We start from the raw sequence: 57671 nt of genomic DNA on the forward strand, positions 1-57671 counted from the left end.
CCTTCGGCATTCCATAGACAACGCTGGTCTCTTCATTCTGAGCAATTACGTAAATATTTCTTGTCCTTTCAAGCTGCTTGATTCCGGCGGTTCCATCTCCGCCCATTCCCGTAAGAACAACGCAGACAATCTGCCCGAATTCGGAATCCACAAGAGATTCATACATGATATCCGCACAGGGCTGCAAACCGTGCCTTGCCCGCTCCTTTGTTACAGAAAGACGGCAGGTATGATCCTCCAGCGTCTTCAGGCGCAGCTGGTATCCTCCCTTAGCAATATACACGGTACCCTTGGTGAGGATTTCCCCGTCTTCGGCCTCCTTTACGGTCAATGGGCTCAGCTCATTGAGCCTGTCCGCCAGAGATTTGGTAAACCCTCCGGGCATGTGCTGAACCACCAGCACCGCCGCATCCAGATTAGCCGGCAGATTGGGGATCACCGTATGCAGAGCCTTCGGTCCGCCGGTGGAACACGCAAGAGCAACCAGCTTGCCGGTACTTCGGACAGCTTCCGGCGGCACCTTTGCCGGGAACATCACCGTTTCTCTGGCTGCCGCTTCCCTGCCGGCTGCTTCCCGGACCGCTCTCAGGCTCGCTTCCAACGCATCCGCCTTTGGAACGGCATCTCTGGCCGGAAGAGGAGGAATCGCCTTGGGCCGCGGTACCGGGGCTTTTACTGCCTCCGGCTTATCCCCGGCTCCCATTCCTGCGACAGCGGCAAGGCACTCCAGAAGACGGCTATAGAAAGCACTGCTCTGTATCTTCACATAGCTTTCCGGCTTTGTAACAAAATCGAAGGCTCCCAGTTCCAGTGCCCGGATTGTCTCTTGGGCATCCTCCCGCACAATAGTGCTGACGATAATGATTTTAGCCGTAATTCCCCGTTCCTTCAACTGCTCCAGCAATTCGATCCCGCTCATCCTGGGCATATTAATGTCCAGCAGAATCGCATCAAATTCCTCCGCCCTGCTCAGCAGCAGATATAATCCCTCCAGACCATCGGCCGCAGTCCCGGTTACCTGGAATCTTCCGTCTGAGTTAATTATATCAGAAAGCACCCTTCTCATAAGTGCAGAGTCATCTATTATCAAAACTTTTTTCTTCATATGGAATCTTCCTCCCATAATGGTAATCACGGCAAACCGCTTTCAATCAATCCTTACACAGGGATTATCCCTTCTCATTCTTCATACGCCAGCGTTCCTGCTCAAATATGTATCGAATTAAAGCCTCCCGTTCCCTGTGGGAAATGTCATCAAATTGTACCCTGTGTTCATATACCCCGGTCCGATTGAGATTTCGCTCGGAAGCCACAATCCTGCTTCCCAGTGTCATGATTCCAGGCCCCGGCTGATCGATAAACGGCAGCTTCATCTGAAGCCTGTCACCGGCCTGGAGCTGTTCTTCGGAACTGAACTTTGCTCCGCCGCCGCTGATATCCGTCATATAGCCTTTTCTCCAGCCAACGTCCAGTTTCTTCAGCCTGGAGCCGACTTTTTCCCGGCGTTCTATATCCCTGTCGCCCAATTCTTCCTGCTTTTTCTTCAGCAGCTGCTCTTCCAGAGTCATATTCCGGTATTCAAACTCATTCACACATTCCAGCCTGTAATACTGTCTTCTCTGAAACTTCTCCAGATTAGACGTTATTCTGACCTCTGTGGATATGGTGTTCTGATCCCTGCGATTAATGATCGCCTGGCAATTACACCGGTAAAGTCCCCTCTCCGTATAAAAGCAAAGCTCGTAGCTTTCTCCTACCTGGAGAGGAAAGGTTTTACCCAAAGCCATGGGGGCAGCTATGTGAAGCACGTTCTGATCCACAATATCGATCAGCTGGCTTACATAGGTTCTGCCTATCGGCACCGGCTTTCCGCTCTTTCCCAACACCCTGATATCTATTTTGTCTCCTATCGCTATAACTTCCTGAAGCATCTCACACCCCCGGTTTTTATTGTATCTTATCCTTTGTTCTAATACGGGAACGCAGCAGATTCGCAAACAGCTGAGCAATCCCCTTCTGGTTCTGTACATTATTATTCTCATTCTCACACAATATTCCGGCAAAGCTGCCGATAATCCTGGCAAACTGCGAATTCGGGAATAATTCAATGACAGGCTTCTGTTTCATTATGGCCTTGGAAACAATGCTTTCCTGGGGCAAGGCCCCCAGATATTCCAGTTTCAGGTCCAGAAACCGCTTCACTACAATACTCAGCTTATGATATAATTCCTTGCCTTCCTCGTAGCTGTCCGTACGGTTGGCCACCACCTTAATTACCGTATCCTGCAGCGAGATATCCGCCTTTCGGTTCAGACTCTTCATTAAGGCATAAGCGTCCGTAATGGATGTGGGTTCCGGGGTCGCAACCAGCAGCACCTCGGAGCTGGCACCGGCAAATTCAAGAACAGAATCTGTAATTCCCGCACCGGTATCCACAATAATAATATCGGCATGATCATCCAGATCCACCAATTTCTGAATTAAGACAAGAATCTGATCCCGGGTGAGATTCGTCAGCTCCCGGATGCCGGATCCGCCGGAGATAAATCCAATCCCTTCCGGCCCCTCCGTTATAATATCCGATATGCTCATCCCTCCGTACATCAAATCCACCAGATTGTACCGGGGACGGATTCCCAGCATGACCTCCACATTCGCCAATCCGAAATCAGCATCCAGCACAATAACGCGCTTGCCCAGCCTGCTCAGAGCAATTGCCAGATTCACTGATATACTGGACTTTCCAACGCCGCCCTTCCCGCTTGTTATCGTGATTACTCTGGCTATATTCCTTGGGGAGGCCTGTTCCTGCACCATTCTTCTTAACTTATCTGCCTGATCCATGTTACTGCCCCCTTAAAAGCTGCTTCGCAATATTTTGAGCATCTACTCTTGAAATATCATCAGGTACATTCTGACCGAAAGCTGCATAGGACAGCGGCGCCTCCGTTAGCATCCGTATATTGAACAAATTACCGATGCTGCTGGTTTCATCCAGTTTCGTAAAAATCAGACGATAATTGAAAATCTCCGCATAGGCTTCTGTGATTTTAACAAGATCCCTGTATTTTGTAGTCCCGCTGAGAACCAGATAAACCTCCCGCTCCTCCTCCGGAACAGAATGGATGAGAGCCTCTATCTCGTCCCTCTGTTCCTTGCTCCGGTGGGAACGGCCCGCCGTATCAACAAACACGAGATCATAAGCGGAGAACTCCTCCTTTGCCTGCTTCATCTCCTCCGCCGAATAAATCACTTTGATGGGAACTCCCAGAATATTGGCATAGGTGCGAAGCTGTTCCACCGCCGCAATACGGTAAGTGTCCGCTGTAAGAAACGCAATCCTGGCCTTCTCGTCCACCTTGAATTTAGAGGCGATTTTAGCTATGGTTGTAGTCTTCCCCACTCCTGTGGGACCGATAAAGAATATGAACTTCGGTATCTTCCCCGTCACTTCGATTATCCTGGGCTGCCCCAGCTTTAAAATAATCTTCTGATAGATGCTGGCCAGAATATTATCCACAGAAGCATCCTTATTCAAAGTTCCTTCGATCTCACTGAGAATCTGATTGGCATACTTTTCATCCACCTCATTACCCACCAGCTGGTTGTAAACCAACTGGATGCAGGCAAGATTCTTATTGGTCTCTGCCGGCTTTCCCTCTTCCCTCTCCCCCGGCTGCTTTTCCTTCTCGCTGATCTGTCTCTCCAGCAGGCTTTGAAGATTATTCAGCTTCACCTCAATTGCCGAAGGAGCACTCCCCTGAGCGCCTTCTCCATAGATCGATTTTTCTCCTTCATCCTCGTAGATAATATCTGCAAAAACCGGTTTTCTGGGAAGCGCGGCAGCCGGTGCAGGGCGTTCCTTCTCAGTCTTGCCCGCTCCATTCTCATCCACGGCAGCCGTGACCTCTACCAGAGGCTTGCGAAGGAGACGATAGATTCCTCTGGGGGATACTGTTTTGATATTCATTACAATGGCATCCTTGCCCAGCTCTTCCTTGGCAAGGAGGATTGCTTCCGTTTCTGTACTCGCCTGAAATTTCTTGATAATCACTATACTGTCACCATCCCTACCGACTGTAATTCAACATTTGAATCGATCTCATTATATGATACCACAATTAAATCCTTAAAATAATCCTGTGTCAGCCGTTTAAAATACATTCTGACGATGGGAGAGGTGATGATAATAGGGTTCTTACCCAGATCCTCCAGCTTATGTACCTCTGTTTGAACCGATTCCATGATCTCCCTTGTCACTCCGGGATCCAGCGCCAGATAAGCGCCCTGTTCGGACTGCTTTACGGACCCCATGATTTCCTGCTCCACCTTAGGGTCCAGAGTGACCACACTGGTCATCTCCCCAGAGGTAAAATATTTGCTGGAAATCGCCCGCTTCAGGCTCTGACGCGCATACTCCGTCAATACATCCGTGTCATGGGTGGTAGCGGCATAGTCTGCCAGGGTCTCGAAGATAGTAACCAGATCCCGGATGGAAATCCCTTCGTGCAGGAGATTTTGAAGTACCTTCTGGATCTCTCCGATATTAAGCAGCTTGGGAACCAGCTCCTGAACCAGAGTCGGATTGGCCTCCTGGAGATTGTTGACCAGATTCTGAACATCCTGTCTTGTAAGCAGCTCATGGATATGGCTTCGCACCACCTCGGTCAAATGGGTCGCAATAATGGACGGCGGATCAACCACCGTATAGCCCAGAGTCTCCGCACGCTCCCGCTGGCTCTCCGTAATCCAAAGCGCCGGCAGATGAAAGGAGGGTTCAAAGGTAGGAATTCCGGTAATCTCCTCCTCTACATATCCGGGATTCATGGCCATATAATGGTCAAAGAGAATCTCTCCCTCACTGACCTGAATCCCCTTAATCTTAATAATATACTGATTGGGATTTAACTGGATATTATCTCTTAAGCGGATCATGGGTACCACACAGCCCAGCTCCAACGCCACCTGCCTCCGGATCAGAACCACACGGTCAAGCAGATCTCCGCCCTGATTGGTATCTGCCAGAGGGATGATACCATAACCGAATTCCAGCTCAATAGGATCCACCTGCAGCAGGGACACCACATTCTCCGGCCTGCGAATCTCACTTGCCGCCGCTTCTTCCGAGGATACCTCCTCCTCGATCTGTGCCACCTCCACCTTGGAGGCGATCACTCTGCCTGAGATAATAAAGATTAAGCCGTAAGCCGTAAATAATAAAGTACTCAGCGGTGTAAAGAAACCAAAGGCTATCATGCTTCCGCCTACCAGATAAAGCACCTTGGGAATGGAAAACAGCTGTCCCATGAGCAAATCGCCAAAATCCGCTTCCTTGGATACCTTGGTAACCAGAATACCTGTGGCCAGGGAAATCATCAGCGAAGGGATCTGGCTCACAAGACCGTCGCCGATGGTCAGGATTGCAAAATGCTCCAGTGCATCCATCGCCGACATTCCCATATAGAGAACGCCCATCACAGTGCCGCCCGCCATATTAATAATGGTAATAATAAGGCCTGCCATGGCGTCTCCCTTAACATACTTGGTAGCACCGTCCATGGAGCCAAAGAAAGCCGATTCCGCCTGAATTTTATCCCGCCTCTCCTTCGCCTGGGCATCATTAATCGCACCCGTATTCAGATCCGCATCAATTGCCATCTGCTTACCGGGCATAGCGTCCAGGGTAAATCTCGCGGTAACCTCGGCCACACGCTCCGAACCCTTATTGATTACCATGAATTGCACGATGATTAAGATAATGAAAACAATAACGCCGATTACCATATTACCCCCTCCGACAAAGCCTCCGAAGGTGGTTATTACATTTCCCGGCTTTCCGGTCATGAGAATCAGCTTCGTGCTGGACAGGTTCAGGGAAACGCGAAACATGGTGGTAAATAACAAAATCGTCGGAAAGGACGACATATTCAGAACTTCCTTTGTAAACAAAGCATTGAATAAAACCACCATGGCAATGGAAATATTCAATGCCAATAAAATGTCCAACACAGAGGACGGCATTGGAATGATCAGAAATATAAAAGCGGATAATAAAAACATTCCCACAATCAGATCATTTTTCTTCATCAGTACCTCCTAATCACACTACTGCCTTTTTATTTTTAAGCCCATAAACATAGGCCAGAACTTCCGCTGTCATCTGATAGAGCTCCGGCGGTATCTCCGCCCCAAGCTCCACATTGTAATAAAGCATACGGGCAAGAGGCTTATTCTCAACGATGGTGATATTATGGTCCCTGGCTGCCTCTTTGATTTTCTCGGCCAGATAATCCGCCCCTTTGGCGATGAGGACCGGCGCTTCGCTGGTTGTCTTATCGTATTTGATTGCCGCTGCCAGATGCGTCGGATTGGTAATAACCACGTCGGCGGTGGGCAGTGCCTGCATCATTCTCCGCTGGGAAACCTCCCGCATCTTGGCGCGGATCTTTCCCTTCACCTGGGGATCTCCTTCTGAGTTCTTATATTCATCCTTGACTTCCTGCTTGGACATTCTCATGTCCTTCTTAAACTTAATCTTCTGATAGAGCAGATCTGCAAAGCCGATCACCAGGAACACCATACTGATCTGGATTCCCAGATCAAGCACCAGATTACCGATGAGAAAAACCGCCTGTACCAGCTTCATATCATAGAGGATGAGCAGCGTCTTCCATTCGTCCTTCAGCGTATCATATGCCAGATAAAATATGACTCCTATCTTAAGGAGTGAAATAAGGAGTTCAAGAAGCTTTTCTTTGGAAATGATCCTCTTCATGCCGCTGACCGGGTTTATTCTGGAGAATTTGGGCTGTATCAATTTGCCGGATACCTTCCACTTCACCTGATAGATCTCTACCACAAAGGAGACCGCTACCATAACTGCAAATACCGGAATACAAGTCAGAAGCACCGTCAGTATGGCATCCTTCAGCAGGCTGGCGGCGGTATTAATCCCCACCTCTCCTCTGGACAATCTGTCAATGGCGCCAAACATCTTATTAAAGCTCTTCAGAAAATTTTCTCCATAATAGCCGGCAAAGGTCTTGATAAGGATAAAAAATGCGGCAAGTCCCGTGGATGTGACCAGCTCCTTGCTCTTGGCAACCCGGCCTTCCTTTCTGGCGTCATTCAGCTTCTTGGTTGTAGGCTCTTCCGTCTTATCTCCATCATCTGCAAAAAACTGCAGACGATAAGGCATCCGGTATAAGGAATAACGCATCTCCTCTTCTGAAATCATCCTGATACCCATGCTTCCTCCTCTAAAGGACTTTCCGGACTTAAGAAACTGTCATCTCTGCCCGGGCCCCTTTCACTTCAGTATCTCTATGGAAGCAAGGAGCATCTCCTTCATCTTGTTAAAAATAAAATCTGCCACCGGCGGAACCAGCTCCATAATCATCGCCAGCACCAGCAGTCCCACCAGAAGCTTAAGCTGCATTCCGACGACAAACATATTCATCTGCGGAGCAATCTTCGCCAGTATGGCCAGTATCGCGTTAACCACGAGAATTGCCGCAAAAATCGGAAGTACAATCCGAAAGCCGATCTCAAAATATTCAGCGATAAACTGAACCATTATCTTATACATATCCGCGCGGAAGACCGCCCTCCCTATCCCGATCACCTGGAAGGAATCGATAGCTGCCCTCAGAAAATAATGGTGGAGATTCGTGATCATCATTACCAGTATTACCAGATAGCCGTAGAGATTGGCCGTAATCGTGGTCTGGACATTGGTGGTGGGATCCATGACATTCAGCATGGAAAACCCGATTTCCATATCAATCAGCTGTCCTGCAAAAGCCAGGATATGATAGGCGATATTAGCAAAAAGTCCCATGATAGCTCCGGCCAGAGCCTCCTTCGCAACAAGCATTGCAAATTCGATCACCCCTGTATATTCTGGCGTACTATATGGAACGCTGTAAAAAAGAATTGCAGTCATAAAAACCGATAATCCTGCCTTAACATTCCGCGGCACATTTTTTAACGAAAAAAAAGGAGCCGTAAAGAGAAAACCGGTAATCCTCACAAGTATTAGAATAAAAAATTCAAAATGTTCAATTGTAAAGGTCATAGGGTGCTGATGTAATAACTAAAATTGGAGAACAGCTCCACTGTAAATTCCTTCAGGGAATTTAAAATCCAACTGCCCGCCAGGATGATAACAAGAAATACTGCAACCAGCTTCGGAACAAATGTGAGGGTTTGTTCCTGAATAGAAGTAACCGTCTGCAGAATACTGACAACCAGCCCCACAACCAAAGAAGTGAGAAGCATCGGAGCCGCTGACTTCAATACAAGATACACCGCCTGTCTGGCAATATCAACTATAACAGCTTCATTCATACCCGCTTCCCTCCTTATCGGTAAAAGGTCTGCACAAGCTGGCCGATTACCAGGTTCCAGCCATCCGCAATTACAAACAGCAGTATCTTAAAGGGCATGGAAATCATCGACGGCGGCAGCATCATCATACCCATGGACATCAGGGTGGAGGCAACCACCATATCTATTACAATAAAGGGAATATAAATGATAAAGCCGATAATAAAAGCCCGGCGCAGCTCACCGATGATGAAAGCCGGAATAATCACCGTAATGGGAAGATCATCCCAGGTCTTCACTGACTCAATCTTGGCGATATCCATAAACAACCGCAGATCCTTGGGGTTTTCCAACACTTGATCTATCATAAAGCTCCTGATTGGAGCCAGACCCGCATCAAGAGCCTCTTCCCGCGTAATGGTTCCAGCCGTCAGAGGCTTAACAGCCTCTTCATTAATCTGGGTAAACACAGGATTCATGATAAACATCGTTAAGAACAGCGCAAGACTCACCAGCACCTGGTTGGGCGGCGTGGTCTGGGTTCCCAGGGCTGCTCTGGTGAAGTGCAATACAACGATAATCCGGGTAAAGGAGGTTACCATAATCAGTATGGAGGGCGCCAGGGAGATCACTGTTAAGACCAGCAATATCTGCAGGGTCGAGGAAAGTCCCTGGGCATCCTCATCCGTATTCAGAGTAAACTCCAGCGGCCCCAGCGAACCGGTGAGGTTATTATCGCTGCTCTCCGCCGTCGCCGTAACCGTATCCTGTGCCGTCATGGCATATGCTTTCTCCCCCTGGAAGAAAAACAGCACCCCTGCTATCAATAGTGTAAAAACAATTCCAAAGCGTAAGCCCTTGCTTCTATTATGTATCTTCATGGTTATCAGCCTTTGCATCTTTATTATTCTTCAGCTTGTCCAATATCTGTTTGAAGCTTTGCTTCTCCCCCGGACGAAACTCCTTCCGGAGCACTTGTGCTTCCTCCAGCTCCGTAATATAGCTGATCTCCTCTTTTCCTACGGCAATCACAATATATTTATTCCCGATCTTGACAATCTGCAGCATCTTATTCGGTGTAATCCGATAAGAATCGATCACCTGAAAATTACTCTTCTGAAGCTGCCCCAGCTTAACGCCTCCCACCAGCCTGGAAGTATAATAGGCAGCCACCAGAATAATGATCAGCGCCAGAAGCAAGCCCGCAAGCTGCCAGAAGCTGTGCCCCGAGCCCGCTCCGGATAAAACCTGTGACAAATCCCCCTCAACCGGTGTCGGAGTCGGAGTCCCCAGCAATTGATCCAGATCCAACTGTCCCTGCTCAAGTTGTGCCAGCTTTATCCAGCTATCCATCAGCCCACTGCCTTCTTCACGGCCTCCAGTACCCGATCTGCCTGGAAAGGCTTTACGATAAAGTCCTTTGCTCCTGACTGGATGGATTCAATAACCATTGCCTGCTGACCCATAGCGGAACACATAATAACATTGGCACTGGGATCAGATGCCTTAATTTTCTTTAACGCCTGTATTCCATCCATCTCCGGCATAGTGATGTCCATCATAACCAGATCCGGTCTGGTTTCCTGGTATTTATCCACAGCTTTTATCCCGTTCTCAGCCTCCCCGGCGATGCTATAACCATTCTTGGTAAGGATATCCTTGATCATCATTCTCATAAATGCCGCGTCATCACAAATTAAAATACTCTTTGCCATGTTAATTCTCCTATCTTATTGTGTTTAATTTTTCTTCCTATTTCTGCTTTATGATTTCTGTTACCCGGATACCAAAGGCCTCTTCCATTACCACCACTTCACCCTTTGCAACAAATTTCCCATTGACAAGCACATCAATAGGCTCACCGGCTAACCGATTCAATTCTATAATAGTTCCGGGGGTAAAGTCCAGTATTTCTTTAATTGATTTATTCGTTCTTCCCAACTCCACGGTTACCTCCAGAGGCACATCCATCAGCAGATCAATATTTTCCGGCTGTACGATACCGGAAGCCATGGGAGTAAAGGGAGCAAATTGTACCGGTGAAGCATTTACGTCCTGTACCGGAGGCATCATATAAGGCATCGGCTGCGGCATTCCCTGAGCAGGAAATTCAAAATTCCCTTGAAACCCAGGGGTTCCTTGAAATCCCGGATAAGATACTCCCGCATAAGGGCTATAGCCCTGAGGCATCGGCTGCGGCTGCTGCGGCTGCTGCTGAACCGGCTGCGGTTGAGGCTGCGGCTTCTTCGGCGTATTATCTGCGGCGGGCCTGGTAGGAACGTCCGGTTCCATGGAGGTTGCCTCTATAAACTGCCGGTAGAGATCTCTTGCAAAGTCAAAGGGATATAATTGCATCAACACACTGTCCACCAGATCGCCGATCTCCATATGGAAGGAAACCCGGACAAAACTGCCCTTCAGGAAGTCCGCAATATTCTCCCCGCTCATATTTTCCTCCAGATCCACCAAAGCGGCTGCCGGAGGACTGATGTTAACTCTCTTCTCCAGCATGGAAGAAATACTGGTTGCGGCAGAACCCATCATCTGGTTCATTGCCTCACTGATTGCACTTAAATGAAGATCGGTAAGCTCACCGTCAATATTGGTGCCGTCCCCTCCCATCATTAAATCTGTTATGACCTTAACATCTTTTTCTTTTAAAATCAATATATTATTGCCGTCAAGTCCATCCTCATAATAAATTTGAATGAACACACAGGGCCGGTCATAGCTGTTTACAATATTCTTCCAGGTCGCATACTCCACTACCGGAGTTGTAATATTCACCCGCTGGTTTACCAGGGAAAACAGCGTTGTTGCAGCCGTTCCCATACTGATATTGGAGATTTCTCCAATTGCATCCTTCTCCGCGTCTGTCAGCATCTCTGTTATTGTACTGTCCGAGCTTTCCGTACCTATGCCGTTCAGCAAAGCATTAATCTCTTCTTGAGACAGCATACCATCCATAGTCCGTTACTCCTCTCCTCTGTTGATTGATGAAATTTTTACCGCATAGGAGCCTGAGGAGGCGCCCGGAAGTGCCGTAAATTTATTTAAATTACCCACATAGACGGTTAATTCATCTTCCACCTTTGAATTCAATTTGATAATATCCCCTCGCTGCATATTCATAAAGTCATTTACCGAAATCGTGCTCTTGCCAAGCACCGCACGGATCGGTACTCTTGCTTTTGAAATGGCAACCTCGATAATATCCTCGTAGGACTTATCGTCAGCCATCTGCATCGTCGAATACCAGTACTTTGTATTCAATTTATCAATAACCTTCTCCAGACAAACATAGGGAAGGCAAATATTCATCATCCCTTCAAGATTGCCGATCTTCAGATTCAAGGTCACAAGAGAGATCATCTCACTGGGGGAGATAATCTGTGCAAACTGGGAATTCGTCTCAATCCGCAGCAGCCGGGGCTGGATCTGAATCACATTTGCCCATGGCTCACGAAGCAGATTGGTACACACGGTAAAAATACGTTCAATAATTGTCAGTTCGATTTCTGAAAAATCCCGGACCTTCTCCAGCGGATACCCGCCTCCGCCTAACATCCGATCCACAATAGCATACCCCAGATTGTCCGCAAGTTCCAGAATAATATTTCCCTCCAGAGGAGCAAAGTCAACAATCCCCAGCAACACCGGATTGGACAATGCATTGGTAAATTCCGAATACTGGACTGCCTCTGAATTGATTACCTCCACCTGCACATTCTTTCTCAGATATGCCGGTAAATTGGTAGAGAGCAATCTCGCATAATGCTCAAAAATGATATTCATTGTGCGAAGATGCTCCTTCGAAAACTTGGAAGGTCTGGCAAAATCATAATTCTTTACCTGCTTTTCCGAGGATTCCTTATAATCATCCGCATCCAGTTCACCACTGCTTAGCGCCGCCAGCAGGTTGTCGATCTCATTTTGGGATAGGACGTCGCCCATTGTCATTTCCTCCCTAATGTACTAGTAACATCATAACATAAAATACCAAGAAAATCATCATATTTCGAGAGAAATCCACCCTTAATTAAGAACCAGACTTCCAAATGACACATTGATAACAAAATCCGACTGCATCAGCTCCTTAATACGATCAATCACCCGATCCTTGATCTCGCCTTTATTGGCATAGACCTCATCCCTGGTGTAGACAGCAAATTCCTCCTGGACGATTTCCTTGATCGCATTCTCGTTCTCCTGAAGCTTGGGGAAGAGATCGTCATAATCAGCGCTCTTGCTGTTCACCGACAGGGACACGTTCATTACCGCATAAGGAGGCTTGTCCTTGGGATCCGTGCTTGCACTCTTCAGATTTACAGTCAGCTTGTCCTCAATATTATAGGTTACAATATCCGATACCGAAAGCTTCATGTTCTCATCCGGCGATTCCAATTCCAGTTCTATGATGGAAGCAACCTTGTCCATCAGACGGGTAGTTTTGCTGGCTGCAGGAACAACCGTAAAAATCATTACTGCCAGCAGAACCGTATTGATCAGCGTGATTGCCATAATAATAACCGTCAAAATATTCTTCTTCATCGTAGTCTCATTCACCTTTCGCCACTGTATTCGTTATAAATCCTTATCTCAATTCTCCGGTTCTTAGCCCGTCCTTCCGCTGTGGCATTGCTCGCGACCGGATCATACTCGCCCCGGCCGGAATACTTAAGCTTCACCGGATCAATTCCGCAGTTCTTAATGAGGTATTCCGCCGCATTCAAGGCCCTGGCCGAGGAGAGCCAGTTATTATCCTGAAATGCTCCGCTGGTCATGGGCACATTATCCGTATGCCCCATAATCTCTATGGTATACATCTGAAAGCCCTGTAATACATCCCCTATCCTGCTCATGAGAGGAAGAGCGGCTTTCTTGATCTCCGCCTTACCGGAATCAAAGAGCACGGAGCCCTTCAAAGTCAGTTGTACAAAACGGAATTCCGGATCAATACTAAGATCAATATCGCTGGTGAGGTTATACTCCTGCCTCAGATCAGAAAGTCTGTCATAAATAGCGGATGAGGCAGACTCCATCTCCTTCTCAATCCGTTCCAGCGCCTCTGAGAGCTTGGCATCCCCTAACCCTGTCGAGGACTGGGAATCTCCTTTGCTTCCTTCCGGATTGGCACTATCCTCCGCATCAGGATCCTCCCCGGTATCTGTACCTGCTCTGCCCATGGACTGGTAATACCGGTCCAGCTCATTCATCTGTGTCATCCCGGAGGAAATCAGATTTCCTCCTTCAAAAGCGGTCAGTCCGCCATCCAGTATCCCGATGGAATTAGCCAGTGATCTGGATATCTCATCAAACTTTTCAGCATCCACATCGGACATGGCAAAGAGCATAACAAAGAAACAGAGCAGCAGATTCATCAGATCCGCAAAAGTATTCAGCCAGGGAGCATTCCCTCCGCTGCTTTCTTCCGGTTTCTTTCTAGCCAAGAACCTCACCACCTTCTTCCCTCATTGCGGCTCTTCGTACCGGTGACAGGAAGGATTTTAATTTTTCTTCAATTACTCTGGGATTCTCACCTGCCTGGATGGATAGAAGTCCTTCTACCATCACTTCCTTAATCATAATCTCCTGAGCACTTTTTGCTTTCAGTTTGGTTGATACCGGAATACAGATCCAGTTGGCAACCATGGAGCCGTAAAAGGTTGTAACCAGCGCCACTGCCATATTGGGACCGATTGCCTTGGCGTCATCCATCTTCTGCAGCATATTGATGAGACCAATCAGAGTACCGATCATACCCCAGGCAGGGCCCATGGCCGCCAGGGAATCCCAGAAACCGATTTTGCTGGCATGTCTCGCTTCCACACAGTTTAATTCCGTCTCCAAAATGCTGCGTACTAATTCCGGATCCGTGCCGTCAACAATGAGCAGCACTCCTTTTTTTAAGAATTCATCTTCAATTCCGTTCGCCGCCTCTTCCAGCGCCAGCAGCCCTTCCTTCCGGGCTATATTGGATAATTCAATGATCCGGGTTATGGTCTGCTCTTCGTTGGAAGGCAGCGTCGTCATTGCATGGCGGATGCTTGCCAGATTCTCCAGAAAGCCCTTCACCCCCGGTGACATGGCAAGAACACAGCATAGTCCTCCTCCGATTGTAATGAGAACAGATGGTATATCCACAAAATTCATGATAACCATAAAACTGGGCTGACCGTACACAATACCAAAAACAACTACAATAAAACACAGCACTACGCCCAATATTGATGCAAAATCCAATTTCCTCACCTTCCATCCATATTATTTTATCGAAGCCCAAATTCTTTTTTCTACAAATCCCGACTAAAAACTTCCTTTTTGTATAATATTACAAGATTTCTAATCTCTTGTCTACTTTCTTTCACAATTATCTTAGTTCCTGAACTAAGAGTAATCACCGTATCCGGCGATTCTTCCACCCTCTCGATCATATCGGCATTCACCGTCAGCCTGGTTTCATTCAGCCTGGTAACCTCAATCATTCTCTTTCCTCCTTCCCTCCATGGACAGGTATCGGAATATCTGTAAAATAAGGGCGTTCAAAATGGTGCAGAGGAAGGTCCGGGAAGTCCGGACGCCCGGATCTTCCTCTGCACCATTTTGCACCCCTATCCTCACTAATGCACGGCTTTGCGTTACCGTTCAGCCATCTGTTATCTCTTTAAATTAATTAATTCTTCCAATAAGGTATCCGATGTTGTTATTATTCTTGAATTCGCCTGGAATCCTCTCTGTGTTGTGATCATATCCGTAAACTGCTGGGACAGATCCACATTGGACATCTCCAATACACCGGTGGAAAGACTTCCGCCTCCCTGGGTGGGATCCTGTCCTATTCCGTCAAACTGACCCGAGTTCTGGGTCTCTGCAAACATATTATTTCCAACCGCCTCCAGACCTGCCGGATTTGCAAAGGTTGTCACCGCAATCTGTCCCAGCAGGCGGCTGTCACCATTATCGTATTTTCCGTAGATCTTACCGGAGCCATCGATACCGACACCGACCATATTACCTACCTTCTTGCCGGCTCCCCGTCCTCCGTCCACACTTCCCCTGGTGGCCTCCAGAGAAGAAGAACCGCTGGTGGCATACATGGTGATTTTTGAGAAGTCAATGTCAATGGACTCAAAGGGATTCTCATCCCCGTTAATGGTAAAGGTAAGGCTCTTGGGAGGTTCCTCGGTATCGGACACCGTATCGCCCTCACCGACGCTTACAAAAGTACCGTTGGAGCTGTTGAAGGTCAGAAGCGGGGCATCGGCCATATCAATCGTCACCACACCGTCGTCGTCTACTTCAATGCCGGTCACTTCCTGGCCGCCAAAGGTAAAGCCGCTGGCGGCATAAGCCGTCTCTTCGTAGGTAACCTCTCCCGTCTCCGGATCTACTAGCTTATTAACGAAGATGGACTGACCGCTCTCATCCTTGATGTCCTTAATGGCAACGGTGTAGACAGAAGGTGAATCCGTTGTCTGCCTCACAATCAACTCTGCGGTATAGCTGTGACCCATCTTGTCGTAAAAGGACATATTCACCCTCTTACCCGTTTCGCTGGTCAGCTGGGTATCCTTGCTGTCAATATTACCCGATATGTAAATATTGGTTGTTGCAGCCGGTGCGGCATAGAGATTCTCCGGGGACATAATCTTCAGCGCGGATACCGCATCCGCCACCGTCTTCGTCTCGTCATTGGGATCCACCTGCCAGCCCATGACCGTGGCTCCGGAAGGAGTACACAAAGTACCCTGAGCATCGATATCAAAGGATCCTGCCTTAGTAAAATAGTTAGTGCCGCCGTTGTTCACGATAAAGAAACCATCGCCCTCGATCATAACATCAAAGGGATTGTCCGTTCTCTGGGATGCACCGGACAGATTAATTGCCGCTTTTATAGATGCCACATTGGATCCGAGACCGATCTGCATCGCGTTCCTTCCGGCCTGGCCTGTTTCTGCGTTGGGCCCGGAAGCACTCTGGGTTGTCTGATAAAACACATCGGCAAAGGTTACGGAACTGGATTTAAAGCCGATGGTGTTTACGTTGGAGATGTTATTACCAATAACATCCATCTTGGTCTGGTGTACTCTTAAACCGGATACGCCAGAAAATAATGCTCTCATCATAATGAATGACCTCCTGTTTCTGCTTTTCCTCATGGGAATCCAATCAATCGGTCATGGATTCCTAAGCCTCCCTAAGGTCCGGCTTATTACATGATTATTGCACCGTCAATATTGGTAAACACCCTGTCTTCCCCTTCATTCACCGCTGTGATAACCGTATTGTTCTTCACACTGATGATAAAGGCCAGATTGTCCACCATAATCAGGGATTCGTTGATTCCTTTCTCACTCGCCTTCCTGGCACCGCTTTCCAAACGCTCCATCTGCTCATCGGTAAGATCGATATTCCTGCTGGCCAGACGCTCGTTGGCATGCTTTGAGAATTTTAACTCGCCGGCTTCCTGCCTGCTTCTTAATATTTCGGAAAATGGGGTGCCGCCGCTCTGCTTCTGAACACTGCTTCCTGTATTCTTCACCGCATTCAGCTGCTGCGTCATCTGTTCAATGGAAGGAAACTGATTCATCGGTATATTCATAGGTCTCACCTTCCTTATTAAGTAATATCATCCGGTCCGGTCCCGGCATCCTTCTTCTCTTCTGCCGTCACCTCGGAATTCTCCACCTTCACTGTGACCTTACCCTCTACGGTAGTTCGCAGGGGATCGTTAAAGCCAACCGTCAGCTTATAGCTTCCGTTCATCAGACTCGCAAAAACTTCCTTCTTAACGGTCACCTTATTGCCGGACAGGCTCACCAGACTGGAATCAAGCACCATATCCCCAATTGCCACAGCCACGTCATCCGCTACGGTTTCACCCGATCCCAGCTTCACCGTGAAGCTCAGGTCCTTGGGATTGTCGGCATCAAAGCTTAAGTCAATCCGTTCTTCTATTCCCGGAAGTCCTTCCTTCAGCAGATAATCATCTCCCAGCACGGTATCCAGCTGGTCAAAATCATACAATCTGCCGTTCACGGATAATTTCGCCTTCGTACCGGAGAGGGCAACATAATCTACCGGTCCCTGGATGAGGGTGGAATTGCCGGTGGCACTCTCTGCTTTCAGAATTACCGTCTTGCCCACCAGACTAAAGGCCTGGGTATTATTGGCCGCCGTGCCCAGATTCTGCAGCTGCTCTAATTGTGAGAAAGTGGCCAGCTGGGCTATGTACTCCGTATCTGTGTTAGGATTCAAAGGATCCTGGTATTTCATCTGAGTTACCAGCAGCTGTAAAAACGCATCCTTACCCAGTTCATTGGTAGGCCCCTTTTTCTTGCTCTCGGAGGTGGCCGCTTTTTCCATTACGCCTTCCTTCACATTTTGAACTAACATATCACTCATGTATCTTCCTCCTTTCTTCGTAATGTTTCCGCGGTGCCGGATGATTAAGCCGTATAATCGATCTGGCTTCCCCTGACTCCGGTTGCATCCCGCTCAAAAACTGTCTCGTCCTCTTCTTCGGTCATGTTAACCGCATCGTCCATAGATATCCGGTTACCTCTGCGGTCTGATTTTGTCTCCTTCTGTCCGTTGAAATCTCCTTCCCGGCTCTGTTCAAAGGAATTAGCCGCAATGGATACCTCAATGGCCTCCACCTTAAGTCCCTGCTGGTTCAAAGCATCCCGCAGGAGGTGCAGCTGGCTTTCAACAGCCTCTCTGCTGATCTCATTCTGCACAATAAACTGAGCTGTCATAATACCATTTCTTGATTGAACCGACAGATTCACTCTTCCCAGATGCTCCGGATTAAGCTGTAATTCCATGGAACTCTGATCCGGCCTGACGGTTACTCTGATTCTTTGAATAATCTGGTCAGCGATCTCTCTGATTTGCACCTGATGAATCTCGCCTCCCTGAACTTCAGTCTGGGTCGTAGAGGATGCTTTCGACAGGTTGTTGAGAAAGGCTTCAAATTGGTCTGCCGCCTCTTCTTTCTGCTCCCCGCTGCTTCTTTGATTCGACTCTCTGAAGGAGCTCTCCTCTGTCTTGGAAGTTTCTGCAGATGTTACTCCATAGCTGCCATTGTCCTTTTGACTGACAAGTTCAGAGGCTTCCTCCTTCTTGTCCGGATTCACCGTTTTTTCTGCTTCCTCTTTGCGAGCCTGTGCAGGAACCTTCCTCCCGCTCTCTGCCGCATCCTCCCCATGAACAGCTTTTTTCTCCTCCATCTGGGGCAATGCACCTTCCAACAGACTCCTGATCTGCTCCTGTGTCAGTTCCAGACCGGAAGCTTCCTTTACGGTTTCCACTGCTTGAACCAGCTGATTCATGGCATCCGCCAGCGTCTCATCCGTCAGCACTGCCAGGAGATCGTTTTTCCCATTCTTCGCAAGAACCAGCTGCTGTAAATTCTGAGGCTGCAGCAGATCGGTCAGTTCCATTCCCTGTACTTCCATAAGCTGATCCAGCTCAGCATCACTGAGACCCAACAGCTCCTTCACCGTATCCCTCACCATATTCAGCATGGCGGAGATCTTCTCCAATGTGGCTGTATCTCCCGTTATTTTCTCAGGCATGTCTTCCTTCACCTGTCCGGCAGCTGCCTCATTCCGGCTTGACTCTGACTTTCGGCCTGCTTCTGTCTGCTTCTCCGTCCGTACCTCTGTCTGGGCACCCGCCTTCGAGCTGCTCTGCGCTGCATCCTCCGCCTGTCTGGCATCCGGCTTTTCCGCAGCAGAAGCTTTCCTGCCGGCATCCGCCGTCTGGTCTGCCGCTTTGGATCCATTCATGGTATTGTCAATGACCAGGTCAAAAGCGCCTGCCGTCTGCTTTCCCTTAAAAGTACCGCTTCCTGCCGCAGTGCCGTATAACTGGGTGGCTTGATTCATAACGCGCTGCATCGTCATATTCGTTTCCTCCTTTCCTGTGAGGCTGAAGCGGGTACGTAAAATCCGCTTCGCAATTCCTGTTCTCTGATAGTTTGGCTCCGGGAAATAATCTTTCTTCCCAAAGCCTGTATTACAACAGAAGACCAGCTTCTGAATGTAACCCATGTAATTATGCCGTATTATGGCACCAGCTTCTCAGCATCCAGATCCAGCATCTTTTTTGTGATTTTTGCCGCTACCACCCGATCCATCTCCGCCAAAATTGCCGCACTTTCCTTGGATTTCATGCTGAGCAGGATCTTAGCTACGGACTCCACATCCGCCGTCATGGTTTCCATAATTCTGGCAGCCGCCTCAGGCTCCATATTCTTGTAGATATCCGCCTTCTCCTTGATCGCCTCGGAAAATCTCAGCTGCTCCAGCACCTGACGGTAGATCTCCTCCGCCCTTGTGGGGTTGATTTCCTCATAATAAGCCTTATATTCTTCAATATCCGGAGCCGCATCATTAAAGACCACATTCTTTTCCCAGTCTCCCCTGAGCTTTTCAAAAGCAAGCTGGTTCTTCTCAAACACTCTCAACCGGTCTATCTCGGCTTGAAGCTCCGCAGCATCGGCACTGCTGTCCTGATTGTTCTTTTTCATATCGGCAATGGTCTGTTCCAGTTCCTGTATTTTATTCAAAGCCTCCGGCAGGGTCTGGTACTCTCCCTGATTCTCTGCCGACCGATCCACCTCGGGTCCCTCGGAAGGAAGAATTAGATTGACGATGGGAACTCCCTTTAAAATCGGACGCAATACTCCTGATCCAAAACCGCCTACATCCAGCTTAATCAACAATGCAAATACGGCAAGCCAGATAATAACCAGCAACAGAGCGATGAGCACAGTCAGAACCTTGCTGCTTTCCTTATTCTCGTTATCAAAGGCCGCTGCCTTTTGCTTCTTTGCCATTATCTGTCCTCCTCATAGGCTGCAGGCCTGCTGTAATTGAAGCTGTTCAGCTCATCCACTTCCTTTTGTTCCTCGCTTTCCAGCTCCAGCAGATATGCCATGAAAGCATTTTCCTTCAGCCGTTCCTGTGTCTTTCTCTCAACCATTGCGTCATTCAGTCTGATCCGGGCAATCTCCAGCCGGTGAGCCGCGTTTCTTACCACCGCCGTCTGCTGCTTTATGTTCTGATCCATAATCTCAATTGCCTGGCTGCACTGTCTGATCTTCAGCAGATCCAGTCTGGCGTTTCGCAGATTGCGAAGCTCCTCGACGAAGGAATCTCTGCGCTGCTTCATCTGCTCCAGCTTCTCTTCCTCTTTCGTCAGCCGGAGTCTTGCTGCCCCGTAAGCTATTTTCGCCTGATCCTCCAGCTTTTTTTTCACCTGGAGCAAATTCTCCATACTGTATCGAAATTTTTTCATTATTGATTAAATATCTCCATTAATCTCATCACTTCGTCCTGAAAGTCCAGCTTCTCATTAACATCCTGCTGAAGAAAAGCATTCACTTCCTTTATCTTTGCTATCGCATAATCAATATCCGGGTTAGAGCCGCTCTTATAGGCTCCGATATTAATCAGATCCTCGGCATCCTGATAGGTTGCCAGTACATTCTTCAGCTTTCCTGCCGCTTCCTTGTGCTCACGGGTCACGATGGAGCTCATGCAGCGGGAGATGCTCTGAAGGATATCAATTGCCGGATAGTGGTTTTTATGTCCTAATTTACGGGAAAGCATGATGTGTCCGTCCAGAATACTTCTGGCAGTGTCCGTAATGGGTTCGTTAAAATCATCTCCGTCTACCAGCACGGTATACAGGCCGGTAATGGAGCCGTGCTCCGAATTACCTGCCCGCTCCAGCAGCTTAGGCATCTCCGAATATACGCTGGGCGGATATCCTCTGGATACCGGAGGCTCGCCGGAGGCTAATCCGATCTCCCGCTGGGCCATGGAGAAACGGGTCAGGGAGTCCATCATCAGCAGAACATCCTTCCCCTGATCGCGGAAATATTCCGCAATGGCAGTTGCCGTTTTCGCCGCTTTCTTACGGATCAGCGCCGGCTTGTCGGAGGTAGCCACCACCAGCACGGAACGCCGGATACCTTCCTCTCCTAAATCCCGTTCGATGAATTCACGAACCTCTCTGCCGCGCTCTCCGATTAAGGCAATGACATTGATATCCGCTCTGGTATTCCTTGCGAACATACCCAGCAGCGTGCTCTTACCCACTCCGCTGCCTGCAAAGATACCGATTCTCTGGCCTTTTCCCACCGTGAGCATGGCATCGACCGCTTTCACCCCAAGGGGCAGCACCTCGTCAATAATCTTTCTCTTCAGGGGATCCGGCGGCGGGGCCTCAACGGGATAATACTTCCCTCCCGTAATCCGGGTAAAGTCCATGGGCTCTCCCAGTCCGTCCAGGGTCTTGCCCAAAAGCTCATCGCCCACGGGCACCTTAATGGCGGAACCGGTATTCTCCACCAGGCTTCCGACTCCCACACCGGTCATATCACCGTAGGGCATCAGCAGGATCCTGTTTTCCCGAAATCCAACCACCTCGGCAGGAATCCGGCTTTCCGATCCTTCGACGGTAATATGGCAGACATCGTTGAGATTTGCACTGGGGCCGGAGGCTTCAATGGTCAGACCTACCAGCTTCACCACCCTGCCAATCTCCTGCTCATAGGACCGTTCCAGAAGCTGCCTGTATTTATCCAAATTAATTGCTTCCATCTTCATCACCATCTGCCCTAACTATCAGCCATCAATCTCAGATCTGTAATCAGATTATTCAGCTGTACATCCAGGCTGCAGTTAATCACCTTTCCCTGGGTTTCCACCAGACATTGGTTCTTGCCCAGCATCGGATCAACCTGGATACGAAGCGCCGCCTCCCGGCCAATGGCCTCCAGCAGCAGATCCATCTGCAGTGACACAGCCTCATAATTCTCTTTGGATACCCGCAGAGTATACTCCTCCGCCTTCTCCATATGCCGCAGCGCCTGGGATACTAGATATAGAACCACCTCGTTATGATCTTCCATCATAATGCCGGTAATCTTCTCCACCAGAGAGGCGATAATCCCCGCGATCTCAGGCTCAAGGGAGGTGACCATTTCCTCATACTGCTTCTCCAAGGCTTCGGCCTTTTTCTCATATTCCGCTTTTAGCTGCTGTACTTCCGCCCGGCCCTTCTGCATTCCTTCTTCATATCCTCTGGCCTGTCCCTGGGCATGGGCTTCTTTTTTCATTCTCTCCGCCTCCGCCCGGGCATTCTCCAGAATTGCGGCGGCCTCCTGGTTGGCATACTCCAGAGTCTTCGCTGTCTTCTCCCCGGTTTCCTGCTCTCCGGCAGGAACCTCTACCGCCATAGCCTTCAGTCCCTCTACAAAGCCCTCCTGGGCCTGCAGCTGCCTCTGGATCATTGCTTCCTGCAGAATTCTTTTTCTTCGTTCCTCCAGCTCCCGCTCCATGTGAAGATAGTTCTCAAGGGTCAGCTTCGTATTCTCTTCATAGCGGATGGAGTAGGCTTTAATTACATTAGACAACGATCTCGTCACCTCCGCCTCTGGAAATAATAATCTCCGAGGAATCTTCCAGCTTTCTTATAATATTGACAATCTTCTGCTGAGCCTCTTCCACATCCTTCATACGAATAGGGCCCATGTACTCCATATCCTCCCGTATCATAGTTGCAAGACGTTTGGACAGGTTGTTAAAGATTACTGTCTGAACCGCTTCCACAGAGCCCTTCAGAGCAACTGCCAGTTCATTATTATCCACCTCACGCAGAACTCTCTGGATGGACTTATCATCAAGACTGAGGATATCCTCAAATACAAACATCTTACGCCGGATCTCATCTGCCAGCTCAGGCTCTTCAATTTCCAGGGTCTCCATAATATGCTTCTCGGTACCCCGGTCAACGGTGCCCAGAATTTCAACGATATTGTCTACGCCGCCGACGATTGTGTAATCCTGATTTACCAGGGACGCCAGCTTTCTCTCCAGCACACGCTCCACTTCCTTGATCACATCCGGAGAGGTGCGGTCCATCTGGGCGATACGCTTTGCCACATCCGCCTGCTTATCCGGCACCAGGGAGGAGATAATGGTAGCCGCCTGCTGGGGGGACAGATAGGACAGAATCAAAGCGATGGTCTGGGGATGCTCATCCTGAATAAAGTTCAGCAGCTGAGACGCATCGGTTTTTCGTACAAATTCGAAAGGCCTTACCTGCAGGGAAGCTGTCAGCTTGCCAATGACATCCCTTGCCTTCTCCGGTCCCAACGCCTTTTCCAGCAGTTCCTTGGCGTAGCCGATACCGCCCTCGGCAATATACTGCTGAGCCAGGCATATCTGGTAGAATTCATCCATGACCTGGTCCTTGGTCGCCGGGGAGATGCTCCGGGTATTGGCAATCTCCAGGGTCATAGTCTCTATCTCATCTTCTTTTAAATGCTTGAATATGCTTGCGGACCGTTCCGGCCCCAGGGAGATTAACAAAACAGCCGCTTTCTGTATTCCGTTGATCTCATTGCCGCCTCGCGCCATATCACAACCTCCATCCTAATCCCAATCTTCATTCAGCCAGTTGCGCAGCAGCTGCGCCACAGCCTCGGGCTGTTCGTCTACAAACTTTTCAATCATTCTGCGAACCTCGGAACCCTCGCCAAATTCAATATCCTCAATGGTCTGGTTCTCCCTGGTGGTTGCCAGCAGCTGTTCAACCGACAATTCCGGCTCCAGCTCCGTCACATCAACAGGACGGATGCCGCGGAATACCACAAAGATCAGAAATGCTACGATCAGCACCGCCAACGCGATCTGCAGATAATCGGTCCAGCTTCTCTCCACGCTGATTCTGGGGATGAATACCGGCTGCTCATAAGAAAGGATCGTGATCCTGCCTTCCGGAATTCCTGTTGCCGTGGAAGCCAGAGTATAAAGAGAAGGATCTACCTCCACCCCTCGGCGGCTGTTATTCTGCATTGCATATTCCTCAAAGGAGATCTCATCCAGCAGTCCCTGCATTTCCAATTCTTCTTCCTTATATGTAACCGCCTTGCGCAGTACAATGCTCACGGAGGACTCCTCCGGAATGACCGCTCCGATCTCACGCTTTGTATTGGTTACCCGGGTGCTGTGAACATAATCATTCTCCTCAATATCCACGCTGCCGTTATTGGAGGAAGCATCCGGTATCATATAGTCGGTTCCGTCATTGGAAGATGTGCCGGGAATCCCGCCGGAGGAATTGGCATTTTGTGATTTATATCTGTAGTCATGACCAAGAAAGCCCTGTTCCTGATCCGGTGCCGGCAGCAGCTCAGAATAAAGCTCCTCCACCTCATCCATGTTGAGAGCCAAATTCGGTGCGATTACCACATCCTCGTAATCTCCGGCTTTCAAAAGGAGCATATAAAGATTGTTAATAAAGGTGTTGCGCAGCTTGTCCTTATAATCCATGGCGGAATTCACCATACCCGAATAAAGGTCCTTCCCTCCTCCATAGAGCAGGTTCCCCTTCTGATCGGTTACCCGGATCTTGTCCGCCGATTTGTTCCCAATAATAGAGGCCAGCATCTCGGCGATAGTCTCCGCCGTCCTTACCTGAAAATCATCGTTTGTTGTCAGCAGGACACCGGCGCTGGTATCCTGGGCCTCGGTTAAGATGGAAGTCGTGCTCTCCGAAGGAATATAAAATACCTGGGCATCCTCCACACCTTCCATGGTCTTTATGTAATTGCGCACATTGTTCTGCAGATATAAATTCAACTTCAGTGAACGGTCATAATTCGTCGTACTCAAACTATTGTTAATCAGCTCATCCAGACTGAGCCCAACCGACGGCATATCATTGCTGGCAATCAGCAGTACCGCATCCGAATACCGTTTGGTATCTACCATAACGGTTACCCTGTCATCCTCCAGCCGCCATTTAATACCCTCCTCTTTGAGGAGCTCAATCACGGCGCTGGCATCCGCCGAGCTCTCCGTAATGGTCAGTACTTCATAGTCCACCTTCTGCCACAGGTAGATCAAAAAGGTAAATGCGAACACAACAACACAGAAGACGCTGACAATAATCGTCTTCTGCTTGCTGGTATATTTATTCCAAAAATCAAGCAATTGCTTTGGTAGCTGTTTTAATCGATCTGCCATTACCCTTTATGCTCCTTAGTAAGTATGTATTTGCAGAATTTTCATCAGAACTGCATGTTCATAATCTCTTTGTAAGCGTCTAATACCGCATTGCGAACCGCAACGGTATACTGTAATGACAGATTTGCCTTATACTGGGCGACCTGCAAATCAACAGGATTATCTAACAGTCCCATGGCATTGGCCATCTCTGCCTCCTCCGCTGCATTGGTATAGGCATTGGTCTCCTGCACCATATTGACCGCAGCCTGAAACAGGCTCTCAAAGGTCGCGTTATTGTTTGGTGTTACTCCTTTTACGGACTGCAGACCATTCTTGGTAAAATCCGCTATACTACCGATGGATGTGATGTTCATGGATTACGCCTCCTGTTATTTTCCTATTTCAAGAGCTTTCAGCGCCATATTCTTAGTGGCATTAAAAGCGGTGACATTGGCTTCAAAGGAGCGGGAGGCGCTGATCATATCGGTCATCTCCTGTACCGGGTTAACATTAGGATAAGTTACATATCCATCCTCGTCTGAATCCGGATGGGAGGGATCATATACCCTTCTCATGGCGGATTTGGTATCCTCTGCAATCTGTGTAACCTTAACACCGTTCCCCACCGTTCCCGAGCTCTTCATCAGTATGTCGCCGAAGGGGGTCACATCCTTTTCTGAAAACACCACTGTTTTACGGCGATACACATTGCCGTCCGCATCACGGGTCGTACTTACATTTGCAATATTCTGTGAGATAATATCAAGCCTCAGCCGCTGTGCCGACATGCCGCTGGCACTGACATTCATACCATTCATAAATGACATCTGTTCTTCTCCATTCTACCGCTTCCTGCGGTACAATCATCTTCCGTGATCTATAATGACATCCTTATCTTCTTTGTTTCCTGTGCCGGACTTGCCTATTTGGTAAGAACCGTTTTGATGCGGTTAAATTCCTGACTTATGGAATCCATCAGGCCGGTGGTTCGGAGGTAATTCCTTGCCAGGTTAGCCTCCTCCTGGTCAATATCCACATTGTTGCCGTCCAGACGGTAGCTCATATTGGAATAGTCTGTGTACACTCTTCCATCCAGCCTGTTCAGCTTGGCATTGGCTACTCTCTTATCCAGGGAGCCATCCCCCAACAGGGACGACATCAGGTAGGATTCAAACTGAACATCCTTCCTCTTATATCCGGGGGTATCATCATTGGCAATGTTATTAACAATAATTTCATTGCGCTTCCAACCTGCATTTGCCGCCTTATGCAGCACATCAATGTAATTAAACGCATTCGAGCCAATCATATTAGCACTCCTTTCTCAATAATTCAATTATAATGAATAATGGCGAAAACACAAGATATATTTGAAAAATTAGTATAATTATACTACCTTTTGTATAATCTGGGTAAAAAAACGAAGAAAATATCCCAGATATTGAGAACGCCAAAAGTGTTTCCGATCCCTTCCATATACAATATATTGATCACAATTCGTTTTCCTGCCAATATATTGTATCCAGAAATATACATGACATATTTTGACATTTTATCATCTGCACAAAAAAGGATTTATGAGACTTTCTTCCCACAAATCCTTTTGCGCACACAATCATTCATCATGAATGACTTAAATTTTTCAATTCATCGAATACAACATCGTTCAAAACGCGAATGTACGTCCCTTTCATGCCGGAGGAACGGGATTCAATCACTCCCGCGCTTTCAAACTTGCGAAGAGCATTGACAATCACGGATCGGGTAATTCCCACCCGGTCAGCGATCTTACTGGCCACCAGTATCCCTTCATTGCCCTTCAGCTCTTCAAAGATATGAGTAATCGCCTCCAGCTCCGAGAAACTCAGGGTGCTGATGGCAGACTTCACAATCTGCACCTTCCGGTTCTCCTCCGCATTCTCTTCGTTGACGGAACGCATCATCTCAAGCCCCACCACCGTAGTACCGTACTCGCTTAAAATAATATCATCCAGAGTATATTGGGAACCGTTCTTATATAAAAACAGAGTACCCAGCCTCTCTCCTGCTATATCAATCGGTGTTATAATTGCCTGGTAGATGTCGACATTCTCGAATTCAAAGCCTAAGGTTCTCAAATTCACATTCTCTTTGGTGGACAATATATTGAGAAGCCTTTCATTCAGCAAGCCGTCAATATGCCGCCCCACCGTATCCTTGATCAATTCCCTTATCTCAACAATGTCGCTGCGATTCTTGATCCCCAGCACCTTTCCCTTCCGGCTGATGACCAATACATTGGAGGCCAGTATATCGCTGAGAACCACGCAGATATCATTAAATACAACCTTGTGTGAATTGTTGTTATGCAGCAGGTTATTAATCTTTCTTGTTTTATCCAGTAATTGTACACTCATCCCATGGTTCCTCCCAGTTTCTCCAGACCCCTCCAGGCTCCCATCTAACATGATGACTAAGGTCAAAAGACAAATTGTTACACCTTTTCAATCTTATCACATGTTATCACGAAAAACAATAGGCTTTTTGGCGTTTTGACACACATTTATATATAATTTTCATTTTTTGCATCCAATTATAAGTATTTTCAAAATTGATACTTTATTTTAATACAAAACCGCATTTTGAATTCTCACACACCAGCTTATTGCCCTTCTCCAGCATAATTCCGCCGCATTTCTCGCAGCGGGTGGCGGAAGGCTTCTGCCAGGTCATGAATTCACAGTCGGGATTGTTGACACAACCGTAATATTTCCTGCCCTTCTTCGTCTTCTTAAGGACAATATCTCCGCCGCAGTAGGGACAATCCACCCCGATCTTCTCCAGATAGGGCTTGGTATTCTTGCAGTCCGGAAATCCGGGGCAGGCCAGGAATTTGCCATGAGGTCCGTATTTCACCACCATGTTCCGGCCGCAGACCTCACAGAGCTCATCGGATACCTCATCCGCAATCTGTATCTTATCCAATTCGATATGAGCATTCTCCACCGCCTCTTCCAGATCCGGATAGAAATTGCTGATTACGGTCTTCCACTGCACGGTTCCATCCTCCACACAATCCAGCAGGGATTCCATGTTGGCGGTAAAATTTACATCCACAATGCTGGAGAAGGCGGCCTTCATAATATTATTCACCGCTTCGCCCAGCTCCGTCACATAGAGATTCTTATTCTCCCGGATCACATAACGTCTGGCTATAATGGTGCCGATGGTAGGCGCGTAGGTGCTCGGCCTTCCAATGCCCAGCTCCTCCAGCGTCTTTACCAGGGAGGCCTCCGTATAATGAGCCGGGGGCTGGGTAAAATGCTGGTTCTGATCCAGCTTCTGCAGCTTCAGCTGATCCCCTTCCTTCAGGCTGTCGAGAGAGACACCGGCCTCTTCTTCCTCCTCTTCGGGAATATATACCCCCATAAAGCCGTCAAAAACCAGCTTGGAGGCAGATGCGGTAAATTTCAGCCCATTGGCATCGATCTTGACAGAGGTGGTCTCATACCGGGCCGGCTGCATCCGGCTTGCTACAAAACGCTTCCATATTAACTGGTAGAGACGGAATTGGTCCCTGCTGAGGCTCTGCTTTAATTCATCGGGTGTAAACTCCACATAAGTGGGCCGGATGGCCTCGTGGGCATCCTGTATCTTTTTGCCCGTGCGGCCCTGGTTCTCCGCCAGGGCAACAAACTCTTCCCCGTATCGTGCCTTAATAAATTCCTTGGCCGCCTGATCCGCCTCATCGCTGACCCGCACGGAGTCCGTACGCAGGTAGCTGATCAGACCGACGGTTCCGTGTCCCTTGATATCCACGCCCTCATACAGCTGCTGTGCCACCTGCATGGTCTTCTGGGGGGAGAGGTTCAAAGCCTTGGCCGCCTCCTGCTGGAGCGTGCTGGTGGTAAAAGGAAGGGGAGCCTTACGGATCCGCTCCGATTTCTTGATCTCCGCTACCGTAAAGACTGCATTCTTAAGCTGTTTGACTACCTCCTGCATCTCCGCTTCGCTGCGGATAACCTTCTTAGAACCGTTCAGCTTTGCGATCAGAGGCTTTTTCTTGCCTTTTTGCTCAAATTCCGCCTCCAGAGTCCAGTATTCCTCGGGAACAAAAGCATTGATCTCATCCTCCCGGTCACAGATAATTCTCAGCGCTACCGACTGAACCCGGCCCGCGCTTAAGCCCCGTTTCACCTTGGACCACAGCAGGGGGCTGATCCGGTAACCCACCATACGGTCCAGCATTCTTCTTGCCTGCTGGGCGTTCACCAGATCCATATCGATTTCCCTTGCTTCCTTGATGGAATTCTTCACAGCATTCTTGGTAATCTCATTAAAGGTAATTCTGCTGGAATCCTTCTCTTCTAATTTTAATGTCTTGGACAAATGCCAGGAGATTGCCTCTCCCTCACGGTCGGGGTCAGTCGCCAGGTATACCTTGTCAGCCTTCTTCACTTCCTTGCGAAGCTTGGCCAGCAGGTCCCCCTTCCCCCGGATGGTAATATACTTCGGTTCAAAATCGTTATCTCTATCAAATCCCAGCTGGCTCTTCGGCAAATCCCTGACATGGCCGTTGGATGCAAGAACCTCATAATTCGCTCCGAGAAATTTCTTAATCGTCTTGGCCTTTGCCGGTGATTCCACGATCACTAGATATTTTGGCATGTATCTATTTCCCTCATTTCTGTTTGCAGCTCATCCACCCTATGGTCAGGAAATACTTCCTGCGCTACATAATAATTTTTCCCAATCTGTCTGGCATAACCCTGAAGTTCCAGAAAAAACAGCTTCTCCATGAGGACATCCACGGGAAGTCCGGTCATCCGGGCCAGCTCTTCCATACTCCTCGGTTCCAAACAAAGAGAAGCATATACTATTTTTTCTACTTTTTCAAGCTGTTTATTATTTTTTTTCAATTCGTCCATATTTTGTTCATAATTTGGAAAATAATCTTCCAGAATATCTTTTGGAGATGTAATTAATTTTGCCCCCATTTTTATTAAATTATTACATCCTTCACTGAGCCGGTCCATCGCTCTTCCCGGCAGAGCATAAATCTCCTTTCCCTGCTCCAATCCCTGGTCCACCGTGATCAGTGAACCGCTCTTCTGTCTTGCTTCCACCACAAGAATGCCCTGGCAGAGTCCGCTGATGATACGGTTACGCACAGGAAAATTGCCGGCTGCCGGTTGAGTTCCCGGGGCATATTCACTGATGATCCCACCCTCTTTTTTTATTTCCATATAAAGATTGATATGTTCCCTCGGGTAGCAGATATCAATCCCGCACCCCATCACTCCATAGGTTCTTCCCCCTGCTGCCAAGGCTCCCTCATGGGCATAGCGGTCAACTCCCCTGGCCAGTCCGCTGACGATACCGATGCCTGCCTTCGCCGCCGCACCCGCCAGCCAGGCAGCCATCTCTCTGCCATAGGGGGAGCAGTCCCTGGCCCCGACCACCGCCAGCAGCTTCTCTTCCTGTCCGGGAAGCCTTCCTCTGACATACAGACCGTAGGGCGCTCCGCAGATATGACGCAGCTGCCCGGGATATTCCGTATCTTCCCTTGTGACAAAATATATGCCGCGGGAAAGAAGTTTAGTATAGTCATCATGGATTCTGCCCGCATCCCGGTTCCTGAGGACTGTTTCTATATCCGCTTCACTAAACCGGTCCGGCAGGGCTTTGTCCTTTTTTAACGCATAAAGCTCCTTTTCTGCAGCCTTATAGACTGCCTCCGCCGTTCCGAAGAGCTTCAGCAGGACGTCAATCTTCCTGAGACCAATGTTCTTCAAATTCGCCAGCCAATACTGATACTCTATCTTCTCCATTCTGTTCTGTTTCCTTTCCTGATTTCTTATCTGTTTTCTTTTTAGTTTTCTTTTCTTCAAATTGCCGGGTGATTTTACAGCCCCGGTAATCTGTTTTTATTCAGAGTGTCATTCCCCCCAATATTTCCGATCTATGCTCCGATAACAGATGGCTTCGCTGATATGTCTTGCCGTAATCCTCTCACTTCCCTCCAGATCCGCAGCGGTGCGCGCCACCTTAAGAATCCGGTGGTAGGCCCGGGCACTGAGGTTCATTTTAACAAAGGCTTCTTCCAGCAATGACTGCTCCCTGGCTTCCAGCTTACAGTATTTTTTAATCAATCCGGGAGTCAGCTGGGAATTGAAATAGATCTTCTCTCCATGATAGCGTTCCAATTGGATACGGCGCGCCCCGGCGACTCTCCGGCGGATCTGCGCGGAGGCCTCCTGTCCTGTTAAATGCCGGAGCTCCTGATAATTCACCTGCTGCGCCTCGGTACAGATATCAAAACGGTCCAGCAGCGGCTGGGATATCCTCCCCAGATATCTCTTGATCTGATTCAATGAGCAATTACAGCGGTTCCGGTCCGGATAATAACCGCAGGAGCAGGGATTCATTGCGGCTACGGTCATGCAGTCGGCAGGATAGCAATAGGAGGCATTGAGCCTGGCTATGGTAACGGATTTCTCCTCCATGGGTTGGCGCAGCACTTCTATGGTATTCTTTTGGAATTCGGGAAATTCGTCCAGAAACAGGACGCCAAGATGAGCCAGACTGATTTCTCCCGGCTGGGGCCCCTTTCCTCCTCCTGTCAGAGCCGGAGCGGTGATGGTGTGGTGAGGGCTGCGAAAGGGCCGTCTGGTGATCAGGGGCTGCTGTTTCATCAATCCTGCGATACTGTAGATTTTGGAGATTTCCATGCTTTCCTCGAGGGAAAGCTCCGGCATAACAGTGGGAATCCGTTTTGCCAGCATGGTCTTGCCGGAGCCGGGAGGGCCGATCATCAGGAGGTTATGCATACCGGATACCGCAATTTCAATGGCCCGTTTTGCAGCCAGCTGCCCTGTTACATCTGAAAAGTCAAGAACATCCTCCCTGCCGTCTTCGGCAAAGAGGCCTGCCACATCCACCTGCTCCGGTTCCTTCCTGAGCTCTCCCTGAAGCAGCAGGACAGCCTCTGTGAGAGTGGATATCCCATAGACGGCGATTCCCTGCACCACGGCTCCTTCCCCCGCATTCTCCTGAGGAACGACGCACCTGGTAAAGCCCTGCTCCTTTGCGGAATACACCACCGGCAGGACACCTCTTACCTTATTCACATTCCCGTTTAAGCTGAGTTCCCCCACGATCAGAGTGTTCTTCAGACACTCCTGGGGAAGATGGCCAAAGGCCGTTAGAATTGCAATTGCTACAGACAGATCAAAGGCAGTCCCTTCCTTGCGCACATCGGCAGGGGACAGGTTGACGGTGATACGCTTGGCCGGAAGCCGGTATCCCGAATTCTTAATGGCGACCCGCACTCTTTCCCTGGCTTCCTTCACCTCGGAACCCAGATAGCCCACCATATCAAAGACCGGCAAGCCGTCGCTGACATCCGCCTCGACAGATACAATACGCGCGTCAATCCCGAAGATTGCCGCGCTGTATGCTTTACTGAACATAATTGCTCCTTCCTTGTCTCTCCACAACGAAGGAATCATTTGCTTAGGCGTAGTATAACAAATTTATCCTAACTTAACAAGACATTTTTCAAGATCCACATCTACCAATATAATATCTACACCGATCTGACAGATGTGGCTGCGGCTGATTACATATTCATGATCCCTGCCGAAAAGACCCCAGATTTTACAGGGACCCGGAACGATAATATGTGTGATCATTCCGGTACAAACATCAAATTCGATATCGCAGACAAAGCCCAGCCGGACACAATCCCTGCAGTTAATGACTTCCTTTTCCCGAAGCTCGCAAAAGCGCATAAAATCACCCATAATGTTACTCAATCCATTATATGTTGCAAAGGATGAATTATTGTCTTGACCGTTGGGGAAAACTTCAATATAATCAGAATGAGGATCACCCAACCAATCAGGAGGATATTACTATGAAATGCCCGTTTTGCGGTACAGACAATACCCGCGTAATCGATTCAAGACCGTCGGATGAGAATAACTCCATTCGCAGACGCCGCCAGTGCGACGGATGCCAGCGCCGGTTTACCACTTATGAGAAAATAGAAACCATCCCCCTTGTAGTTATTAAAAAGGACAATAACCGCGAACCCTATGAACGTTCCAAGATTGAAGCCGGGATATTCCGCTCCTGTCATAAACGGCCCATCTCGGTAGATCAGATTACCTCTCTCGTAGATGAGGTCGAGACTGCCATCTTTAATCGGGAGGACAAGGAGATACCCAGCTATGTAATCGGGGAAATTCTGATGGACAAGCTAAAGGACCTGGATCCGGTAGCCTATGTACGCTTTGCATCGGTTTACCGCGAGTTCAAGGATGTCAACACTTTTATGGACGAATTAAAGAAAATACTAGAAAACTAATGAGGCGGAGGTAGACAGAATGTTATTTGGAGCCTTAGAAGCAGGCGGCACTAAGATGGTGATGGCACTGGGAAATGAAAACGGAGAGATTCTGGAACAGCGTTCCATTCCGACAGAAACGCCGGACATCACGATGGCAAGAATTATCGATTATTTTCAGGATAAAGATATCCGGGCTCTGGGTATCGGTTCCTTTGGTCCTGTGGATCTTGACCGGCACTCTCCCACCTATGGCTATATTACTTCAACACCAAAGCTGGCATGGACCAATTTTAATCTGGCAGGATACATAAAGGATGCTTTACAGATCCCCATCGGTTTTGATACCGATGTCAATGCCTCGGCTCTTGGGGAGGCGACCTGGGGATGTATGAAGGGGCTTTCTTCCGGCATCTATATTACCATCGGCACCGGAATCGGTGTAGGGGTCTACATGAACGGACAGCTGCTCCACGGAGCGCTGCATCCCGAAGCCGGACATATCTTATTAAGCAGGCATCCGGAGGATTCTCTGGAGAGCGCCTGCCCGTATCATCCCAACTGTATGGAAGGGCTGGCTTCCGGGCCTGCCATTGAGAAGCGCTGGATGAAAAAAGCATATGATCTCAAGGACGATACAAGGGTATGGGAACTGGAAGCCTTCTACCTGGCACAGGGAATAGCGAATTTTATCCTGACACTGTCACCGCATAAAATCGTTCTGGGCGGCGGCGTTATGCATCAGGAGCAGCTCTTTCCCCTGATCCGCAGGGAGGTTGCATGTTTATTAAACGGATATATCCGTACCCCGCAGATGGAGGATCTGGATCAGTACATCGTTCCTGCCTCATTGAAGGATGATCAGGGAATTATGGGATGCATACAGCTGGCTAAGCTGGAACTGGAGCGATGCCCCGGCTGCTGATACACATACGAATTTAAAGGGAACATAGCAGGAAGGAGGGGCATCATCATACCCTCCTTTCTGCCATATTCCCCATCTTCATTTATATCAAATGATTTCGCATATTCTTCAATGCTGATTTCTCCAGACGGCTGACCTGAGCCTGGGAGATGTTGATCTCCTTTGCCACCTCCATCTGGGTCTTCCCTTCAAAAAAGCGGAGCTTGATAATATTGTGCTCCCTGGCGGATAATTTGTCCATGGCTTCCTTCAAGGAGATTTCCTCGATCCAGTTCTCCTCCTTGTTCTTCTTGTCACTGACCTGATCCATGATGTACAGGGAATCTCCGCCCTCCACGTAGACCGGATCATAGAGGGACACCGGACTCTGGATGGCATCCAGGGCATATACGATATCCTCCTTGCTGATACCGATTTCCTGAGCAATCTCGCTGATGGTAGGCTCCTTTTCATTGCGCTTTACCAGGGCCTCCTTGGCGTAAATGGCCTTATATGCCGTATCCCGGAGGGAACGGCTCACACGGATTGCATTATTGTCTCTTAAGTATCTCCGGATCTCTCCGATGATCATAGGAACCGCATAGGTAGAGAACTTTACATTCTGTGTTATGTCAAAATTATCGATTGCCTTCATAAGACCGATACAGCCGATCTGGAATAAATCATCCACATTCTCATTGCTTCCTGAAAATCTCTGTATAATGGACAGCACCAGCCTGAGATTTCCTTTAATATAAAGCTCTCTGGCCTCCTTGTCGCCGTTTAATATTCTCTGAAACAATTCATCCTTTTCACTGTTTTTTAACAATGGCAACTTAGATGTGTTCACACCGCAAATCTCAACCTTATAAAGAGCCATATCGAAACCTCCGAATCATTCATTTTGTTCTATAAGAATGATTCACTCATTGGCTCCATTTTATACGATAATAAGGTAAGAAATAATTTCCATGTCTTAATTATTCAAAACGTACCATCTCTTTTTTCAGCCGTTTGATAATCTTCTTTTCCAGACGTGATATATAAGATTGGGATATTCCCAGCAAATCCGCCACTTCCTTCTGGGTCCGTTCAATTCCGTCATCCGTATTCAGCCCGAAGCGCAGATCCACAATCACCCGCTCCCGTTCCGACAGCTTGGAGAGGGCCTTGCGAAGCAGCTTGCGGTCAACCTCCTCCTCAATATTACGGTAGATCACATCCTCCTCCGTTCCCAGAATATCCGAGAGAAGAAGCTCGTTGCCGTCCCAGTCCACGTTCAGGGGCTCGTCAATGGACACCTCCAGCTTTGTCTTGTTGTTCCGTCTCAGATACATGAGAATCTCATTTTCAATGCATCGGGAGGCATAGGTGGCCAGCTTTATATTCTTTTCCGGATTAAAGGTATTGATGGCTTTGATCAGACCGATGGTTCCGATGGAGATCAGATCCTCCACTCCGACGCCGGTATTGTCAAATTTCTTGGCTATGTAGACCACCAGTCTGAGATTATGCTCCACAAGAATGGATTTCATCTCACTGTCCCTCTCCGTTCCCAGGGCACTGATTACCTCGGCTTCCCTGATCTGATCCAGGGGCGGCGGAAGAACCTCGGCACCGCCGATGTAATGTATCTCTCCTTTATGTCCGAATATGATTGTTCTAATGTCCGGGATCATCCGAAATTGAAATTTATTCTGTATCGATAACTTTAAAAGCATACTCAACCTCCCAAGATTACTTATATTAAAAGTTCCCTATGTAAAATAACATGGTATTCCTCTTTCGGCGATAACGGATGATCCGAAATTGCCGCAGTCACCTTGTTGCAGCACACACATTCCTTCCCCGTATGAATCAGAATGTGATCCAGCATCAGCCCAAACATGATTCCCCGGGCATTCCCAACGGAAGTATAGGGGATCGTTCTCAAACGGGGAAACAGCCTTCCGGCGGCACCGGACCGGTCCAGAGCCAAAGCACTCTCACTTCCGTCATATTCTCCCCTGAGATAATGTTTTGTATTCTCAAATTCATCCATGGCATCCCTGGGCAAAAGCTCCTTCAAAAGCTCCCGTTCAATGACGATTACCGGTCTGTGATACAGAGGATCCACAAGACAATTCCCCGTGTCCATCAGACCCGAGGTCTGAAGCCTCCTGCCCTCATAGGAAAGCTCCACCCTGTACACCTCCTTATCCCTGTGCCTGAAATAGCGCCGGAGGAGCAAAAGCCCTGCGGCCAGAAAAAGCACTCCCGTCATTACCACAGCCACAAAGCCCATGGAAATATTGCTGAGGATGACCACATCTCCCCAATGAAGCAGATACAGTCCCAATTTCGTATCGTAATACAAGGAATTCATCAGCCCTCCCGCAAAACAGGTGATCAAAAACAGGCTTATGATCTGTTTTAAGAAATCACTCCATTTCACTCTTCCAAAGGCGATCAGCAGCATCGGAGGCATGCCCAGCAGTTTTACCGCTGTCTGAAGTCCCCGAAGCAGTCCCGCCCTGTCATGGAAGGCGCTGATGCTGTTCAGCCAGGGCAGCAGACTGATGAGTACGGCACACATTCCCCCTGCAGCCGCACCTGCCAGCATACGCCATACCTTACTCTGCTTCCGGTTCACCGCTTTCACGAGAACCAGCAGGAGGAAATCCATAAGGAAATTCAGGACAAATACCATATCCGGATAAATTTCAATATACAATTTTCACCTCCTCCTTTATTCAGCAGAAGTTCACAGGTACATAACCGATTATAACTTGTTTCTCTTCCAAATTATGTCAGTTCCTGGCTTTCATTCCATGTTTTTCATTTTCATAATTCTACCTTTTTTTAATGAAATCGATTTTCCAAGACAAAAAAGGCCGTCAAATTATTTACTAACAAATAATCTGACAGCCTTAATCTCTTATGTATTAAGATTTTTCTATTTATTGTGGCGGTTCTTCTGCAAGAACTCAGGAATCTTAATTCCGCTGGGATCCGTATTGGTATTGGCCGGCGCCTTGGCGGGCTGGCTTACCGGACGCTGCCCCTGCTCTGCCAGATAGCCCGGCTGAGGGGAATACAACTGTGAACCGTGTTGATTCGTGTTCCCATAGCTGCTTCCGGAGGAATACGGTCTGTTTAAATTAAACTCCGGCTTGGGAGAGGTCTTCAAGCCGCCTGAATTATTCTGGGGCCTTCTCAGGAAATCCGGGGTCTTCACCATCTCCCTGGATTTGGCATCCAGACCGGTGGCAATTACGGTAATGGTTGCTGTATCCGGATTCACATCATCAAACATGGCACCAAAGATAATATTGGCTGAATCTCCTGCCAGCTCCTGCACCAGTGTAGCTGCATCATTGGCCTCTACCAGGCTGATATCTCCTGAAATATTGATGATGACATGGGATGCTCCCTGGATGGTTGTCTCCAGCAGCGGACTGGTAATAGCCTGTTTAACGGCATCAATGCACTTGTCATCGCCGACTCCCATACCGATACCGATGTGAGCCACACCCTTGTCCTTCATAACCGTCTGGACATCGGCAAAGTCCAGGTTGATCAGGCCCGGAACATTAATGAGATCCGTGATACCCTGAACGCCCTGCTGAAGCACCTCATCCGCCTTGCGCAGAGCATCCGGCATGGTGGTTCTCCGATCAACGATTTCCAATAATTTATCATTGGGGATTACAATCAAGGTGTCCACATGCTCCTTCAGCCGGTCAATTCCCGCAACTGCATTGGTCATCCTTGTCTTCGCTTCAAATTTAAAAGGCTTGGTTACAATTCCTACGGTCAAAATTCCCATATCCTTTGCAATCTGGGCAACTACGGGAGCCGCACCGGTGCCGGTTCCTCCGCCCATACCGCAGGTTACAAAAACCATATCGGAGCCTTTGATGATCTCCGCCAATTGTTCCTTGCTCTCTTCCGCAGCCTTCTGTCCAATCTCAGGCTGGGCTCCTGCTCCCAGTCCCTTCGTCAGCTTTTCACCGATCTGTATGCATAAATTGGCTTTGCAATTCTTCAGATGCTGCTTGTCCGTATTCACACAAACAAACTCAACCCCGAGGATATTCTCTTCTATCATTCGATTAACGGCGTTATTCCCTGCTCCCCCTACCCCAATTACCAGTATTTTTGCAGTGGTGTCCGCCTCATTTGTTCTTATCTCAAGCAAGGTCAATTCCTCCTTCATTGTATTCTCTATTTTGACCAGACAATATTATGATTGCTTTCTGCTTCCAATTTTCACTTCCTTCAATTTCTTTCCAAAACCACATGATGATGGGATATTTTCTCTATTCACTACTAATTATGGTATCCTATAATCCTACCTTATATGATATCTTTAAATTCCCAAATAATCAAGCATAATTTTAAAAAAAATTGTATTTTATTTCACTTACTTTATTGGATCTCATGGTTTCTTGGGCTTCCCGATAATGGTATCGGTACCTTTCTTCATATCAATGACCAGTTCCCTGCCTTCCACCTCTGCCAAAATACCCTTCAGCCTGGAAAGCTCTTCATCATAAGTGTTTTTTTTGCCCAGCAGTACCTTGATTTCATCGCAATTCAGGGTGACTTCATAGCTGCTGTTAAAGGAAATGGCATCTACCTCAAGTCCGAACTTCCCGATCAGCTGTGTCAGATTAATAATGACATCAAATAATTCGTCCTTCCGATCCTTCATCTTTTCACCAAGAATCATCTTCTCACCGAGAATGATCCTGCTGAATTTCAGTCCTTTCACCACGGGAACGCCCTCCAGCTGCCTGGAGGAGCTCTCCACAATGATTCCATCCTTGTCAAAATACATGTACTCTCCCATGAACTCCACGCATCCGGCTACCGCTTTCTCATATACATATACAGTAATCGTATGCGTATCCTTCATGACAAGATCAATTTTCTCCACAAAGGGCAGCCGGACATCGGTAAAATACCGGTGCTTTAAATATAAGTAGAGGGAATTGGTGTCCGGCTTCGTTTGTATCAGAACATCGGCAATCTGTTCCTGTGTGTATTTTTGCGTGCCTACCACCTCCAGCTTCTCTATATGGAAGACGGAGAGAAACACGGCGGCCGGTATACCAAGAACCAGAAGCAGCAGGAACAGTCTTTTCCATATTCTCACCAGTACCTTGTTTGAATTTCTTGAACGTATTCGATTCATCCTGTTGCTCCCATAGTATTTGACTATACACTGCAGTATCTTATTTCCGCGCCCAGCAGCTCCAGATCCCGGCAGATATTCTCATACCCCCGCTCTATGCTTGTGGCGTCCCGGATTATTGTAGTGCCCTGGGCACAGAGTCCGGCAATTACCAGCGCGGCGCCCCCCCGCAGGTCACGGGCCTCTACCGTGGCCCCCTTAAGCTCCTTCACTCCTGTAATCACTGCTTTTTTATTTTCATCCTCTATACGGATCAGGGCTCCCATCTTCTGAAGCTCTTCCACAGTCTGAAAACGCGATTCAAAAATCTCCTCCATAATGATGCTTTCCCCATCCGCCAGGCATAGCACAGACATCATCTGCGACTGCATATCCGTAGGAAATCCCGGATAGGGCTGGGTCTTAAGCATATCCAGCGCCTTTGCTCTCTTTTTCATACATACCTTTATCGTATCCTGCGTGGTATCAATGGCGCATCCGATCTCTCTCAAGGTATGAATGGTTGATTCCAGGTGTCCGGCAGGAGCATTGATCAACAGGGCTTCCCCTCCCGCCCCGGCTATGGCCGCCATATAGGTTCCTGCCACAATCCGGTCTGAGGACAGGACAAACTCCACATCATGGAGGGCTTCCACTCCCCGGATCTCGATAAAGGCACCGCCCTCACCCCGGATCTTCGCTCCGGCACTGTTCAGATACCGGCATACCTCTATGACCTCCGGCTCCCTGGCCGCATTGAAGATTCGGGTGGTACCCTCGGAAAGCACCGCGGTCAGAATTACATTCTGGGTTGCCCCAACGCTTGGAAATTCCAGGAAGATATCATTTCCGAGAATCCGGGGCGAGGTACAGTGAATCATATTCTCATTCTCACCGGTGAATTTCTGGGTCACATTCATTTTCCCGATGGCTTTTAAATGATAATCAATGGGACGCTTTCCAATGGAGCAGCCTCCCGGATAAGCAATGGTAACCTCATGGTGCCTGCCCAGCAGTGCGCCCAGGAAGAGAATGGAGCTTCGCATCTTCGTAACAAATTCCTCGGGAACCGAGGTGACTAAGGAATCCCTGCTGTCCACATAAAGGGTATTACCCTCCCAATAAGCCGCACATCCCAGCTCACGCAGTATGTTCACCATGTGGCATACATCCCGTATTTTGGGACAATTCTTCAGTACTGTAGTTCCCTTGTTCAAAATAGTAGCAGCAATTACAGGTAATGCTGCATTTTTTGAACCTTGTATGTTAAGCTCACCTTTTAACTGCTTACCGCCTATGACCTCGATACTTGACATAGCACACCTCAGACGCTGTAGGAAATATACTACACTATATGTTTCCGGACTTGTCCGCGTGAATTCCTCTTCAGCGCTCTCCTTTGATCTGATTGGATACGCTCAGTACAATCCCCATCTCAAAGAGGATTACCATAACCGAGCTGCCTCCGTAGCTGATAAACGGCAGTGGAATTCCCGTGGTGGGAATGGTGCTCGTTACCACCGCTATATTAATCAATACCTGGAATGCAATATGTGCCAGCACACCGGTAGCAATTAACCCTCCATACAAATCCACCGCATTAATGGCTATGATAAAGATGCGCCAGATCAGCAGCAGAAAAAGAAGAATTAGGGCGAAGGCCCCAAAAAGACCCAGCTCCTCGCAAATCACCGAGAATATCATATCGTTATGGGATTCAGGAATAAATCCCAGCTTCTGCATACTCTCTCCCAGTCCCTTTCCAAAGACACCGCCGGAGGCAATGGCATACAGCCCCTGAAGAATTTGATAGCCCTTGGGATGGGTCTCCACATTAAGCCAGATATCAATTCGTTCAAAGCGGTAAGGCTCCAGAATGATAAAGACGGCTCCCACCCCCGCCAGCAATGCTCCCGAAATAATAAAATAAAATTTCTTCCTGCTGGCAACGAAGCAGATGGCAACCATGATAATCCCTGCAATCAAGGCTGTGGAGAAATTCTCTACTACAATTAAAAGCATCAGCGGTGCAATAAACAACACAACACGCAAAAATCCGCTGAACTTATCCAGCTTCTTGGGAGCCAGATTCACTATGTAGGCAGTAAACAAAATGACCGCGATCTTCGTCAGCTCCGAGGGCTGAAAACGCCCCAGGGGGCCCAGATCGATCCAGCGCCTGGAACCCTTGATCAGCGGGCCGAAGATAAGAACATACATTTGCAGCGCGGCGCACAGAAAATACAGAATAACCACCGGTCTCAGCCGAATCACCGGCAGCTTCGTAATATAAACCCGGTAATCAATCTTAGACACAAAGATCATAATCAGGATTCCCGCACCTGCAAACAGCGCCTGCCTTTGCAGATAGTGGGTGGCATCTCCCTGAGTCCTCTGGGCATTATAGGAGCTGGTGCTGTAAATCATGACCAGTCCGAAACATACCAAAAACAGTATGAGAAAGAGCAGACTGTAATCATAATAGCTATGCATTTTTCTTTTATTCACTTCTCCCGCTGTTCTGGCCATATCCGCACTCCCAACTTAATCTGTCACATTTCCTTCGCTCCGGGCATTAACGCCCTTACGTATTCTTTAAATAAATTGCCCCGCTGCTCATAATTCTCAAACATGCCCCAGCTGGCACAGGCGGGCGACAGGAGAACCGAATCCCCCGGCTGTGCGGCCCCGGTGCTGATTTGCACCGCTTCCTGCAAGCTCTCCGCCATAATGATATTATGAAAACCATGCCGTCTTGCCGTCTCGGCAATCTGATCCCTGGTCTGCCCCAGGAGAACAAGGCATTTTACCTTCCCGTCAAAGGCCTCAATCCAGCCGTCAAAGGGGATCTCCTTATCATAGCCTCCTCCGATGACTATGGTCGGCGTTCTCATTGCCTGAATCGCCTTGATGGAAGCGTCGGGGTTGGTTCCCTTCGAGTCATTATAATAGGTTACGCCATCAATGGTTTCCACATATTCGATCCGATGTTCCACCGCGCGGAAATTCATCAGGGCACTGCGGATGAAATCCATGGGCACACCCACAGACAATGCCATTGCCACAGCAGCCATCATATTCTCATACATATGCCTGCCCAGCACTTTCAGCTGGCCCGTATTGACCACAAGCTCCCTGCGGCCCCCTGTGCTGTAGAAGATATCCTCACCCTCCAGATACAGCCCCTCCTCCAGCCTTCTGAGACTGCTGTAAAATATAATCCGGGTGTTCAGCCTTCCCGCCATCTCCCGCAGCATTTCATCTTCGTAGTTCAATACACAGACCTGGGACATGGTCTGATTCTTTGCTATATTTTCCTTCATAGCAATATAATTCTCCATAGTATGGTGACGGTTCAGATGATCCGGGGTGATGTTCAAGATCGCGCTGACATCCGGCCGGAATTCATGGATGGTCTCCAGCTGAAAGCTGGAGAGCTCGATAACGGAAACAGATTCCGGCGTCGTCTCCATAGCGATGTCAGTGAAAGGGCTTCCAATATTGCCGACCACATGGACATCGTCAAAAAAGGTGTTCATGATCTCTCCTACCAGGGTCGTGGTGGTGGTCTTGCCGTTAGTCCCCGTAATTCCTATGATCCTTCCCCTGGCATAACGGTAGGCAAGTTCAATCTCTCCCCATACCGGAACTTTCGCTTCCTGGATTCTGACTACCTGGGGATGCTCCAGCGCCACACCCGGACTGATTACCATAAGCTCCAAAGAGGCAATCACCTCCCCGGGAAGCTCTCCCGTAACCAGGGTAAAATGCTGCTCCGTATTGAATTGATCCTTAAAATTCTTACAGGTAAGCTCTGTATTGGAATCATATAATATGACATCCGCCTCCTGCTTCTGCAGCAGTCTTGTTGCGGAAACACCGCTTTTTCCTGCTCCGAACACCAGAACCTTCTTATTCTTTAATTCCATAAAATAGCCTTGCCTTTCTTCTGTGTCTAGCTGATGCCCATGAGTGCAATGAGACAGAGAATCGCTGTAATAATTGAAAACACCGCCACTACCCTGGTCTCCGACCAGCCCATCAATTCAAAATGATGGTGGATCGGCGCCATTTTAAAGATACGCCTGCCTCCGGTTAATTTAAAATAACCCACCTGGAGGATTACCGATATGATCTCCATCAGGTAAATAAAAGCAACTAAAATAATAAACAAAGGCATCTGCAGCATGAAGGCCGTCGCAGCCACAAAACCGCCCAGAGCCAGAGAGCCGGTGTCCCCCATGAAGACCTTGGCGGGATACACATTATATAATAAGAAGGCCATCAGGCTTCCGGCTACTGCGCCGGTGATGGGAGACAGATTGCTCTGCAATCCGATGGCAACCACCGTAAAGAAGGTGGCAATCAGTACGGTGACACTGGATTCCAGTCCGTCCAGCCCATCTGTAAAATTGGAACCGTTCACCGTTCCGAGAACAACGATCAGAAAGAAGGGGACGAACAAATAGGAGATATCCAGATACTTTCCTCCGGAAAAGGGAATTAGCATCTGTGTTCCGATCTCTGTATAGCGGTCAAGATAAAACCCAAACACCGCAGTTACCAGGATCTGCCCTACCAGCTTTTGCCATGCCCGAAGTCCCATATTTCTCTTCATGACCACCTTAAGATAATCATCCATAAAACCAATAATACCAAAACCGATGGTCACAAATAAAACCGGAACGATCTCCTTATAATCCTTGATATATAGTAAACAGGTGATTGCTATACTGAGTACGATAACAATTCCGCCCATGGTTGGAGTACCGGATTTTTTCTGATGTGATTTGGGTCCTTCCTCCCGGATATACTGTCCGAATTTCAGCTTTTTCAAAAAGGGAATCAGCAGCGGACAGAGTATTGCACATACACCGAAGGAGATGATTACGGGTAATATTACTTTAAATTCAGAAAAATTCATAGTGTCCTCCATTCTTAGATGGGCTGTGTCTTCCTTTGATCCCATCCGCCAGTAATTGGCATCATTCATTGGTATTTATTCAAAATATAAGATTAGATCGCTGTCCTTATTTACCGTTTCCCCTGACAGCGGGAACTGCTCTGTTACCGTCTCCCCTTCGCCCAGGGAATACAGTTCTCCGAAATCATAGATCTTCAGCATATCTTTTACTTCCTTCTTTGACTTTCCTAAGAAATCCGGCATCTCGAAGGTGCCGATATTGTATTTGGCAATCTCCGCTTCCGAATATCTTTCCTCAATGCCCAGATAAGGAAGTATATTGTCAAACAGGGATGCGATGACCGGTGCCGCGATGGTGCCGCCGTAATAAATTCCTACCGGATCTTCAATCAATACCATGGCAATTACCTGGGGATTGTCAGCAGGGGCAAAGCCTATGAAGGAGGAGATGTATTGATTGCTGCTTCTGGGCAGCTTCTCCGAGGTTGCCGTCTTTCCTCCGATCCGAAAGCCCGGAAGATAGGCCCGCTTTCCTGTTCCGTCTGAAACCACCGCTTCCAGCAGCTCCTTCATGGTCTCAGAGGTCTCCTTTGATACGGCCTGTGTGCTGGTCTTGTAATCCAGGGCCCATATCCTGCCCCCATCCGATGACCGGACTTCCACTCCCAGATGGGGAGTGACAAGGGTGCCTCCGTTTACCACGGCGCTGGTTGCCACCATTAATTGCAGCGGGGTAATCTGAAAAGACTGGCCGAAGGATATGGTTGCCAGCTCTACCACGCCTACCTTGTCGGGTTTATGCATAATCGAGTTAGCCTCTCCCGGCAGATCCACCCCGGTCTTCTGGAATAATCCCAGCTTCTTAAAATACTCATACATCTTTTCCACACCCACCCTGGCTCCGATTTCCATGAACACAGGGTTGCAGGAATTCTTTATTCCCTCCACAAAATCCTGGCTTCCGTGCCCCCCTGCCTTGTGGCAGCGGATGATCCGATCCTCCACTTTCTTGTAGCCGGGACAGTAGAACCGGTCCGTCAGCTTAACCACATGCTCCTCCAGCGCGGCGGTGGCTGTTATGATCTTAAAGGAGGAACCCGGTTCATAGGTATCGCTGATACAGGCATTCCGCCACATCCCGTTCAGCAGTTCATTTTTCTTCTGGTCGGTCAGCACCTGCCCCTGGTACTCCTCGGCGATCTCCTGAATAAGGGTGTAAGGATCATTCAGATTGAATTCCGGCACATTTACCATAGCCATCAGCTCACCGTTCTGGGGATTCATCACGATCAGCTTTACATTGGAGGCCTGCTTTGCCTCCATTACCTTTAGAGCGGCCTGCTGAGCATATTGCTGGATGTTCATATCCAGACTGATATACAGATCATTGCCGGGCTGAGGCTCGATCCGGTCCTCTGCGGCATTCTCTATCTCCACGCCATAGGCTGTTGTGAGAGTGAGTATGGTTCCGTCAATCCCTTTGAGGATTTCATCGTATTTTACCTCCAGGCCGATGATGCCCTGATTGTCACTTCCGGTAAAGCCGATTACCTTGGAGGCAAGGGAATCATAGGGATAATATCTCTTGTAATCCTCATCCACCATGACCCCGTCCAGATCGTATTCTCTGATTTTATCTGCAATTGACTTATCTACATTGGATTTAATCCTTTCGATGGAGGAGCGTTTCTCCACTCTTTTTCTTACTTTTTCTTCACTTAACCCCAATTCCGCGGACAGAAGGGCAATTACCCGCTCCGGATCGGTTATCTGGGCATGAATTACTGATATGGTACAAACCGGCTTATTCGTAGCAATTGCTTTCCCGTTGGCATCATAGATAATTCCTCTCGCTGCCTTGATAGCCCGCTCCCGTTCATGGAGCTCCTTTGCCCTGGCGGCATAATCCTCCGATTTCATTATCATCAGATATCCCAGCCGGCCAACCAGTATGAGGGCGGCGAGAAATACAACGGTAACCACCACCAATACGTTTCTTCTGTGATAGGTTCTGTTTTTAGCCATATACCCATACCCTTGAAAGGTATCACCTTTATATCTTATCGTTTCATTTTATTACAAACAAGTTGTGTTTATTCAACAATTCCGATAAAGGAGGCCATAACCTGTATTAATCGCTCAAAGCATCCGCATTGAACTCATCCTCATAAGAGATTCCTTCCTCACCCGGAGTTCCTCCCTCTGCAGGAATTCCTTCTCCTTCTTCCTCCGGAAGGCCGGTCTCACCCTCTGAAGGCAGTCCTTCTCCCGAATTATCCGACGGCTCTGTTTCGGAAGCTCCATCGTCCGGGGAAGAATTCCCGGGGGAAGCATTCCCCTGAGGAGTACCCTCGCCCGAATTATCTCCCTGGGAGTTGTTTTCCCCTGATGTATTCCCCTGGGCATTGCTGCCCTGAGAGCCGCCTTCTCCTGGTGTATTTCCCTGGGTATCGCCTCCTTGAGAGCTGCCTCCCTGGGTATTGCCTTCTCCCGATGTATTTCCCTGGGTATTCTCTCCTTGAGAACTGCCCGCATTTTCACCTGTATTTTCTTCCGAGGGGAGCAGGTAATCAATCTCACCATCCGGATAAATGCCCAGTGCCGGCAGCAATTCCTTCATAATTCTGCTGGCAAAGGTTGTGGCAATAGAGCTGTCCGCCTGTTTCTCCACATTCTGAGGCTCATCAATCATCACATAGATAACTATTTCCGGATTAATGGCAGGAACCGCGCCTACAAAAGATACCACATAGGTCTTGGCGGCACGGGGAAGCTTCTGGGCTGTACCGGTCTTGCCTCCTACGGCATAGCCTTCTACCTTGGCACCTTGTGCGGTTCCTTCTTCCACCGTCAGATACATCGCGTTTTGTATAAAATCGGAGGTTTTCTCCGATACCGTCTGACGTACCAGAAGCTTGTCTGTCTCCGTCACTGTTGCACCGTTGGCATTCACAATCTTCTTAACAATATGGGGTTGGTAATAATATCCGCCGTTTACAAGAGAGGAATAGGCCGCCGCCAGCTGCACCATGGTAACAGTAAATCCCTGGCCGAAGCTGTTGGTTGCCAGCTCCACCGGGTTAAGGGCATCCTTCGTCATGGTAATGCCGGTTCCTTCTCCCGGAAGATCAATACCTGTCTTTCTCCCAAAGCCAAAGCTGTTCTGATAACGGTAGAAGATGTCCCTCCCCTCCCTGTCAACAATCTGCATCAGGGCGTCGTTGCAGGACTTCATCAAGGTCTGGGTCAGATTGAGATCGCCATGCCCGCGCTTGTTGCTGCAGGCAATGGGAACCCCAAGAATATTCTCCGACCCGTCACAAAAGAAATGATCATCCTCGGACAAGGTCCCCTCTTCCATTCCCGCGGCAATGGTAATCGGCTTAAAAGTAGAACCCGGTTCAAAGCCGCTGGTAATAACATCATTCTTCCACATGGCATTCAGAGCCTCGGTCTTCTCTTCCTCGGACATGCCGGCCAGCTCCGTTTCCGACAGAATGCCTTCCAGGTTCCTGGGGTTATTCAGATCATACTCCTGATTCGAAGCCATTGCAATAATTTCTCCGTTATTGGGATCCATAATCAGCACGCCGATACTCAGACTGCCGAAATCCTTGTTGAACTGGGCAATATGCTTCTGTATAATCCGCTGGGCATTGGCATCAATGGTGCTGATTACCGTATTGCCATTAACCGCCTTCTTAATAATCCGCTCTATATTCAGATCCGCATCATAATACCCGTATTCTCTTCCGTTGGTTCCATTCAATTCCCGGTTATAGTATTCTTCAATCCCCCAATAGCCCGTATCATCCGCCGAGGTAAATCCCAAAATATCACAGGCCAGCGCACCATAGGGATAACTGCGCACATATTCCTCCTCGAAGGTCACACCGGAAATGGCTTTATTCCCTTTTACTTTGTTATGCGCCTCAACCTTCGCTTCAAAGCTTTTCACATCCTCATGCTTAAGCTTCTTGCGCACAATCACATACTGTTTATCGGACTTTTCTTCCAGTATCTTATTAAATTCTTCCTGGGTAACCGCGAAACTTTCCTGTAAAGCCAGCTGTGTCACATCGATACACTCCTGCTTATCCTCCAGCAACAGCCGGGGATTTAGAATCAACCGGTACTGGAGTTCGCTTCTGGCCAGCACCGTCCCGTTCCGGTCGGTGATATCCCCTCTCTTGTAGGGAAGCACCTTGCTTACATAAGTTTGTTTTGACAATACAGACTTAGTGTACTGGTCACCTCTGGTCTGCATGATATAGACCAGCCGTCCCATCAGTCCAAATAACAGGAGAGTAATAACACAAAATACAAGCAATAGTTTTGCTTGCATTCGTGAATTAAATTTTTTAATTGTTTTATCCTGTGCTCTTTCCATTGCAGCATACCTCATCATTCCTGTGTGCAACATCCGTTTGGGATCCCCATCCGATCCCCCTTCAGGGAATATCCTCATATTGTCTCACATAGTTATTAAAACCACTTTTATAGGTTATGATCTCATTATTATTGGGATAAACCATTCCCAGCTTTTCCACCGCAACCTTGTAGACATATTCCAGATCCACCGCAGAATCAATTGCTTCAAATGCCGCGGCATTCTCATCGGACAGACGCTTAATCTCCTGCTCCACCTTAATGATATTTTTCTCCGTCTGGCTCACCTGAGTCTGAAGCATCAGATAATCCACACAGACATAAACCGTAACAATAATTGCACAGGTCAGAACCAGCAGGGAAGCAAAGTTCACCCCCGAAAATACTTTCGGCTGATGATGCACCTGTTTCCTTCTGGAAGGAGCCTGGCGCTCTTCCTCCCTGCGGATATCCGGAGCCGGATTCAGTCTCCTCGCCGTACTCCCATCCACATAAACCGCTCTCGTATTCTCATATTGATATCGTTTCTTATTCGCCTCCATGCCAGAAACCCCTTTCTATCTCTCACATATGAAAATCAGTCATATATCCCATCCTGTGTGAGGGAGCACCGTGTCTTCTTCCCTGCCACAAGCCGAACCATATCGTTTTCATTATTATGCCTGTCCCATTTCCTGGCCCGATTTCGCCGGCGGCTTTCCATCGCCGGCTTCCTTCCCGTTAATAGACCGTCCCTCAGCTGCGTTCAAATACCCGGAGCTTTGCACTTTTTGAGCGCTTATTGTATTCCAGCTCTTCGGCCGAAGGAAGAATCGGCTTCCTCGATATTACTCTTCCCTGAGAAACCCTTCCGCATACACACACCGGAAAATTCGGCGGGCAAATACAGGGATTTTCATTGGTTTTAAAACAGGATTTCACAATCCGGTCCTCCAGGGAATGGAAGGTGATAATACATAACCTGCCTCCCGGTGACAACAGCCCGATCATGTCCTCCAGAGTATCCTTAAGTACCTCCAGCTCCCGGTTCAGTTCAATTCTGATTGCCTGGAAGGTTCTCTTTGAAGGGTGTCCCGTGTTCACTCTCAGCTTCATCGGAATGGCCGCCTTAATCGCTTCATTCAGCTCAAAGGTGGTCTCGATGGGCTTCTCTTCTCTCATTCGTACGATATGCTTCGCTATATTCTTAGCAAAGCCGTCCTCCCCGTAATCCCGGATAATACGGTACAGCTCCATCTCCGGGTAATTGTTCACAATATCCCTTGCTGTCTTCTCCTGACGGGTATCCATCCTCATGTCCAGGGGAGCATCTTCCTTATAGGAAAACCCCCTCTCCGGTGTATCCAGCTGGTAGGAGGATACTCCCAGATCCAACAGTATCCCGTCCGCCCGGTCAATCCCAAGGCCGTGAAGTACCTCTTTCATCTCACTGTAATTGCTTCTGACCACCGTTATCCGGTCTCCATACGGTGCCAGGCGTTCTCCCGCGGCCAGAATTGCCGCCTCATCCTGGTCAATCCCGATGAGCCTTCCGGTAGTCAGCCGTTTGGCAATCTCGAAGGAATGACCCCCTCCGCCCAGGGTTCCATCGGCATAGATTCCCTCGGGCTTTATCTTCAAATGTTCTATTGTTTCTTCCAACAACACCGATTTATGCTCAAATGCCATATCAATCTCCATTCCTGCCATAGGCAGCACTAACATTTTGTCCGCCTAGAAGCTGATGCCATACTGTGACATATGCTCCGCGATAGCATCCACATCATCATAATCGTTATTGTTCTCCCAGCGTTCCCTGCTCCAGATCTCTATCTTATTCAGTACTCCCACAAAAACGATGTCCTTATCCAATCCGGCACTTTCCCGCAGCTTCCCTGGCACTAGTATTCTACCCTGTTTATCGACTTCACATGCAGCCGCCTTCGCCATAAAATATCTTTGAAGCTGTCTTGCTTCCTTCGTTCCCGGCAATTTCGAAAGTTCATTGATGAAAGCCTGCCATTCTTCCTGCGGGTACGCAAATAAGCAGCCATCCAGACCCATCGTGATGACAAACTCTTCTCCCAGCCCCTCCCGGAACTTCGACGGTATGATGACCCTTCCCTTGCTATCGATGGAATGATCGTATTCACCCATGAACATACGGCTTCACCTTCTCTTCAGATGGGGCCTCTGTGATTTCGGGGAACTTGTCCCACTTTTGTGGGTTTTCACTCCACTTCCCACCACTTTGCTCCACTTATGGCTTTATTCTATATTAAAATGGGGAATTAATCAAGCCTGAAATCAAAAAAAATAGCCCGCAAAGACTGACAAGTACTGCCTTTGCGGGCTGTTTCGATTACTTTCTACTAGATATGGTATTTTTATAGAATATCGAACAAAATGTGTCAATATATAGGCAGGATACATCCTATAGGAATTTTGACCTAATGCGCCTGAATTCAGAACCTGTATCTTACCTTGGCCCTTTTTCTCTTATAAATCAGCAGTACCAGGCAAATAACCACAATAAAAGCGGATAATATTTGGGAGACGGCAAAAGGGGTTCCCCAAAGGAACAGCTGGTCCGTGCGGAGCCCTTCCACCCAGACCCGGCCTGCACCGTAGCCAATCAGATAGAGGAGCATGATCTCTCCGTCGAATTTCTTATGCTTTGTATAGAGAAGCAGGAAAATCAGCAGCACCAGGTTCCATACAGACTCATAGAGGAAGGTTGGATGTACCTGGATATATATCGCATCCCCCACCGTAACCGTCTTATTTCTTATTTCGAGAATACGCTCCAGAACCTCTTCCTTTCCCCGGTACATCTTCTCCAGCTCGGTCAGCGACATGGTATTCCGATAGATTCTCGACACATCCTTAACATTTAACTGCATGGCCAGCAGCCCGTCGGTATATTTGCCAAAGGCCTCCCGGTTGAAGAAATTACCCCAGCGTCCAATTATCTGCCCCGTAACCAATCCGATGCATGCGGTATCCGCCAACAGCCAGAAGGGATATTTCTTCACCTTTGCAAAAATAATTGCCGCCAGCACGCCTGCTATAATCCCTCCGTAGATGGCAAGTCCGCCGGTTCTCAGGTTGAGAATGGACCAGGGTCTGTCTTCAAACTCCTCAAAGGCAAAGACCACATAATACAGCCGCGCTCCGATTACAGAAGAAATTATGGCAACCAACGCAAAATCCAGGTAAATCTCTGCATTCTGCCCCGTGGCTTTTGCCACTCGTTCCGCCAGAAGCCAACCACAGAGCATTCCGATGGCGATCGCAATGGCATAAAAGGTGATACGAAACCCAAAGATGTCAAACCCGGATCCTACATTCTCCAGCTCTATCCCCAGATTGGGAAAAATAATATTCGTAGCTAATATTGCACGCAATTTCTTCACCACTTTCTATTTATCACTGATTCCCGTCCGCTGCCAGGATACCATTATGATACGCAGCTTCTAATATTTTAATTATACATTGAAGCGGAACAGGATTACATCCCCGTCCTGCACCACATATTCCTTGCCCTCCGAACGAACCAGGCCCTTTTCCTTGGCTGCATTATAGCTTCCGCATTCAATCAGATTTTGATAATTTACAATTTCAGCTCGGATAAACCCGCGTTCAAAATCAGAATGTATCTTTCCTGCCGCCTGGGGTGCCTTGGTGCCGATCTTGATGGTCCAGGCCCTGGTCTCCTTAGGCCCTGCGGTCAGGAAGCTCATTAAGCCCAGAATATGATAGCTGGCTCTGATCAGTTTCTCCAGACCGGATTCCTTTAATCCCAGTTCTTCCAGGAACATGCGCTTCTCGTCCTCTTCCAGCTCCGCAATTTCCTGCTCGATCTGGGCACAGATTACAAACACCTCGGAATTCTCCTGGCCGGCGATGCCGCGAACCGTCTCCACATACTGGTTGCCCGCTCCATCCTCTGCCAGATCCTCCTCCTTCACATTGGCCGCATAGATTACCGGCTTGGCAGTTAAAAGATTATAATCCTCCAGCCACGCCTCCTCCTCATCGTCCAGAGTCTGAAAGGCCTTAGCCATTTTTCCTTCTTCCAGAAGCACTTTCAGCCTCTCCTGCATCTGAAGCTCCTTGGCGAGGGATTTATCATTCTTGGCCCCTTTGATGGTTTTGGACATTCTCCGTTCCAGAATCTCAAGGTCGGAGAAAATCAGCTCCAGATTAATTGTCTCAATATCCCGCATGGGATTGACCGATCCGTCAACATGAATCACATTGGAATCTTCAAAGCAGCGGACCACATGTACAATGGCATCCACCTCCCGGATGTTGGAGAGAAACTGGTTCCCAAGGCCTTCGCCTTTGGAAGCTCCCTTTACCAGTCCCGCAATATCCACAAATTCTATGGTTGCCGCTATAATTTTCTCAGAATGGTACAGGTCTCCCAGCACCTGCAGTCTTTCATCCGGAACCGGAACAATACCGATATTGGGGTCAATGGTACAGAAGGGATAGTTTGCCGATTCTGCCCCTGCCTTCGTTAAAGAATTAAAAAGTGTGCTCTTGCCTACATTGGGTAGGCCTACGATACCTAATTTCATTGGTGTCTTCCTTCCTCATCTCATATATTGATAACCATGAACGCTAATGTCCGTGGTATCGTCTTCTCTCTAATCCAAAGATTCTATCACCAGCAGAATTCCTTTAGAGAATTCCACCGCCGCCTGTTCCTCTACAATCTCATTGCTGATTCCCAGGCTGTCTCCCGCTTCCAGAACAATGCCGTCCAGGGGATATTGAAAGCCCTTCAGGGTTAATCCTTCCACCTTCCCGCTGAAAGGGAGCAGGGATACATAGTTTCCATACTGCTTTCCCTTTTCAATAAGAAAACTGGTGTCCTTTAAGTAGATTTTATTATTCTCATCCAGAATGCAGGCCTCCCGCTTTAATTGCAGCGGCAGCAGCAAGAGATGCAGGTTCGCCAGGGTATGATCCAGCCTGCTTCCGGTGGCTCCCATCAGCTCGATATCTTCCGCACCGCGCATCAGCGCCAGTTCGATTGCAATCTGGGTATCCGTCTTATCCTTTTCCCGGGGAAAGACCTCCATGGGTGTTGCCTTCTCCCGATACTTCTGAAGCGTGGCCTCCGGAACGGAATCAAAATCACCCACAATATAATCCGGGGCAATCCCCAGCCGGTCAGCCGCCTCCAATCCATGGTCAACGGCAATAATCATAGAGTATTCCTGTTCCTTCTGTCTCCTGACAAGCAGCGCATCGTCCACCTTGCCGCCGGTGATGATCAATACCTTATTGCTCTTTTCCTTCATACTCATAATCCTATCTTAAGTCCTCTTTACAGCCGTTTCTGAAAGTGATCAAACTGCTGCCGGAAACCTTCTATATTGGCTCTGATGTCTCCTCCGAATACAGCGGTTCCGGCTACAATTACATTGGCTCCGGCTTCCAGCACCAGGGTAACATTTTCCTGGTTGATACCGCCGTCCACCTCAATATCCAATGCAATGCCTCTATCTTCTGCCATCTTCTTAAGCTCTGTAATCTTTCTCAGCGTATCCGGGATCAGCTTCTGTCCTCCAAAGCCCGGATTCACCGTCATAATCAGTACCATATCCAAATCCTGCAAAATATATTCTAAGCCATGTAAAGTAGAAGCAGGATTCAACGATATGCCGGCTTTCATCCCAAGCTCCTTTATCCTTGACACTGTCCGGTGAAGATGAGTACAAGCCTCCGCATGAACCGTGATGATATCCGCCCCCGCTTTTTTAAAATCCTCCAGATAACGGATGGGCTCCTCAATCATCAGATGGACATCAAAAGTAAGCTTTGTATTTTTTCGTATGGAAGCAATAACCGGCATCCCAAAGCTGATGCTGGGAACAAATGTTCCGTCCATCACATCGATATGGAGATATTCCACACCTGCCTGTTCTACAATCCCTATCTGCTCTCCCAGCCTGTTAAAATCAGCTGCTAAAATTGATGGTGCCAGTATCATATGGTATTTCCTCCATTCTTATATCCATGCCTTTTGCCGCACACAGTTTATTTCTATTCCCCTTATCTTTCTTGTCAATTTATAACAGAAAAGAACCCGAACCGCCGTAACAAGCACTTAAACAGCATGTGAATCAGTTCAAGGCTCACAATTTAATAGCGCTTCTGGTTCTTTCGTTCTTCATAAAGAGTAACATAATTTTCATACCGGAGTCTGCTGATTTTCCCATCCTGCAGCGCCTCCTTCACTTTGCAGCCAGGTTCATTCAGATGGTTGCAGCCGATAAAACGACATTCATCCTCATAATCCCGGAATTCCGTAAAATAATTCTTCAGCTCTTCCTTGTCAATCTCATTAATATATAAGGAACTGAACCCCGGCGTGTCCATAATATAGGTATTCTCTTCCACATAAATCAGCTCGGAATGCCTTGTGGTATGCTTTCCCCTTTTAATCTTCTCGCTTACCACTCCGGTCTCCATCCCGGCCTGGGGCTGAATCAGATTAATAAAAGTAGACTTCCCCACCCCGGAAGGACCTGCCAGCACGGTGGTTCTGCCCTTAATCTTCTCATAAAGAACCGCAATTCCTTCTTTGCGGTGCATACTGGCAAATACGGTCTCATAACCGCATCTCAGATAGGTATCCCTCAGCAACGCAATTTCTTTTCCCTCTGCCAGATCCAGCTTATTGAAGCAGACCACGGTATCCACCTGTTGCTTCTGCATCATAATCAGAAAGCGATCCAGCAAATTCAAATTAGGATCAGGCTCCGCTGCTGCAAATATCACTATTGCCTGGTCAATATTAGCAACAGCGGGCCGTATCAATTCATTCTGTCTGGGAAATACCCGGACTATGGTACCCTTACCCTCCGGTTGATTCCCAATGTCAATTTCCACATCATCGCCCACAAGCGGTTTAATATTCTGATTGCGAAATAACCCTTTGGCCTTGCATTCGTAAACAGCATTCTCCTGCGGCACATGGACATAGTAAAAACCTGCAATACCCTTGACAATCTTTCCCTTCAAGCTACTCCTCCACAGCCGTGAATTTCACTGTCCAGGTTGCCGCCTGGGTATCTCCGGGTACTATAAACAGCTCACCGTTCACATACATCCGTACAATGGCAGGCTCGGAACTGCTGCTTACAATGTCAGGAACCGGCAGCGGGAACTCCACTATAGATACATATCCTTCATAGATATTGCTAACTTCGCCTCCCTGATCCATCTCCAATACAATTTCCCCTCCTACCTCGTCCATGTGTTCAAAGGGATTGATGTCAATGGTAACTCTGCCCTCATACATGGTGCTGCCCGGCCCTGCCGGTACATCTTCAGGGGACTCTGTGGGCGTAATGGAGGGTGTACTTGCAGGACCCGAACTGAGTGTAATATCAACCGCAGTTCCCTTGTTCACCTTCTGCCCTGCCGTATTGCTCTGATAAGTTACCAGTCCCTTATCATAGGTCTCAGAGCTTGCATAGGAGACATTCCCCTTCACCAGACCTACCGCGGTCAATGCGGCTGCCGCCTGATCCTCGGTCATTTTAACAAGCACCGGGACCTCTACCAGAACAACCTCCGGCCCCTTGCTCACAAAGACGGTGATGGGTGATCCCTTTGCTACAAAGCTCTGGCGCTTAGGCTCGGTATCAATGACATAGCCCGCCTCCAGCTCATCGCTGTACTTCTCTTCATAGGTAATAACCAGATCTAATTCCTTCAGCTTCTGATCCGCCAGCTCCTTGCTGTAACCGTAGACATTGGGAATCTCATGCTCCTCCGGCCCAAGGCTGATGGTCAGCAGCACCTCTGAGTTTTTCACCACATCGTTATCCGGCTGAGGATATTGCTTCATTACCCTTCCCGCTTCAATGGTATCGGAATAATCATCCACAACCACAATCAAGGCATCTTCCGCCCTGCTTCGGATGGATTTCTCTGCATCCTCCCGGGTCAGGTTGTACACATTGGGAACCGTGTAGGTCTCCTCGGAAGGCTCATCTGACGGAGTGGGGGTATCTGCCTGCGTCGTAGGAGTCAGGCTTACCGGGGGATTCGGATCCTTCGGATCGGAGGATCTGGTCTTGGAGATAAACCAGACTGCCAGCACAATAATCGCAATCGCCAATATGACAACCGCCACAATACTGCCTACCAGAAAAAGCTTCTCCACCTTGGAATCTACGGTATCAAGATCCTCTTCTTCCTCCTCGGCCAGCTTCCTGGTCTGATGGTTTCTGGTATCCCGGATGTCCTCATCCAGATAGGCGCCGTTTTTAATCTTGCTTAAATCATCGGATATGTTAATGGTCGGTGAATCACTGGATACAAATGCGGGTATCTGCACAAACTCGCCGTCCGGATTGGAGATTGCCCTCTTTAAATCCGCAATCAGTTCCGAAGCGGTATGATATCTTCTCTCCGGGCGTTTCTGCATACATTTTTGAACGATCTTATCAATGCTGACCGGAATCTCCGGATCCAGTTCCCGAAGCGGCATCGCTTCCCCCTGGATATGAAGCAGGGCAACGGATACCGTATTATCTCCTGCAAAGGGTACCTTACCGGAAAGCATCTCATACAGAGTGACACCCAGGGAGTAAATATCGCTT

General features: G+C 48.4%; 57 protein-coding genes (2 of these 57 running past the window's edge). 2 read left to right on the plus strand and 55 right to left on the minus strand.

The features are described 5' to 3' along the window. From cheB to HNQ56_RS15775, 35 genes are all read right to left on the minus strand, one after another. Positions 1-1105 carry the 5' portion of a chemotaxis-specific protein-glutamate methyltransferase CheB gene (cheB, locus tag HNQ56_RS15605; protein WP_429148133.1) on the minus strand. 86 nt of this gene lie to the left of the window's left edge, so only the first 1105 of its 1191 coding nucleotides appear in the window; its start codon is at positions 1103-1105; its stop codon lies off the left edge, out of view. A 64-nt stretch (positions 1106-1169) separates the two neighbouring features. Next, positions 1170-1931 (minus strand): flagellar brake protein, encoded by a 762-nt coding sequence (locus tag HNQ56_RS15610; protein WP_429148136.1) that lies wholly within the window; start codon positions 1929-1931, stop codon positions 1170-1172. A 16-nt stretch (positions 1932-1947) separates the two neighbouring features. Then, positions 1948-2844, minus strand: a complete 897-nt coding sequence (locus tag HNQ56_RS15615) for a MinD/ParA family protein (protein WP_429148139.1) — start codon at positions 2842-2844, stop codon at positions 1948-1950. 1 nt (position 2845) lies between these two features. Continuing rightward, a complete protein-coding gene (flhF, locus tag HNQ56_RS15620; RefSeq protein WP_429148142.1) occupies positions 2846-4054 on the minus strand; it encodes a flagellar biosynthesis GTPase FlhF in 1209 nt (402 codons plus the stop codon). Further along, positions 4054-6087, minus strand: coding sequence for a flagellar biosynthesis protein FlhA (gene flhA, locus HNQ56_RS15625; protein WP_429148145.1), 2034 nt, complete (start codon positions 6085-6087; stop codon positions 4054-4056). The genes flhF and flhA overlap by 1 nt, the downstream gene beginning before the upstream one ends. Positions 6088-6100: 13 nt before the next feature. Then, positions 6101-7249: a flagellar biosynthesis protein FlhB gene (gene flhB / locus HNQ56_RS15630; protein WP_429148148.1), complete on the minus strand. Its 1149-nt coding sequence runs from the start codon at positions 7247-7249 to the stop codon at positions 6101-6103. Between the two features lie 60 nt (positions 7250-7309). After that, entirely contained in the window at positions 7310-8077 is a 768-nt protein-coding gene (gene fliR, locus HNQ56_RS15635) for a flagellar biosynthetic protein FliR (RefSeq protein ID WP_429148151.1), read from the minus strand. Then, entirely contained in the window at positions 8074-8349 is a 276-nt protein-coding gene (fliQ, locus tag HNQ56_RS15640) for a flagellar biosynthesis protein FliQ (RefSeq protein WP_429148153.1), read from the minus strand. The genes fliR and fliQ overlap by 4 nt, the downstream gene beginning before the upstream one ends. Before the next feature lie 14 nt (positions 8350-8363). Next, complete coding sequence (gene fliP, locus HNQ56_RS15645) at positions 8364-9209, minus strand: flagellar type III secretion system pore protein FliP (RefSeq protein WP_429148155.1); 846 nt, start codon at positions 9207-9209, stop codon at positions 8364-8366. Then, complete coding sequence (locus HNQ56_RS15650) at positions 9196-9681, minus strand: flagellar biosynthetic protein FliO (RefSeq protein ID WP_429148156.1); 486 nt, start codon at positions 9679-9681, stop codon at positions 9196-9198. Before HNQ56_RS15650 ends, fliP begins: the two co-directional genes overlap by 14 nt. Then, a complete protein-coding gene (locus HNQ56_RS15655) occupies positions 9681-10043 on the minus strand; it encodes a response regulator (RefSeq protein ID WP_429148159.1) in 363 nt (120 codons plus the stop codon). The genes HNQ56_RS15650 and HNQ56_RS15655 overlap by 1 nt, the downstream gene beginning before the upstream one ends. Before the next feature lie 37 nt (positions 10044-10080). Next, positions 10081-11295 (minus strand): flagellar motor switch phosphatase FliY, encoded by a 1215-nt coding sequence (gene fliY, locus HNQ56_RS15660; RefSeq protein WP_429148161.1) that lies wholly within the window; start codon positions 11293-11295, stop codon positions 10081-10083. A 6-nt stretch (positions 11296-11301) separates the two neighbouring features. After that, entirely contained in the window at positions 11302-12282 is a 981-nt protein-coding gene (gene fliM / locus HNQ56_RS15665; protein ID WP_429148164.1) for a flagellar motor switch protein FliM, read from the minus strand. Between the two features lie 81 nt (positions 12283-12363). Next, on the minus strand, positions 12364-12879 hold the full coding sequence (locus HNQ56_RS15670; RefSeq protein WP_429148167.1) for a flagellar basal body-associated FliL family protein: 516 nt from the start codon (positions 12877-12879) through the stop codon (positions 12364-12366). Positions 12880-12890: 11 nt separating this feature from the next. Further along, on the minus strand, positions 12891-13778 hold the full coding sequence (locus tag HNQ56_RS15675; RefSeq protein WP_429148170.1) for a flagellar motor protein MotB: 888 nt from the start codon (positions 13776-13778) through the stop codon (positions 12891-12893). After that, positions 13771-14571 (minus strand): motility protein A, encoded by an 801-nt coding sequence (locus tag HNQ56_RS15680; RefSeq protein WP_429148173.1) that lies wholly within the window; start codon positions 14569-14571, stop codon positions 13771-13773. The genes HNQ56_RS15675 and HNQ56_RS15680 overlap by 8 nt, the downstream gene beginning before the upstream one ends. A gap of 50 nt (positions 14572-14621) precedes the next feature. Then, positions 14622-14813 carry a flagellar FlbD family protein gene (locus HNQ56_RS15685; protein ID WP_429148176.1) on the minus strand — a complete coding sequence of 64 codons (192 nt, stop codon included), beginning with the start codon at positions 14811-14813 and terminating at the stop codon, positions 14622-14624. A gap of 171 nt (positions 14814-14984) precedes the next feature. Next, positions 14985-16454, minus strand: coding sequence for a flagellar hook protein FlgE (locus tag HNQ56_RS15690; protein ID WP_429148179.1), 1470 nt, complete (start codon positions 16452-16454; stop codon positions 14985-14987). An 86-nt stretch (positions 16455-16540) separates the two neighbouring features. After that, positions 16541-16930, minus strand: a complete 390-nt coding sequence (locus HNQ56_RS15695; RefSeq protein ID WP_429148182.1) for a TIGR02530 family flagellar biosynthesis protein — start codon at positions 16928-16930, stop codon at positions 16541-16543. 17 nt (positions 16931-16947) lie between these two features. Beyond that, on the minus strand, positions 16948-17733 hold the full coding sequence (locus tag HNQ56_RS15700) for a flagellar hook capping FlgD N-terminal domain-containing protein (RefSeq protein WP_429148185.1): 786 nt from the start codon (positions 17731-17733) through the stop codon (positions 16948-16950). 44 nt (positions 17734-17777) lie between these two features. Further along, positions 17778-19385, minus strand: a complete 1608-nt coding sequence (locus tag HNQ56_RS15705) for a flagellar hook-length control protein FliK (protein ID WP_429148187.1) — start codon at positions 19383-19385, stop codon at positions 17778-17780. A 14-nt stretch (positions 19386-19399) separates the two neighbouring features. Next, positions 19400-20173 (minus strand): MotE family protein, encoded by a 774-nt coding sequence (locus HNQ56_RS15710; RefSeq protein WP_429148190.1) that lies wholly within the window; start codon positions 20171-20173, stop codon positions 19400-19402. Then, on the minus strand, positions 20173-20634 hold the full coding sequence (gene fliJ / locus HNQ56_RS15715; protein ID WP_429148193.1) for a flagellar export protein FliJ: 462 nt from the start codon (positions 20632-20634) through the stop codon (positions 20173-20175). The genes HNQ56_RS15710 and fliJ overlap by 1 nt, the downstream gene beginning before the upstream one ends. Beyond that, positions 20634-21950 (minus strand): flagellar protein export ATPase FliI, encoded by a 1317-nt coding sequence (gene fliI / locus HNQ56_RS15720; protein WP_429148196.1) that lies wholly within the window; start codon positions 21948-21950, stop codon positions 20634-20636. The genes fliJ and fliI overlap by 1 nt, the downstream gene beginning before the upstream one ends. 11 nt (positions 21951-21961) lie before the next feature. Further along, a complete protein-coding gene (locus HNQ56_RS15725) occupies positions 21962-22759 on the minus strand; it encodes a FliH/SctL family protein (RefSeq protein WP_429148199.1) in 798 nt (265 codons plus the stop codon). After that, positions 22752-23765 carry a flagellar motor switch protein FliG gene (gene fliG / locus HNQ56_RS15730; RefSeq protein WP_429148202.1) on the minus strand — a complete coding sequence of 338 codons (1014 nt, stop codon included), beginning with the start codon at positions 23763-23765 and terminating at the stop codon, positions 22752-22754. The genes HNQ56_RS15725 and fliG overlap by 8 nt, the downstream gene beginning before the upstream one ends. A gap of 15 nt (positions 23766-23780) precedes the next feature. After that, on the minus strand, positions 23781-25376 hold the full coding sequence (locus HNQ56_RS15735) for a hypothetical protein (RefSeq protein ID WP_429148205.1): 1596 nt from the start codon (positions 25374-25376) through the stop codon (positions 23781-23783). A 44-nt stretch (positions 25377-25420) separates the two neighbouring features. After that, on the minus strand, positions 25421-25732 hold the full coding sequence (gene fliE / locus HNQ56_RS15740; protein ID WP_429148208.1) for a flagellar hook-basal body complex protein FliE: 312 nt from the start codon (positions 25730-25732) through the stop codon (positions 25421-25423). 15 nt (positions 25733-25747) lie between these two features. Beyond that, a complete protein-coding gene (flgC, locus tag HNQ56_RS15745; protein ID WP_429148211.1) occupies positions 25748-26185 on the minus strand; it encodes a flagellar basal body rod protein FlgC in 438 nt (145 codons plus the stop codon). 95 nt (positions 26186-26280) lie between these two features. Then, positions 26281-26667, minus strand: coding sequence for a flagellar basal body rod protein FlgB (gene flgB / locus HNQ56_RS15750; protein ID WP_429148214.1), 387 nt, complete (start codon positions 26665-26667; stop codon positions 26281-26283). 313 nt (positions 26668-26980) lie between these two features. Beyond that, complete coding sequence (gene codY, locus HNQ56_RS15755) at positions 26981-27754, minus strand: GTP-sensing pleiotropic transcriptional regulator CodY (RefSeq protein ID WP_429148217.1); 774 nt, start codon at positions 27752-27754, stop codon at positions 26981-26983. A gap of 202 nt (positions 27755-27956) precedes the next feature. Beyond that, on the minus strand, positions 27957-30005 hold the full coding sequence (gene topA, locus HNQ56_RS15760) for a type I DNA topoisomerase (RefSeq protein ID WP_429148220.1): 2049 nt from the start codon (positions 30003-30005) through the stop codon (positions 27957-27959). Then, positions 29990-31168 carry a DNA-processing protein DprA gene (gene dprA / locus HNQ56_RS15765; protein ID WP_429148222.1) on the minus strand — a complete coding sequence of 393 codons (1179 nt, stop codon included), beginning with the start codon at positions 31166-31168 and terminating at the stop codon, positions 29990-29992. Before dprA ends, topA begins: the two co-directional genes overlap by 16 nt. A 108-nt stretch (positions 31169-31276) precedes the next feature. After that, the gene (locus HNQ56_RS15770; RefSeq protein WP_429148225.1) at positions 31277-32809 is read right to left on the minus strand and encodes a YifB family Mg chelatase-like AAA ATPase; all 1533 of its coding nucleotides are present in this window, start codon (positions 32807-32809) and stop codon (positions 31277-31279) included. A 63-nt stretch (positions 32810-32872) separates the two neighbouring features. Further along, a complete protein-coding gene (locus tag HNQ56_RS15775) occupies positions 32873-33142 on the minus strand; it encodes a PRC-barrel domain-containing protein (RefSeq protein ID WP_429148228.1) in 270 nt (89 codons plus the stop codon). A gap of 113 nt (positions 33143-33255) precedes the next feature. Between HNQ56_RS15775 and nrdR the strand changes: the two genes are divergently transcribed. Then, positions 33256-33708, plus strand: a complete 453-nt coding sequence (nrdR, locus tag HNQ56_RS15780; RefSeq protein ID WP_429148231.1) for a transcriptional regulator NrdR — start codon at positions 33256-33258, stop codon at positions 33706-33708. A gap of 19 nt (positions 33709-33727) precedes the next feature. Further along, a complete protein-coding gene (locus HNQ56_RS15785) occupies positions 33728-34612 on the plus strand; it encodes an ROK family protein (RefSeq protein WP_429148234.1) in 885 nt (294 codons plus the stop codon). Between the two features lie 82 nt (positions 34613-34694). Here the strand turns inward: HNQ56_RS15785 and sigG are convergent, their stop codons facing one another. The 20 genes from sigG to pknB all read right to left on the minus strand — a co-directional run. After that, positions 34695-35471 carry an RNA polymerase sporulation sigma factor SigG gene (sigG, locus tag HNQ56_RS15790; RefSeq protein WP_429148237.1) on the minus strand — a complete coding sequence of 259 codons (777 nt, stop codon included), beginning with the start codon at positions 35469-35471 and terminating at the stop codon, positions 34695-34697. 100 nt (positions 35472-35571) lie between these two features. Then, positions 35572-36312: an RNA polymerase sporulation sigma factor SigE gene (sigE, locus tag HNQ56_RS15795; RefSeq protein ID WP_429148240.1), complete on the minus strand. Its 741-nt coding sequence runs from the start codon at positions 36310-36312 to the stop codon at positions 35572-35574. A 20-nt stretch (positions 36313-36332) separates the two neighbouring features. Further along, positions 36333-37304 (minus strand): sigma-E processing peptidase SpoIIGA, encoded by a 972-nt coding sequence (locus HNQ56_RS15800; protein WP_429148243.1) that lies wholly within the window; start codon positions 37302-37304, stop codon positions 36333-36335. Between the two features lie 222 nt (positions 37305-37526). Next, positions 37527-38771 carry a cell division protein FtsZ gene (gene ftsZ / locus HNQ56_RS15805; RefSeq protein ID WP_429148246.1) on the minus strand — a complete coding sequence of 415 codons (1245 nt, stop codon included), beginning with the start codon at positions 38769-38771 and terminating at the stop codon, positions 37527-37529. A 240-nt stretch (positions 38772-39011) separates the two neighbouring features. Next, positions 39012-39770, minus strand: a complete 759-nt coding sequence (locus tag HNQ56_RS15810) for a cell division protein FtsQ/DivIB (protein ID WP_429148249.1) — start codon at positions 39768-39770, stop codon at positions 39012-39014. Between the two features lie 23 nt (positions 39771-39793). Continuing rightward, positions 39794-41065, minus strand: a complete 1272-nt coding sequence (gene murA, locus HNQ56_RS15815) for a UDP-N-acetylglucosamine 1-carboxyvinyltransferase (RefSeq protein WP_429148251.1) — start codon at positions 41063-41065, stop codon at positions 39794-39796. 70 nt (positions 41066-41135) lie between these two features. Beyond that, complete coding sequence (locus HNQ56_RS15820) at positions 41136-42278, minus strand: FtsW/RodA/SpoVE family cell cycle protein (RefSeq protein ID WP_429148254.1); 1143 nt, start codon at positions 42276-42278, stop codon at positions 41136-41138. 23 nt (positions 42279-42301) lie between these two features. Continuing rightward, positions 42302-43678, minus strand: a complete 1377-nt coding sequence (gene murD, locus HNQ56_RS15825) for a UDP-N-acetylmuramoyl-L-alanine--D-glutamate ligase (RefSeq protein ID WP_429148257.1) — start codon at positions 43676-43678, stop codon at positions 42302-42304. A 26-nt stretch (positions 43679-43704) separates the two neighbouring features. Then, positions 43705-44673 (minus strand): phospho-N-acetylmuramoyl-pentapeptide-transferase, encoded by a 969-nt coding sequence (gene mraY, locus HNQ56_RS15830; RefSeq protein ID WP_429148260.1) that lies wholly within the window; start codon positions 44671-44673, stop codon positions 43705-43707. A gap of 75 nt (positions 44674-44748) precedes the next feature. Then, positions 44749-46698 (minus strand): penicillin-binding transpeptidase domain-containing protein, encoded by a 1950-nt coding sequence (locus tag HNQ56_RS15835; protein ID WP_429148262.1) that lies wholly within the window; start codon positions 46696-46698, stop codon positions 44749-44751. 106 nt (positions 46699-46804) lie between these two features. After that, complete coding sequence (locus HNQ56_RS15840; protein WP_429148265.1) at positions 46805-49018, minus strand: peptidoglycan D,D-transpeptidase FtsI family protein; 2214 nt, start codon at positions 49016-49018, stop codon at positions 46805-46807. Between the two features lie 106 nt (positions 49019-49124). Then, positions 49125-49604: a septum formation initiator family protein gene (locus HNQ56_RS15845; protein ID WP_429148268.1), complete on the minus strand. Its 480-nt coding sequence runs from the start codon at positions 49602-49604 to the stop codon at positions 49125-49127. A 193-nt stretch (positions 49605-49797) separates the two neighbouring features. Further along, complete coding sequence (rsmH, locus tag HNQ56_RS15850; RefSeq protein WP_429148332.1) at positions 49798-50730, minus strand: 16S rRNA (cytosine(1402)-N(4))-methyltransferase RsmH; 933 nt, start codon at positions 50728-50730, stop codon at positions 49798-49800. Between the two features lie 45 nt (positions 50731-50775). Next, positions 50776-51204 (minus strand): division/cell wall cluster transcriptional repressor MraZ, encoded by a 429-nt coding sequence (mraZ, locus tag HNQ56_RS15855; protein WP_429148271.1) that lies wholly within the window; start codon positions 51202-51204, stop codon positions 50776-50778. 302 nt (positions 51205-51506) lie between these two features. Next, complete coding sequence (gene lgt, locus HNQ56_RS15860) at positions 51507-52460, minus strand: prolipoprotein diacylglyceryl transferase (protein ID WP_429148274.1); 954 nt, start codon at positions 52458-52460, stop codon at positions 51507-51509. A 69-nt stretch (positions 52461-52529) separates the two neighbouring features. Further along, positions 52530-53627: a redox-regulated ATPase YchF gene (gene ychF / locus HNQ56_RS15865; RefSeq protein WP_429148277.1), complete on the minus strand. Its 1098-nt coding sequence runs from the start codon at positions 53625-53627 to the stop codon at positions 52530-52532. 69 nt (positions 53628-53696) lie between these two features. Then, positions 53697-54362: a thiamine diphosphokinase gene (locus tag HNQ56_RS15870; RefSeq protein WP_429148280.1), complete on the minus strand. Its 666-nt coding sequence runs from the start codon at positions 54360-54362 to the stop codon at positions 53697-53699. 20 nt (positions 54363-54382) lie between these two features. Then, positions 54383-55048: a ribulose-phosphate 3-epimerase gene (gene rpe, locus HNQ56_RS15875; RefSeq protein ID WP_429148283.1), complete on the minus strand. Its 666-nt coding sequence runs from the start codon at positions 55046-55048 to the stop codon at positions 54383-54385. 152 nt (positions 55049-55200) lie between these two features. Next, positions 55201-56082 (minus strand): ribosome small subunit-dependent GTPase A, encoded by an 882-nt coding sequence (gene rsgA / locus HNQ56_RS15880; RefSeq protein ID WP_429148286.1) that lies wholly within the window; start codon positions 56080-56082, stop codon positions 55201-55203. A gap of 1 nt (position 56083) precedes the next feature. Further along, on the minus strand, positions 56084-57671 hold the 3' portion of the coding sequence (pknB, locus tag HNQ56_RS15885) for a Stk1 family PASTA domain-containing Ser/Thr kinase (RefSeq protein WP_429148289.1). It continues 566 nt past the right edge of the window; 1588 of the gene's 2154 nt are visible here — the last part of the coding sequence; the start codon falls outside the window, past its right edge; the stop codon is at positions 56084-56086.

Origin of the sequence: Anaerotaenia torta, assembly GCF_050433395.1 — a bacterium.
GTDB classification, from domain to species: domain Bacteria; phylum Bacillota; class Clostridia; order Lachnospirales; family Lachnospiraceae; genus Mobilitalea; species Mobilitalea torta.

Coding starts and splice junctions, on each gene's coding strand:
- HNQ56_RS15610 (WP_429148136.1), bottom strand. CDS start 1,931: ATGCTTCAGGAAGTTATAGCGATAGGAGACAAAATAGATATCAGGGTG.
- HNQ56_RS15615 (WP_429148139.1), bottom strand. CDS start 2,844: ATGGATCAGGCAGATAAGTTAAGAAGAATGGTGCAGGAACAGGCCTCC.
- flhA (WP_429148145.1), bottom strand. CDS start 6,087: ATGAAGAAAAATGATCTGATTGTGGGAATGTTTTTATTATCCGCTTTT.
- flhB (WP_429148148.1), bottom strand. CDS start 7,249: ATGGGTATCAGGATGATTTCAGAAGAGGAGATGCGTTATTCCTTATAC.
- fliR (WP_429148151.1), bottom strand. CDS start 8,077: ATGACCTTTACAATTGAACATTTTGAATTTTTTATTCTAATACTTGTG.
- fliQ (WP_429148153.1), bottom strand. CDS start 8,349: ATGAATGAAGCTGTTATAGTTGATATTGCCAGACAGGCGGTGTATCTT.
- fliP (WP_429148155.1), bottom strand. CDS start 9,209: ATGAAGATACATAATAGAAGCAAGGGCTTACGCTTTGGAATTGTTTTT.
- HNQ56_RS15650 (WP_429148156.1), bottom strand. CDS start 9,681: ATGGATAGCTGGATAAAGCTGGCACAACTTGAGCAGGGACAGTTGGAT.
- HNQ56_RS15655 (WP_429148159.1), bottom strand. CDS start 10,043: ATGGCAAAGAGTATTTTAATTTGTGATGACGCGGCATTTATGAGAATG.
- fliY (WP_429148161.1), bottom strand. CDS start 11,295: ATGGATGGTATGCTGTCTCAAGAAGAGATTAATGCTTTGCTGAACGGC.
- fliM (WP_429148164.1), bottom strand. CDS start 12,282: ATGGGCGACGTCCTATCCCAAAATGAGATCGACAACCTGCTGGCGGCG.
- HNQ56_RS15670 (WP_429148167.1), bottom strand. CDS start 12,879: ATGAAGAAGAATATTTTGACGGTTATTATTATGGCAATCACGCTGATC.
- HNQ56_RS15685 (WP_429148176.1), bottom strand. CDS start 14,813: ATGATTGAGGTTACCAGGCTGAATGAAACCAGGCTGACGGTGAATGCC.
- HNQ56_RS15690 (WP_429148179.1), bottom strand. CDS start 16,454: ATGATGAGAGCATTATTTTCTGGCGTATCCGGTTTAAGAGTACACCAG.
- HNQ56_RS15695 (WP_429148182.1), bottom strand. CDS start 16,930: ATGAATATACCGATGAATCAGTTTCCTTCCATTGAACAGATGACGCAG.
- HNQ56_RS15700 (WP_429148185.1), bottom strand. CDS start 17,733: ATGAGTGATATGTTAGTTCAAAATGTGAAGGAAGGCGTAATGGAAAAA.
- HNQ56_RS15705 (WP_429148187.1), bottom strand. CDS start 19,385: ATGGGTTACATTCAGAAGCTGGTCTTCTGTTGTAATACAGGCTTTGGG.
- HNQ56_RS15710 (WP_429148190.1), bottom strand. CDS start 20,173: ATGGCAAAGAAGCAAAAGGCAGCGGCCTTTGATAACGAGAATAAGGAA.
- fliJ (WP_429148193.1), bottom strand. CDS start 20,634: ATGAAAAAATTTCGATACAGTATGGAGAATTTGCTCCAGGTGAAAAAA.
- fliI (WP_429148196.1), bottom strand. CDS start 21,950: ATGAAGATGGAAGCAATTAATTTGGATAAATACAGGCAGCTTCTGGAA.
- fliG (WP_429148202.1), bottom strand. CDS start 23,765: ATGGCGCGAGGCGGCAATGAGATCAACGGAATACAGAAAGCGGCTGTT.
- HNQ56_RS15735 (WP_429148205.1), bottom strand. CDS start 25,376: ATGGCAGATCGATTAAAACAGCTACCAAAGCAATTGCTTGATTTTTGG.
- fliE (WP_429148208.1), bottom strand. CDS start 25,732: ATGAACATCACATCCATCGGTAGTATAGCGGATTTTACCAAGAATGGT.
- flgC (WP_429148211.1), bottom strand. CDS start 26,185: ATGTCATTTATGAATGGTATGAATGTCAGTGCCAGCGGCATGTCGGCA.
- flgB (WP_429148214.1), bottom strand. CDS start 26,667: ATGATTGGCTCGAATGCGTTTAATTACATTGATGTGCTGCATAAGGCG.
- codY (WP_429148217.1), bottom strand. CDS start 27,754: ATGAGTGTACAATTACTGGATAAAACAAGAAAGATTAATAACCTGCTG.
- topA (WP_429148220.1), bottom strand. CDS start 30,005: ATGCCAAAATATCTAGTGATCGTGGAATCACCGGCAAAGGCCAAGACG.
- dprA (WP_429148222.1), bottom strand. CDS start 31,168: ATGGAGAAGATAGAGTATCAGTATTGGCTGGCGAATTTGAAGAACATT.
- HNQ56_RS15770 (WP_429148225.1), bottom strand. CDS start 32,809: ATGTTCAGTAAAGCATACAGCGCGGCAATCTTCGGGATTGACGCGCGT.
- HNQ56_RS15775 (WP_429148228.1), bottom strand. CDS start 33,142: ATGGGTGATTTTATGCGCTTTTGCGAGCTTCGGGAAAAGGAAGTCATT.
- nrdR (WP_429148231.1), top strand. CDS start 33,256: ATGAAATGCCCGTTTTGCGGTACAGACAATACCCGCGTAATCGATTCA.
- HNQ56_RS15785 (WP_429148234.1), top strand. CDS start 33,728: ATGTTATTTGGAGCCTTAGAAGCAGGCGGCACTAAGATGGTGATGGCA.
- sigG (WP_429148237.1), bottom strand. CDS start 35,471: ATGGCTCTTTATAAGGTTGAGATTTGCGGTGTGAACACATCTAAGTTG.
- sigE (WP_429148240.1), bottom strand. CDS start 36,312: ATGCTTTTAAAGTTATCGATACAGAATAAATTTCAATTTCGGATGATC.
- HNQ56_RS15810 (WP_429148249.1), bottom strand. CDS start 39,770: ATGAATCGAATACGTTCAAGAAATTCAAACAAGGTACTGGTGAGAATA.
- murA (WP_429148251.1), bottom strand. CDS start 41,065: ATGTCAAGTATCGAGGTCATAGGCGGTAAGCAGTTAAAAGGTGAGCTT.
- HNQ56_RS15820 (WP_429148254.1), bottom strand. CDS start 42,278: ATGGCCAGAACAGCGGGAGAAGTGAATAAAAGAAAAATGCATAGCTAT.
- murD (WP_429148257.1), bottom strand. CDS start 43,678: ATGGAATTAAAGAATAAGAAGGTTCTGGTGTTCGGAGCAGGAAAAAGC.
- mraY (WP_429148260.1), bottom strand. CDS start 44,673: ATGAATTTTTCTGAATTTAAAGTAATATTACCCGTAATCATCTCCTTC.
- HNQ56_RS15835 (WP_429148262.1), bottom strand. CDS start 46,698: ATGGCTAAAAACAGAACCTATCACAGAAGAAACGTATTGGTGGTGGTT.
- HNQ56_RS15840 (WP_429148265.1), bottom strand. CDS start 49,018: ATGCAAGCAAAACTATTGCTTGTATTTTGTGTTATTACTCTCCTGTTA.
- HNQ56_RS15845 (WP_429148268.1), bottom strand. CDS start 49,604: ATGGAGGCGAATAAGAAACGATATCAATATGAGAATACGAGAGCGGTT.
- rsmH (WP_429148332.1), bottom strand. CDS start 50,730: ATGGCATTTGAGCATAAATCGGTGTTGTTGGAAGAAACAATAGAACAT.
- mraZ (WP_429148271.1), bottom strand. CDS start 51,204: ATGTTCATGGGTGAATACGATCATTCCATCGATAGCAAGGGAAGGGTC.
- ychF (WP_429148277.1), bottom strand. CDS start 53,627: ATGAAATTAGGTATCGTAGGCCTACCCAATGTAGGCAAGAGCACACTT.
- HNQ56_RS15870 (WP_429148280.1), bottom strand. CDS start 54,362: ATGAGTATGAAGGAAAAGAGCAATAAGGTATTGATCATCACCGGCGGC.
- rpe (WP_429148283.1), bottom strand. CDS start 55,048: ATGATACTGGCACCATCAATTTTAGCAGCTGATTTTAACAGGCTGGGA.